We start from the raw sequence: 45,775 nt of genomic DNA on the forward strand, positions 1-45,775 counted from the left end.
CCGGTCGATAACCCTTCGCCACCAACACATTGTCCCGCACCACCGACAATGGGGTGCCTCGACACTCGAGACACCCCACCATCAAAATGCAACAGCCCCTCTGCGGCACCTAACCGCACCACTGCCGCAGGCACTCAGATCCAGACGCCCTTGCCGACGGAGACGACTCCCCCGGCACTGACGTTGAAGCGTTCCCGGTCGCGTTCGAGATCGACTCCGACTATTTCGCCGTCACCGACGACGACGTTCTTGTCCAGGATCGCGTGCCGAACGACGGCACCCTTGCCGATCCGGACACCAGGCATCAGGACGCTGCCTTCGACGGTCGCGCCGCTGTCGATCATGACGTTCGAGCTCAGTACCGAGTTTCGGACGGTGGCTGCGCTGAGAATGCAGCCGGCACCGACGACGGATTCCTGAGCGAGGCCGCCCTGGACGAACTTGGCGGGCGGCAGATTCTCGGCCGATCCGCGGATGGGCCAGCGGCGGTTGTAGAGATTGAAGATGGGATGCACCGACACCAGGTCCATGTGGGCGTCGTAGAAGGCGTCGATGGTTCCGACGTCTCGCCAGTAACCGCGATCGCGTTCGGTGGCACCGGGAACGACGTTGTCGTTGAAGTCGTAGACCGAGGCCACGCCTGCTTCGACGAGTGCCGGGATGATGTCGCCGCCCATGTCGTGGTCGGAGTCGGAGTTCTCGGAGTCCGCCTTGATGGCATCGACGAGCACCTTGGTGGTGAACACGTAGTTGCCCATCGACGCATACGTGACGTCCGGGTCGTCGGGGGTACCGGGCGGCTGCGCCGGCTTCTCCAGGAACTGGGTGATCTTGCCGTTCTCGTCCGAGTCGATGCAGCCGAACGCGAATGCCTCGCTGCGCGGAACCCGGATACCCGCGACGGTGACACCCGCGCCGGAGTCGATGTGCTGCTGCACCATCTGCTCCGGATCCATTCGGTACACGTGGTCGGCACCGAAGACCACGATGTACTCGGGGTCCTCGTCGTACACCAGGTTCAGCGACTGGAAGATGGCGTCGGCGCTGCCGGTGTACCACCGGGGGCCGAGACGCTGCTGTGCCGGGACCGGAGTGATGTACTCCCCGGCGAAACCGGACAGTCGCCACGTCTGCGAGATGTGGCGGTCCAGGGAATGGGACTTGTACTGAGTCAGCACGCAGAGCCGGAGGTAACCGGCATTCACGAGATTGCTCAACACGAAGTCGATGAGTCGGTAGGCGCCCCCGAAGGGAACGGCTGGCTTGGCTCGGTCCGCGGTCATCGGGTAAAGGCGCTTACCCTCTCCGCCGGCAAGCACAATCCCTAGTACGTGCGGTTGTGTCCTCACCCACCCAACCTATCCGCACCGAGAGAACCTTGCTACCAGTACACGCACAACTGCCGGGGAATGTAGGTTCGTTCACGTGCGAGTAGCGATGATGACCAAGGAATACCCGCCGGAGATCTACGGTGGCGCAGGAGTTCATGTCACGGAGTTGACCGCGCAGCTGAAGTCGCTGTGCGAGGTGGACATCCACTGCATGGGAGCCCCTCGCGACACCGCACAGGTGCACGATCCCGATCCTGCACTCGCCGGAGCCAACGCAGCACTGACGACGTTGTCGGCGGAACTGCGAATGGCCAACGCGGCGGCCGGAGCGGACGTGGTGCATTCGCACACCTGGTACACCGGCCTCGCCGGTCACCTCGCCGCCGAGCTGTACGGCGTACCGCACATCCTCACCGCGCACTCGCTCGAGCCCCGGCGGCCGTGGAAGGCCGAGCAGCTGGGCGGCGGTTACCGCATCTCGTCGTGGTCGGAGAAGAACGCGGTGGAATACGCCGACGCCGTCATCGCCGTCAGCGAGGGCATGGCCAAGGACGTGCTCGACGCTTATCCGCGCCTCGACCCGAGTCGAGTCCACGTGGTGCGCAACGGGATCGACACCGAGCGGTGGTACGCAGATCACGGCACGTCGACTCTCGACGAGATCGGGGTGGATCCCAACAAGCCGATCGTCGCGTTCGTCGGCCGCATCACTCGGCAGAAGGGCGTGGGTCACCTCATCGCCGCGGCACACCGTTTCGATCCGTCGATTCAGCTCGTCCTGTGTGCGGGCGCGCCCGACACTCCGGAGATCGCCGCAGAAACCGAACGCGCAGTGGCGTTATTGGCCGAGCAACGCAGCGGGGTCTTCTGGGTCAAGGACATGCTCCCCACCGACAAGATTCGCCAGATCCTTTCCGCCGCAGCAGTATTCGTCTGCCCATCGGTGTACGAGCCGCTCGGCATCGTCAACCTCGAGGCGATGGCCTGCGAAACCGCGGTCGTGGCGTCGGACGTCGGCGGCATCCCCGAGGTCGTCGACGACGGCCGCACCGGACGGCTGGTGCACTACAACTCGTACGAGCCCGACGTCTTCGAGCGAACCCTCGCCGACACCGTCAACGAGGTCGCTCTCGACCCCGCACTGGCGACGGCGATGGGCAAGGCCGGCCGCGAGCGGGCCGTTGCCGAATTCTCGTGGGCCTCGATCGCGAAACAGACCCTCGCCGTCTACAACGACGCGCTGGCGCGTCGGGGCTGAGACACCTTTCGGTAGGTCGACACCGTTACCGACGCGGTGACCGGGACGGTGTCGGGCAAATCCTTCAACGCCACGGACCGCGCGTCGGGGTCACCGTGCCGAATCGACGGCCCCATACCGATGAGTTCCTCGATGTCGTTGTGCGAGAGCATCATCGAGTACTCGAGCGGGGTCTCGGCCACCGACTCGAACAGACCCGACAGCGACTCACCGAGCCGACGGGTCTTGTCCTCTTCGACGCCGATCAGCCCCAGCGGCCCGCGCAGTTCTCGCTGATGCCGCGACGTCGGCGTGACGACCACCAACGTGCCGTCGTCGCCGAGAACTCGATGCAGTTCACCGGCATTGCGCGGCGAGAACACACACGTCACCGCAGACACGGCACCCGCCCGAATCGGTAGCCCGCTCCAGATGTTCGCGACGACGCACCCGAGCCGCGAATGCGACCGCGCGGCTCGGCGTGCCGCGAACTTGGACACGTCCACCCCGACCCCCAGCGCGGCCGGACGCGCGTCCAGGACACCTGCGAGGTAATACCCGGTGCCGACCCCGACATCGAGGACCACGTCCGACTCGGGCGGAACAGCCGCCGACACCGCCGCCGCGATGGGCTCGAAATGACCGCCACCGAGGAACTTCTCACGGGCTGTGACCATCTCGGCCGAATCACCGGTGAACTTGCCGCCGTCGCCTGTCAACAGGCTGACGTACCCCTGCCGGGCCACGTCGAACGAATGACCAAGATCGCACCACAGACTTCGATCGGTCTCACCGAGACCCAGGCCCGACTCGACCTCACGGACGCGGCACTGTGGGCAGACCAGCAGATCGACTACGTCGGTCAGCATCGAGCACCTCTTTCGTATCGAGACAGATTCTTGGGCACTCCCCCGGAAACGACCTGCCGATCACAACACCGCCGATGACAACACAAAGCCCCGCTGGCCGGTGCGGCGAGCGGGGCTGAGCGATGATCGATCGACGTGGCGATCAGCCGGTGACGCCCTTCAGTTCGTCACCGAGTGCCGCGGCCTCGTCGGGGGTCAATTCGACGACCAAACGGCCGCCCCCCTCGAGCGGGACACGCATGACGATTCCTCGTCCCTCTTTGGTTGCTTCGAGGGGACCGTCCCCGGTCCGGGGCTTCATCGCCGCCATCCTCTGCTCCCTCCAGATCTGCGCCCACCTGCTCGGCGCCTCGGCCTAAAAGATAAATTCGTCGCGGGGCGACGGAGTGTCCTGTGCCATTCTTCCCTATCGCCGTCGATGGGGGGAACCTGAGTCGGTATTCGTGACCTGCACCCAACACCTCGACAGGTGATCGTCGACCATTCCGGTGGCCTGCATCAATGCGTAGGCGGTAGTCGGACCGACGAACCGTAGCCCGCGGCGTTTGAGCTCTTTGGCCAACGCCGTCGATTCGGGTGTCGACGCGGGCACGTCGGTGAACTCCGTGAGCCGCTGTGACCTGGGCTCCGGCGCGAAAGACCACAGCAGAGTGTCGAGATCGGTGTCGTCGAGGTCGACGATCGCGCGAGCGTTGCTCACCGCCGCCTCGATCTTGAGCCGATTCCGCACGATCGACGCGTCGCTCATCAAACGCTCCACATCGGCGTCGTCGAAGCGGGCCACTGCGTCGGGATCGAACCCGGCGAAGGCAGTGCGGAAGCTTTCCCGCTTGCGCAGGATCGTGATCCACGCCAGGCCCGATTGGAACGCTTCCAGACACAGGCGCTCGTAGAGCTCATTGCGGCCGTGCAGCGGCTGCCCCCACTCCGTGTCGTGATAGGTGCGATACAGCTCGTCGTCGGTGGCACCCCACGGGCAACGCAGCTTGCCGTCCGGCCCCGCGACTGCGCTCACCGTTCGTCCGACTCGACCGTGCCTGTGACGCCCGAACTATCCGTGAGGCCCGCACTGTCGGTGAGGCCCGCGCTGCCGGGCTGCCCCGAGAGCGGGGATCGAGAACCTGACTCCTGCGCCGCGGACAGCCGTGACCGCAGCATGTCTATCTCGCCGCCCAGGCGCTCGAGGGCCCAGTCGACTTCGCTGGGCTTGTAACCCCGCAACGTCTGCTGAAACTTCAACGCGCGCACATCGGCACCGGTGACCCCTTCGGCCGGCAGCACTGTTGCGGTGGTTCCCTCGGGCAACGGCCCCAGCTCTTCACCGTGACCGAACACCGCTGCGGCGATGAAGAACAACGCCGCAGCGACGACTGCAATGACGATGATGTAGATCAACAGCGTCAACATGCCACGATCTTGTCACGGCTGTCCGACACGTCGGCTCGACGCACCTCGTGGTCGGTCAGATCAGCGAGTTCATCGCCGGTCGATCGGCCAACGACACTTCGGTCGAGAACGGCTCGAACGAATCCCCGGCCACGCGGAACTGCATCAGTCCGGCACCGGAATCGACCATGCCGCACCGGTTGAGCATCGTTCCGACGATCTGCCGACTCATCGCCCCGAGTTCGACCAGCGGCCGATTGCGATGCTTTCGCACTCCCAGGTTCACCTGTCCGATGGCCTGCAGACCGAGCCGGTCGTACGTGTCGAGAAGCAGGCCGATCTCCACCCCGTAACCGGGCGCGAAGGGCACCGCCGACAACAACTCACGCGTGCCCGCGTACTCCCCGCCCAGCGGCTGAATCACGCCGGTCAACTCCGGGCGCAGCGCCGCGAGCAAGGGCCGTGCCACCAACTCGGTGACGCGTCCACCGCCGTTGGCGTCCTCGGTGCCACTGACGCGAAGTGGACGTCGGTAGTAACCCTTGACGAGATGAATGCCGTCGCCCATCAGCAGAGGGCCGAGCAATTTCGGGACGAAGGCCGGATCGGGATTGATCAGATCGGAATCGACGAAGGCGATGAGGTCACCCGTCGACGCCGCGACCGATCGCCACAGCACCTCGCCCTTGCCCGGTACCGGATCAAGCCCCGGTACTGCCTCCTCGCGACTGATGACACGGGCACCGGCCGCTCTCGCGCGCACCGCCGTCTCGTCGGTCGAGCCCGAGTCGAGCACGATCAGTTCGTCGACGAGGCCACCGAGCAACGGGTGGATGGTGTCGATGACGGCAGCCACCGTCTGTTCCTCGTTCAGCGCCGGAAGCACCACGGACACCGTGCGTCCCGCCTTCGCGGCCTCGAGCTCGGCGATGGTCCATTCGGGGGTGTCCCAGCTGTTGGTCTCGGACCACATTCGGGTCACGTCCGTTCGATCGGCCAGTGTCATGCCAGCCCCCTGACCGTCCGCGCCGGGGTTCGTCGTCCCTGGATCGCTGCCACCATGTCGACGACTCTTCTGGTCGACGCAACCTCGTGCACCCGGAACATCCGGGCTCCGCCTGCTGCGGCCAATGCTGTCGCTGCCAATGTTCCCTCCAACCGGTCGGCGAGCTCTACCCCTAGAGTCTCGCCTACGAAGTCCTTGTTGCTCAGCGCCATGAGCACAGGCCACCCGGTGTTTACAAGAACGTCCACGCGACGCAACAACTCGAGCCCGTGATAGGTGTTTTTCCCGAAATCGTGGGTCGGATCGATCAGAATCGAATCCTTCTTCACCCCCTCCGCGACGGCATTGTCGGCAGCTGCGGTGACTTCCGCGATCACGTCGGCCACGACGTCGGTGTACCGAACCCGGTGCGGGCGGGTCCGCGGAACGGCACCGCCGGTGTGCGAGCAGACGATGCCAACTCCCTCGGCAGCGGCGACGCGCACCAACTCGGGATCGGCTCCGGCCCAGGTGTCGTTGATCAGATCGGCTCCCACCCCGCAGGCCAGGCGAGCAACCTCGCTACGCCAGGTGTCGACACTGATCAACAGATCCGGATACGCATCCCGGATGGCCTCGACGAACGGCACGACGCGGCGGATCTCCTCCGCCGCGTCGACGAGATCACCGGGGCCTGCTTTGACGCCGCCGATATCGACCATGTCGGCACCCTCGGCGACAGCCCTGTGCACGGACGCCATCGCTGCATCGTCGGAGAAATTCGCACCCCCGTCGTAGAACGAGTCGGGGGTGCGATTGACGATCGCCATGACCAACGCGCGATCGTCGGCGACCGGTTTGCCACAGAGGGTGCTCATGAAATCAATAGTGGCACGCAGATTCACCGCACCCGATCGGCGGGAACCGGCCTATCCCTTGGGGGCCTTGCCTGCGGCAACCTCGTCGACGTAGCCGTCGTAGAACTTCTCGTAGCCACCGGACTTGCCGCGCAGCACGTGGAGTTCGCTGTCACCGTCTTCCTGGAACCCCAGCTTGCGTAGAGCGACCTTCTGACTCTTGAACGTCGAGGTCTGCTCGAGGCTGTCGACGATGCGGACGAACAGCGGCACCGCGTACGTCGGCAGCTTGTCGTAGAGGTGCTCGGCGAACGACTTGCCGTCGAAGGACTCACCGTCGCGCAGGGTCACCGCAGCCATACCGGCCTTGCCGTCTGCACCCTCGATGTCGACGCCGTAGACGACGGCACCGTCCACTGCCGGGTGGCTACCGAGTGCACCCTCGACCTGGGTCGTGGCGACGTTCTCGCCCTTCCAGCGGAAAGTGTCTCCCAGCCGGTCGACGAATGCGACGTGCATCCAGCCCTGCTTGCGAACGAGGTCGCCGGTGTCGAACCACGCGTCACCGTCCTTGAATCCGTCGCGCACCATCTTCTTCTCGGTGGCCTTGTCGTCGGAATACCCGTCGAACGGAGCCCGGTCGGTGATCTTGGACAGCAGCAGGCCCACTTCACCGTTACCGACCTTGCGGAGCTTGCCGTCGTGGCCGCGCTTGGCCTTGCCCGACTCTTCGTCGTACTGCACCACGGCATACGGCAACGGGCAGATTCCGGCGGTCTTCTTCATGTTCAGTGCGTTGATGAAGGCGATGTTGCATTCGCTGGCACCATAGAACTCCGCGACGCGGGAGATACCGAATCGCTCGGTGAACTCCTCCCAGATCTCCGGTCGCAGTCCGTTGCCGACGATCAGCTTGACCGAGTTGTCCCGGTCGGAATCCTTCTTCGGCTGCGTGAGGAGGTACCGGCAGAGCTCGCCAATGTAGGTGAACGCCGTGGCCTTGTTGACGCGAATGTCTTCCCAGAAGTTGCTCACCGAGAACTGCTTACCGATGGCCATCGTCGCGCCGCCGGCGAGCACCGAGGACAGCGTCACCGTCAGCGCGTTGTTGTGATAAAGCGGAAGGCAGCAGTAGATGACGTCGTCGCCGCGCAGTCGCACGCCCATGTTGCCCAGGCCCGACATCGACTTGAGCCAACGGAAGTGGCTCATCAGGCTGGCCTTGGGCATGCCCGTCGTTCCCGAGGTGAAGATGTAGAACGCCTTCTCCTTGGCCTGGATCTCCGCGGTGACCGACGGGTTGGCCGTCGACGCCTTCGCGGCCAACTCGCCGAGCTCCTTCAGCGGCAACACCGACCCGACCTTGGGCTCGTTGTCCAGAGAATCCAGCGCTTCCTGCGCGTTCTCGTCGAGGACCAGCACCTTCGCTTCGAGAATTCCGAGGCTGTGCTCGAGCACGTCGCCGCGCTGGTTGTAGTTGAGCATGCCTGCGGTGGCACCGAGCTTCACGGCAGCCAGCGCCGCGAACAGCGCCTCGGGGCGGTTCTTGCTCAGCACACCGACGACGTCGCCGCGTACGACACCCCGGTCGGTGAACACTGCGGCGTACTGATTGACCAGCGCGTTCGCGTCCTTGTAGGAGATCGACTCACCCTCGAAACGGACGAACGGTCGACTGCTGTTCTTGGCTGCCGCGTCCTGGAAAATCAGTCCGATGGAGACCTTGTGGTCGGGCTTGCGGGTGAAGCCCGCCAGCCCCTTGAGCAGGCTCGGCACCTCCGTCACCATTTTCGGCAACGCGACCGCGAGGTCGGTCACTCCGATTTTCTGACGGGCATCGACAGCCATGAGCTCCCCTTTGAGACGATGTGAGATAACTAACCCTACTAGAGAGTAACAACTTCCAGCACTTCGTCAGGCGCGCTCGGTTGGTGAACTTTCACAACGCGCCGCACACGTCCAGGGCCTCGTCGACAGAAGTGGTGCGCACGAGCGCGTCGAGGGCTCGTTGCTGCACGAACCCGGTGGAGCTCAGACCGTCGATCCACTGCATCAGGCCGTCGAAGTGCCCGAACGGATCGAGCATCACCATCGGCTTGCTGTGCATGCCCAGATAGCCGGCCGTCCACGTCTCGAAGAGTTCTTCGAGCGTTCCGATGCCGCCGGGCAACGTGATGAACGCGTCGGCTCGGTCCTCCATGATCTTCTTCCGCTCACGCATCGTGTCGGTGACGATCAACTCGTCGGCATCGACGTCGGCGACCTCGCGGTGCACGAGCGCTTTCGGGATGACACCGACGGTGTTGCCTCCGGCTGCGCGTGTCGCCGCGGCCACCGCGCCCATCATCGAGACGTTGCCGCCGCCCGACACCAGCTGCCAACCACGCCGACCGATCTCGGTACCGACCTCATGCGCCAGATCGATGAACGACGCGTCGACCGGTCCCGATGCGCAGTAGACACACACGCTGATCCCCGAAACGCCGACCGGCTGCACGCTCACTGCTGGGCCTCCCGGACGATGCGGACGGCCTCGTCGACGCTGTCGGTGCAATGGATGAGGTCGAGGTCCTTCTCGGACACCTTGCCTTCTTTCACGAGAGTGGTCTTGATCCAGTCGAGCAATCCCGACCAGAAGTCCTTGCCCAGCAACACGATCGGGAATCGTGTGACCTTCGCGGTCTGCACGAGTGTGAGCGCCTCGAAGAGTTCGTCGAGAGTACCGAAGCCTCCGGGCAGGCACACGAACGCTTGGGAGTACTTGACGAACATGGTCTTGCGCACGAAGAAGTATCGAAAATTGACACCGAGATCGACCCAGTCGTTGAGGCCCTGCTCGAACGGCAGCTCGATGCCCAGTCCGATGGAGTACCCGTCGGCCTCGCTCGCGCCGCGGTTCGCGCCCTCCATCACACCGGGACCGCCGCCGGTGATCACGGCGAAGCCTTCGCGTGCCAGGGCAGCTCCGAGTTCACGCGCCCGCTCGTATTCGGGATGGTCGACGGGTGTGCGCGCCGAACCGAACACCGTCACCGCTCGCGGCACCTCGGCCAGAGCACCGAAGCCTTCGACGAATTCGCTCTGAATGCGCAGCACGCGCCAGGTGTCCGAATGGATCCAATTGCCGGATCCGCGTTCGTCGAGCAATCGTTGGTCCGACGTGGACGTCTCGGTGTTTCGACCGCGGCGAAGTACGACGGATCCCTTGTGTTTGGCGGGCTTTTCGCTGCCGATCTGTTCGTAACTACCTGGGTCGTCGACGCTGTTCATGGCGTTCAGGCTATCCGGCGGAGAGGTAGCTCCGTAGAACCTGTGTGACGTGGGTGATCTGTTCGACCGGGACGCGCTCGTCGCGCTTGTGGGCGAGGTTGGGATCGCCCGGTCCGTAGTTGACCGCGGGTATGCCGAGGGCGGAGAACCGGGAGACGTCGGTCCAGCCGTACTTGGCCCGGAACTGCCCTCCCGCTGCCTCGATGAGGGCAGCGGCAGCAGGCTGGTTCAGCCCGGGCAGCGCACCCGGTGACGAGTCGGTCACCTCGAACCCGAGATCGAGTCCGTCGACCACCTCACGGACATGCTCGACGGCCTCGTCGACACTGCGGTCCGGTGCGAAGCGGAAATTGACGTCGAGCTCGGCGGCATCGGGGACGACGTTGCCCGCCACCCCTCCGGCGATCCGAACTGCTTGCAGCCCTTCGCGATATACGCATCCGTCGATATCGACGCTACGAGCGTGGTAGGCCGCCAGCCGATTGAGCACCGCACCGAACTTGTGAATGGCGTTGTCGCCCAACCAGGATCGGGCACTGTGCGCTCGGGTTCCCGACGCCGTCAGCCGAACACGCAGTGTGCCTTGACAACCGGCTTCGATGAACCCTCCGGACGGTTCGCCCAGAATCGCGACATCGGCGTTCAGCCATTCGGGTAGCTCACGTTCGATGCGACCGAGACCGTTGCGTGAGGCAGCAATCTCCTCGCAGTCGTAGAACACCAGAGTCAGGTCGTGTGCCGGGTTGTCGATCGTTGCGGCGAGGTGAAGAAACACCGCATCGCCCGACTTCATGTCTACGGTCCCGCAGCCATGCAGGATGTCCCCCTCGGCGCTCTCGTGCTCGCGCCTCGACGGGACGTTGTCGGCAATCGGCACGGTGTCGAGATGACCGGCAAGCATCACCCGTGAACCCAGCCCGCGGTTGGTTCTGGCCAGGACGGCGTTGCCGCTCCGAATTATCTCGAAACCCGTGGTCTGCTCGCGAAGTGCCTGCTCCACCTCGTCGGCGATACGCGCCTCGTCCTCACTGACGCTGGGGATGTCCACCAGCGCTGCGGTGAGGTCTATCGGGTCGGCATGCAAATCGAGCGTCACGGCGACAACCCTAGGCTTTGGCCCCCGGAATCTCGCGGACCACGCCGTCGAAGCCTGCGCCGAACAATCTTCCGCTCGAAAAGCCCTGCTCGGAGCGACCGTAGGAGACGACACTGGTCAACCGAGTACCGGTACCGATCACGCAGGTGACCCCCGGAGCATCGATGCGGACGACGGAACCGCCTGCATTGAGCGGTACCACCGGACGGGCGGCGGCGTCGAGAGTGAGACCGTCCGGGGCAGCCAACGAATCGAGCCCCTTCAGATCGAGCAGGTCTTCCGATGCCGACGGATTTGCAATCGGAATTCGACTGACGCCCGCGTTCACGAACGTCCGAGAGACGTAGAGATATTTCCCAGCGGCATCGAGCACCGCGCCGTTGGCGCTCGGCAAGCGCGCCCAGCTCGGATCGACAGAACCGTCGGGGCTGATGCGGCCGATGAGCGCACCGAAGTCGTTGGTGGCGTATACGGTTCCGTCCGCAGCAACGGCGAGTCCATTGGCAGCACTGAGTCCCTTCGCAAAGGGAGTGACGGCAAGGGTGACGATGTCGAGTCGAACGATGCCGGCGGCCTTGACGACGTCTCCGACGAATACACGGGGATCGGCACCGTAGCCGACCAGGAGCGTCCCGTCGGGCATCCACGCCAGAGCTCCGCCGCCGCCGCTGGGAACCTTCGCAATGGGATACGCGGGCTGTCCAGGTGCGTCGATGCGGTACACCCGGCCGGACACGATGTCCGTTGCGTACGCGCGGCCCGACCCATCGACGGCAAGGCCCTCCAGCGCAGCCCCCGGAATTTTCGCGACCTCTGCCGACTTCCCGCCGACTCCGGCGCAGTTGGGTGCGGCGGCTGCGGTGCCGGAACCGGCTACCACGCCGGTCACCGCCAGGAGTGATGCAGCGACCACCGAGATTATCGAACGCATAGCTATTGACCTGCTCGAACTCATGGAATCCCCCGCCTACGGCGACCCCCTGTCAGCCGATGGGCATTTCTACCACGCCTCGGCGACAACCAAGCCGAAAGCGACTCCAAGAATGATGGTCGAAGCGAAGGTTGCCACCAACCCGGTGAACGACATCCCGTCGGCCATCATCGACACTGCTCCTCTTCCGAGCGAAATCCTGCGGGTGGTCATTGTCGTCACTCTGTCAGCCCACCGGCCCCGGGCCGGTCTCCGCGAATCCCGATGTGGTCACGCTCGTCAGTCGAACGGATAACGAACCGCCGTCGTGACCGAACCGGCGACTACCGCCGGTCGGTATGCCCGGAAATCACCTGGGAACCTGCGGCGCCCAGTCACCGAACCACGCACGACGCACCACCGCGTATTCTTCGAGCCGTGAGTGCACAGGGAGCAACAGCAGTAGGTATTGCCAACATCACGACATCGGGCGTAGTTCTCGACACCTGGTTTCCGAGCCCGGAGCTCGGGTCCGATCTCGAGGCCGGCACGACTCGGCTCGAAGGATCCGACATCCCCGCGGAGCTGGCCGCTCTGGTCGGTGCGGACGAGGCGCGCGGCGTCGAGGTCGTCGCAGTGCGCACCAACATCGCATCTCTGGACGATGCTCCGATCGACGCCCACGACGCGTACCTACGACTGCATCTGCTGTCGCATCGCCTGGTCGAGCCGCACGGTCAGAATCTCGACGGGCTGTTCGGACTGCTCACCAACGTCGTCTGGACCAACTTCGGACCCGCAGCGGTCGAGGGCTTCGAGACTGTGCGTGCGAAGCTACGTGCCCGCGGCCAGGTAACCGTCTACGGCGTGGACAAGTTCCCGCGCCTGGTCGATTACGTCGTTCCCACCGGCGTCCGCATCGCCGACGCCGACCGTGTGCGCCTCGGTGCTCATCTGGCCAGTGGAACGACGGTCATGCACGAGGGCTTCGTCAACTTCAATGCAGGCACGCTCGGTAACTCGATGGTCGAGGGACGCATCTCCGCGGGCGTCGTGGTGGGTGACGGCTCCGACGTGGGCGGCGGTGCGTCGATCATGGGCACGCTGTCCGGTGGCGGCAAGAACGTCATCTCCGTCGGCAAGAGCTGCCTGCTCGGTGCCAACTCCGGACTCGGCATTTCACTCGGTGACGACTGCGTCGTCGAGGCGGGGCTGTACATCACCGCCGGAACGAAGGTCAGTGGACCGGATGGAACCGTGGTGAAGGCGGCGACGCTGAGCGGCAAGTCCAACCTCCTGTTCCGTCGTAACTCGCTCTCGGGTGCGGTCGAGGTCGTGCCTTGGAAGGGCACCGGCGTCGAACTGAACGCTGCGCTGCACGCCAACGACTGAGAGCCTGATCGACTCCAATCGAATTGACGGACAATGTCTTCCAGCCCCGCACCGTGTTCTCGGTGCGGGGCTGGTGTGCGTTCGAGGGGCCTATGCGATGTGGGGGCCTGCTCGGGCGTGGGATTGTCTCGGTTGTCGGTAGGGGTCGACGGTGGCGGGTGGGACGAACCACGGGTGGTTGTCGGTGCCGATGAACACTCCCCAATCGGAGTGGTGGATGAGTCGGTGGTGGAATCCGCACAGGAGGACGAGATTGTTCATGTCGGTGGGTCCGCCGTCGGTCCAGTGCCAGATGTGGTGGCCTTCGGTCCAGGCTGCGGGTTTGCCGCAGCCCGGGAACGCGCAGCCGTGATCGCGGGCCGTCAAGGCGCGTTTCTGTTTGGCGGTGACGGTCCGGGCGGTGCGGGCGAGGTTGAGTGGGTTGCCGTTCTCGTCCATGACGATGGCGGTCAGGACACAATCACACGCCAACTGGCGGGAGGTGTTGCGGGAGAGGGGGCCCATCCAGGGCAGCCACCCGACCGACGTGCCGTCACCGAACAAGTCGCGATACGCGCCGCGATCCGCTGCAGCATCACCTCCACCGCAATCGCCACTGCCGCTGCCGTTTTCGTGGTCCGGTTCGGTTGCTGCGTCGGTGTCGATGGGGTCGCCGGTGTTGATGTCGACCGGATCTGCTGCGTCGGTCTCGGTGTCGGATTCTGTTGCTGCGCGTGAGGTTTCGTCGTCTGTTATGTCCTCGGCACTGTCGCGGAGGTCGGTGAGGTCCTGCAACCGGATGTGCAGGTTGACGTGGGGTTTTTCGCCGCCTTCGGTGGGGCGGTTACTGGAGGCGAGGTATCGGTCGAGGATGTGTCCGAAGGCGTCGGCGCGTCGCCGTGCGGGACTGCGTTCGTCTTGGGTGCCGTCGGCGGCAGGGCGGGGTTCGGTCAACGGTGAAAGCGCGGTGAGCAGCTTTTCTCCGGTGATCGCATCGAAATCCATCTTCGCCACGAGACGTCCGTTGAGGGTTTTCGAGGCGAAGAGTTCGTTGCGGTCGGTGTCTTCCGGTGGTGGCTTGTTGCCGCCGTAGGTGTCTTCGAGTTTGGTGATCGCTTCGCGGATGTTGTCGGTGCGTGCCCCGGGCCCGGTGGCGGCGGTGATCATCGCGGAGCGGGCGATATCGCGACCCTCTTGGGGGAGGTTCTTCGGTGGCGCTTCGGCGAAGGTGAGAATCAGGGCGGCGTGGTCGACGGTCATGCTGCCGGTGTTGACGGCGTCGGCGATGTCGGGGAAGTTCTTCAGTCCGCGGGCGAGGGCCACGATCTTGGTGGCTTTGCTGGGGGTGAGCAGGGTGGTGGAGGTGAGCCACCCTGCGGGTCCGGGGAAGCCGAGCTTCTCTCGGCTCACGCGGGTGTCGATGTCGGCGACGAGGGCGATGCGCCGTGCTTCGAGCAGTTGGATCTTGTGGGAGACCGCAGCGGCGTCGGCGAGGAGTTCGCTTTCGCTCAGTTGCCAGATCTCCGTTGTCATGGAGATAAGTGTATCGAACAGGTGTTCGACGCGCAATGATGGTGCAAACGAAAACTATTGCTGTGCATAAGGATTCGATAATCCGAACCTGTCGGTGGCCCATGGTAAGAGAAATGCCTAGAGCACAACGGTCCCCTGGTGATACAGAATCGTCCACTCCCCTGCCCGTCGCTGCCAGAGCGTCGCTCGCCGCGTAAGTCTGTCGACCTGCAGCAAGGTGTACGTCAGCAAGTACGTGTCCGGGGCAACCTCACGGACCTCGAAATCGCTGGTTTCCCAGTCGACGTCGTGGTCTCCTGACGGGTCCTGTCGATAGCGCTTCCCGAGAACGGCCCACACCTCGTCACGGTCGTATCGGGTACCGGACGCACCGACCTCCCAGAAATCGACATCGGTCAGACGATCGAAATCTTCACGCGTGATGCCGTACTCACGGCGGTGGAAAATGGGTTCACGCCGTTCGAGCTCCGCGAGCACGGATCGCACGTCGACCACCGATCTGCCTGCGGCAGCGTCAGCCGATGGTTCGGAGCGAAGCCAGTGTCTTGACCACGGCGCGCGCGGCCTCGGCACCCTTGGTTTCGAGGTGCGCGGTGAAGAAGGCGTTGTGATCGGCGTGTTCGTGGAAGTGATGTGGAGTCAGGACCACCGAGAACACGGGGACGTCGGTGTCGAGCTGCACCCGCATCAGCCCGTCGATCACCGCCGTTTCGACGAAGTCGTGTCGGTAGATTCCGCCGTCCACGACGAGCGCTGCAGCGACGATCGCCGCATACTTTCCGGTTCTGGCGAGCCGCTGCGCGTGCAGCGGGATCTCGAATGCTCCGGGCACCTCGAAGACGTCGACCGCGGTGTCGGCATGGCCCAACTGCTCGAGTTCGGCGGAGAAACCCACCCGCGCACGATCGACGATGTCCAGGTGCCAGGTGGCATGGACGAAGGCAATGGATCCGGCGAGTGGAGTGGTCATGGATGCGATGCTAGCGGTATCGCTCGTCGAGCAAGTCGAGTGTTACGGCATCGAATTCGCCGGAGAAATACTTCTGCAACACTTCGACGAAAACGGACTGTCCCTTGGTAGCTTCGGCGAAAAGCGTCATGGACGAGTGCAGCTTCAGATTGTCCGGGTAACCGAAGATCTCGTCGACCGTGCTGCCCTCGACCGCAAGAGTGAGCTGCGCGGCTTTCTTCAGGCGTGGCCCGAGAACTTCGTGGGACAGGTACAGCTCGGCCTCGGTCAGGTCTGCGATGCCGAAGTGCTGAGCGGTGGCACTACGGCCCAGGCCGGCCAACTGCGGAAACACGAACCACATCCAGTGCGTCTGCTTCCGACCTGCCTTCAACTCCTTGACCACGACGTTCCAGACGGGATCCTGGGCGTCGACGAAGCGTTGCAGGTCGTATTCGGTCATACCGACAACTTAGCGACACAGGAGTGGAGCCTGCGGAATGACCCGGTCAGGTAAATCCGCGGAGCAGGGTGTCGACCGTGGCGTCGAGCAGGTCATCGGCAGGCATGCCGTCGAGGAGGTCGCCGGCGGCGAGCACGGCGAGTCCGTGGACGCTCGCGAACGCGACGCGGGCGAGGACGGCAGGCGATGCTTCGGTGATGACTCCCGCGTCCATCGCAGCGCGCAACAAGGATTCCGTCGCCGCCATGCTTTCGTGCGCAACCTCTTTGAGTTGTTCGCTGGCCTCGGGGTGATGCTTGGTGCTGTACATGACGTCCAAGAGCTGCGGGTGTTCGACGGCAAAACCCAGGTAGGCGCGGGCGACACCACGAAACTTGGCCAGCAGCTCTCCCGGACCGGTGGCCGCGTCGACCATTCGCCGATTCATTTCCTGAAAGCCGTGCAGCGCCAACGCATCCAGCAGTGCTTGCTTGTCGCGGAAGTGGCGCGCAGGGGCTGCGTGACTGACACCCACGTCTCGGGCCAATTGCCGCAGCGACAGCGCATCTACACCGTCGCGGGCGATGCTCCGCTCGGCCTCCTCCAGGAGCACCGCGCGCAGATCACCGTGGTGGTAGCGCTCCGTTGCCATGGACTCACCCTAGGCGATGTTGGCGTTGACAACAATGCTGACAGTGCCTACATTTGCTCGCATGACATCCACTGCACTCATCACCGGGGCGAGCTCCGGCCTCGGCGAGGAATTCGCACATCGCTTTGCCGCACGCGGCGAGAACGTCGTCCTCGTGGCACGACGGGCGGACCGACTCGAGACGCTTGCCCGCCGCATCGAAGCAGACCATGGCGTCACCGCGACCGCCGTCGCCATGGACCTGGGCGTACCGGGCATCGGCGAGTCACTACGAAAGACCCTGGCCGACAAAGGGATCATACCCACGACGCTGGTCAACAATGCAGGATTCGGGACCCACGGGCGCTTTCGCGACGAGGATCCGGCGCGGGTGGCGTCGGAAATCGCACTGAACGTCAGCGCGCTGGTGGATCTGACACATGCGTTTCTGCCGAATCTGACCGGCGCGTTGATCAACATCGCGAGTACCGCTGCGTACCAGCCCACTCCGAACATGGCGGTATACGGGGCGACGAAGGCGTTCGTACTGAACTTCACCGAGGCGCTCGCCTACGAGTACCGCACGTCACCGCTGAAGATCCTCGCTCTCTCCCCCGGCCCGACGCGCACCGAGTTCTTCGACGTCGTCGGATCCGAGGATGCCGCAGTGGGCAACTTCCAGACCTCCGAGCAGGTGGTCTCGACGGCTATGCGCGCCTTGGATTCTCGCCGTACCCCTGCCAGCGTCGTGTCCGGCCTTTCCAACAAGATCAGCGCCGGCAGTGTGCGTCTCGCGCCACGATCGTTGGCCGCGATAATCAGCGGTCGCCTACTGAAGGCCTGACCCCTAACCCCGCATTCGACGCGAATCGATCACTCCCGTGTCGAATCCGGCCAAGTGCAGCCCGCCGTGGAAGCGGGCGTGTTCGATCTTGAGGCACCGGTCCATGACGACGTTCAATCCGGCTGCCTCGGCGTCGTGGGCCACCTGCTCGTGCCACAACCCGAGCTGCAACCAGATCGTCTTCGCCTGCGCAGCAATGGTTTCGCCCAACACCTCCGGGAGATCGTCGTACTTGCGAAAGACGTCGACCAGGTCCGGACTCTTCGGTAGATCCGCGAGAGTCGGATAGACGGTCGTTCCTTCGATGTCCGAGACCGTCGGATTGACGAGAAATATTTCGTAGTTGCTTGTCGAGGACAGATACCGATTGACGAAATAGCTTGCTCGCGAAGGGTTCTTGGACGCACCGACGATCGCGACGGTTTTCGTCTCACGCAAGATCCGCTGACGGTCCTGAGCGGAGGGTCCCTGCCAGGTTCGTTCGCTCATGACCGCGCCTTCCCGGTTGCCAGCGTCAAGGCCTGATCGAGATCCCACAGCAGGTCCTCGCCGTCTTCCAGGCCGACACTGATCCGAATGAGTTCGGGCCCCACCCCCGCGCCGGCCAGTTGATCATCGCTGAGCTGTCGGTGGGTGGTGCTGGCCGGATGGATGACCAGGGTACGTACGTCGCCGATGTTCGCGACGTGACTGGCCACCTGGACGCTCTCGACGAACGTTCGGCCGGCATCCCGACCACCTTCGATGCCGAATGCGAACACCGCACCCGGACCCGAGGGCAGATATTTCGCGGCGCGATCGTAGTGCGAATGACTCTGCAATCCAGCCCATCTCACGTACTCGATGCGTGGGTCAGCCTCGAGCCACTCGGCGACGACGCGCGCATTGGCCACGTGCGCGTCCATGCGCTGCGGCAACGTCTCGACGCCCTGGATCAGCGTGAAGGCAGAGTGCGGAGCCAGTGCTGCACCGATGTCGCGCAGTTGCTCACTGCGCAGTTTGGTGAGAAATCCGTACTCCCCGAAGTTGCCCCACCACGACAGGCCCCCGTACGAGGCCACCGGCTCGGTCATCTGCGGGAACTTGCCTCGGCCCCAATCGAATCGACCGGACTCCACCACGACGCCGCCGAGCGTGGAGCCGTGACCGCCGAGAAACTTCGTTGCCGAGTGGACGACGATGTCGGCTCCGAACTCGATCGGCCGGCTCAACCACGGTGTCGCCATAGTCGCGTCGACCACCAGCGGGATCCCATGATCGTGCGCGACCGCGGCGAGACCCTCGAGATCGGCGATTTCACCGGAGGGGTTTCCGATGACCTCCGCGTAGATCAACTTGGTCGAATCTGTTACCGCCGCCGCATAATCGGCCGGGTCCGTGCCGGGAACGAAGGTGGTCTCGACGCCGAAGCGCCGCAGTGTCACGTCGAGTTGCGTCACGGTTCCGCCGTAGAGTCCGGCTGCCGCGACGATGTGATCACCGGTGCCGGCCAGCGCGGCGAACACCGCGAACTCGGCCGCGAGCCCGCTGGCGAACGCGACCGCCCCGATGCCGCCTTCGAGGCTCGCGATGCGCTCCTCGAAGGCGGCGACCGTCGGGTTACCGATGCGGCTGTAGACGTTGCCGTACTTCTGCAGAGCGAACAGATCCCCTGCGTCAGCAGAATCCTCGAACACGTAGCTCGCCGTTTGATAGATCGGCACCGCACGCGAACCGGTTGCCGAGTCGGGCCGCGCGCCGGCGTGAATTGCTCTGGTACGCAGGCCGAATGTTCGCTCACTCATGACGTCAGGCCGTTTCGAGGACGGTGTGGATCGGCGTGGGGTTACGCGTGAGATCCAGTACCGGGCAGTGATCGTCCACGGCCTGCTGCAATTCCTCGTACCGCTCACGGGTCTCGGGCCCGGTGACCGTCACGACGACGCGCACCTCACCGAATCCCGGCCGCACGTCGTCGTCGAACCCGAAGAAGCCACGTACGTCGAGGTCGCCCTCGGCCTTCGCCTTGATGTCGTCGACGACGATACCGAGCTTCTCGGCCCAGACGCGGTAGCTGACCACCTGGCAGGACAGCAGCGACGCGAGGTAGTACTCCACGGGATTGGCGGCCGTGTTCTTTCCGCCGAGGGCCGGCGGCTCGTCGACCTCGACGCTGAACTTGCCGAGTGTGACGGTGCTGGCGACGGCATCGTGCGCGGTGGCGGAGGCACGGAATACAGCGTGAGCGTTCTTCGAGTCCGCGCGTACTGCGTCGTCGGTGGCAGCGATGACGCCGCCGAGATGGGAGACAGATGTGGTCATGAGTGATCCTGTTCGTAGAAAGAGGTTGCCGGAACGACCCGAGGAGCGTGTGGAACTCGTCGGGGCTGGGTTCGATCGACAGTTACGAACAGGAAGAAGTGCAGACCAGGCACAGATCGATGGTGCGACGACGCACGAGCCTTCTGCCCGCGTCGGTCACATGTGTCTCGGTCACGGTGCCGACAATAGCCTAAGAGAACTGGTCTGCGCCGACGTCGGTTTCGTCGTCGGTGATCGCGGCAACGATCCGTGAGGCCACTGCCTCCGGCGTCAGGCCCTGCGATAGTTTCGGTGCCTGCCCGGCGATCGGCCGCGTCGCCAGCCCCGTCTCGGTGTGCGGAGGCCGCACGTCGACGATACGGATCTTCGACTTCCGTGCCTCTGTGCGAACACTTTTCAGCAGCGCACTCGCCGCGGCCTTGCTCGCCGAGTAGGCACCCATGTTGGGCATCGGCTTGTCTGCGACCACCGCACTGATGTTGAGCACGAATCCACCCTGATCCAGAGTGGTCAGCGCTTCACGCATGATGCGCAGCGGTGCCAGGTAGTTGAGCAACAGCAGCTCGTCGACGGTGTCGTCGTCCACCTCGGCGACCGAACCGAAGGCCACCACACCGGCGGCGATCACGATCCCGTCGAGACCGCCGTGGTGTTCGACGGCCTCCGCGACTACCGAGCGAGCCGAATCCGGCAGCGTCAGATCGGCATTCACCGTGTGATGCTCCGCGGACTCGAGGCTGCGTCCGCTGATGGTCAGCCGCGCGCCGGCCTGGGCGAGTTGCTCGACGATCGGGCCGCCGAGTCCGCCACTGGCACCGAATACGAGAATGCGTGCGCCGTCGAGGTTCATGACTCGAAGCTAGCGCGTTGCACCCGACCCGCGCTCACAACGCGGAGTCAGCCGAGGAGCTTCTTCTGCACCTTGCCCATCGCATTGCGCGGCAGCGAGTCGACGACGCGAATCTCCCGGGGCCGCTTGTGGATCGACAATTCGGTGGCCACCAGGTCGATGAGCACTCGATCCTCGACCTCGGTACCGACGACGAACGCCACGATGCGTTGACCCAGATCGTCGTCGGGCAGGCCGACGACAGCTACTTCGTCCACGCTCGGGTGGCCCAGCAACACCGTCTCGATCTCCCCCGCGCCGACGCGATAGCCGCCGGACTTGATCAGGTCGGTCGAGGCTCGCCCGACGATGCGATGGAACCCGTCGGGCTCGATGAGGGCGACGTCTCCGGTGTCGAACCACCCGTCCTCGGTGTAGGTCTTCGCCGTCGCCTCGGGGTTGTTCAGATAACCGTCGAACAGCATGGGGCAGCGGATCTGCAAGGCACCGATGGATTCGCCGTCGTGGGGCAGAATTTCGCCCTTCTCGCCCAGCAGTCGGGTTTCGACGCCTGCGACGGGCAGTCCTACCGATCCTGGTCGACGTTCACCGTCGGCGCGGGTGCTGATGGTGATGAGGGTTTCGCTCATGCCGTACCGCTCGATGGGAGCCTGACCGGTGAACTCACGCAGCTTCTCGAACACCGGAACCGGGAGCGGCGCACTGCCGGACACCAATAGTCGGGCGTGGGCCAGGGCGCGGGCGGACGTCTCATCCGCGGCGACGCGCGACCATACGGTCGGCACCCCGAAATACAGAGAACCCCGCGCTGCCGCATAGAGCTCGGGAGTCGGTTTGCCGGTGTGGATCAACGGGCTTCCGACTCGCAGTGGGCCGAGCAACCCGAGAATCAGTCCGTGCACATGAAACAGCGGAAGACCGTGCACCAGAGTGTCTTTCCACGTCCAGCTCCAGGCCTGCGCCAACGCGTCGAGCCCGGCCGCGATGGCGCTGCGAGAAATCAGCACACCTTTCGGCGGGCCGGTGGTGCCGGAGGTGTAGAGCACGAACGCGATCGACGACGGCTGCGGCTCGGGGTAGCTGTGCCACGACCGTGCGTGCTGACGCACCGGCAGAACCGTCAGACCCGCGGTGTCCGGCGGCGCTTCGCCGAGCCACGCCTGCGCACCCGAATCGCGGAGGATGTGCTCACGTTCGGCCGAGCCTGCATCCGGTGGGACGGGAACAACGGTGACGCCGGCAATCAACGCACCGACGACGGCGAGCACCGTTTTCACCGATGGCGTCGCGTGGATGGCGAGCCGATCTGCCCGGCCGATGCGCTCGGCTACGGAAGTCGCCGCTCCCAGGATGTCGGCACGAGAGAGCGAGATGCCGTCGATGGTGACGGCGTCGGGAATATCGTCTCCCCGCGCAACGGCGAGTGGGTTCAGTGAACGAAGCAGCACATGGCTACCGTACAGATATGGACGTGGACGGAATCGACACCGGCGACTACGCCGAGTACATGACGGTCGCCGCCGGTGACCTGCAGGCGGGTGTCTATCTGATCGGAACCGACGCCGAACAGGACGTCGATTCCGAAGACGACCTCGACCTGGACCTCGAGGACGAGGACTCCGACGACGAGGACATCGACCTCGCGCACGTCAGTGACGGAGCGCCGCGACTGGTCTACTCGGTCCAGTCCGACGATTTCTGGACGCGAGTGGAGTTGGCCGATCTCCGAGCGACTCAGCTCTACGAGGAGGCGCACGCGCGCAACCCCGAGGTCAACGCCGAACCGAAGCGGTTCACCACCGTCGAAGCCTTCGGCAGCAACGAATTGGTCTACATCCTGCGCATCAGGCGCGGCGGATGGAACGTCGGCGAGCCGGACCTCGACTGACGGTCCACCGCAACTAGGCCGAAGACGCCACCGTTCCGATTCCGAGGGCGACGAGGAATCCAGCGCTGATGCGGTCCAGCCAGTCGGTCACGGCCGGTTTACGCAGCAGCGTCACAGCGCGTGAGGCGAGAACGGAGAACACTCCCATCACCACGGCAGCGACAACCACCTCGACCAGACCGAGCGTCATGGCACCGGTGAACGTGACGACATTGAGGAACTGCGGCACCACCGCTAGGTAGAACAGTCCGACCTTCGGGTTGAGCGCGCACGAGAGAACTCCGGCACCGAACGCCGACCATGCGGATGCCGCCACCGGGACCAACGGCTCGCCTGCCACCTTGTTCTTCCGGCGGGCTCGAAAAGCCTTTACGCCCAGATACAACAGATACAACCCACCGAGAACCTTGACGACGCGGTATGCCGTCGCGGATTGCTCGACGATCGCCGCCAGCCCGACGGCGACCAGCACGGCCCAGAACAGGCCGCCGATCGCGACACCCATCGCTGCAGCGACACCTGGCTTGAGGCCGCCGATGCTGTAGCGGAGCACCAGAAACGAATCCGGCCCGGGCAGAATCGCCAGCAGAAAGCACACACCGGCGAAGCTGAGCAGCAGGCTGAGGGTCATGGGTACATGAGAACACCCGATCCGAGCAGGGGCCAACTGAGCTCAGTGTCCACAATTCACATCGAGAAGCGGGATCCCGTCGATCGGACCGAATAGTGGACACTCAGCGCACCTCGAGCCCACACCCTTCAGCGGCGTCAGCGGGGCCGAAGCCAACTGAGGTGAGTGTCCACAATTCACATCGAGAACCGGGATCCCGTCAGCGGACGAAAATAGTGGACACTCAGCGCACTACAACACTCAGCGCACTAACACTCAGCGCACCAGGAAGCTCGGCTAACCGCGCAGGCGAGCCGCCGCAGCCTCGATGCGCTCGTCCGTCGCCGTCAGTGCGATGCGGACGTGTTTGCCACCGTTCGGTCCGTAGAACTCTCCCGGTGCGGCGAGGATGCCGCGTTCGGCGAGCCAGTCGACGGTGTCGCGGCATGGCTCGTCGCGCGTGGCCCACAGGTACAACCCGGCCTCCGAGTGGTCGACGCGGAAGCCGGCTGCTTCGACGGCCCCCTTCAGTACCGTTCGGCGAGCGCGGTATCGCTCTCGCTGGATGTTCTCGTGCTCGTCGTCGGCCAGAGCTGCGGTCATGGCGGCCTGAATGGGGAGCGGCACCATCATGCCTGCGTGCTTGCGGACCTCGAGCAACTCGGCGATCAGGGCCGCGTCGCCGGTGACGAAACCGGCGCGGTAGCTGGCCAAATTCGAGGTCTTCGAGAGTGAGTGCACTGCAAGGAGATTGGTGTGATCGCCGTCGCAGACGCGCGGGTCTAGCACCGAGACCGCGTCGGCTTCCCAGGTCAGCCCCAGGTAGCACTCGTCGGAGACGACGATGGCGTCGCGCTCGCGGGCCCACTCGACGACCTTGCGCAGGTGCTCGACTCCGAGCACCTTGCCGGTCGGGTTCGACGGCGAGTTGACGAAGATCAGCGAGGCGCGTTCGGGGCCGAGACGATTCAGTCCGTCTGCACGAAGAATTCGTGCGCCGGCGAGCAGCGCACCCACTTCGTATGTGGGATACGCCAATTCGGGGATGACGACAAGATCATCGGCACCCAGACCCAGCAGACTCGGTAACCAGGCGATCATTTCCTTGGTACCGATGGCCGGAAGCACCGCGTCGGTCGAGATACCGGTGATCGAGTAGCGACGTTCGAGCGACGCCACCGCGGCCTCCCGCAGCGCGGCGGTACCGACGGTCGTCGGGTAACCGGGCTCGTCGGCCACCGAGTTCAACGCGACCCGAATCACCTCGGCGACCGGGTCGACGGGCGTCCCGACGGACAGATTCACGATGCCGTCCGGGTGCGCCGACGCCTTCTGCTTGGCAGCGGTCAGCGAGTCCCACGGAAAGTCGGGCAGCGTCGCTGCCACCGCTCTGCGTGCCAAGGCGTCAGTTCTCGCCCATGGGAGGCAGAGCCTTGATGAACGGCGGGTCGTAGTCGGTCTTGCCGAGTTTCGCTGCGCCACCCGGAGATCCGAGATCGTCGAAGAAATCGACGTTGGCGCTGACGTATGCACTCCACTGCTCGGGCACGTCGTCTTCGTAGAAGATGGCCTCGACGGGGCACACGGGTTCGCAGGCTCCGCAGTCGACGCATTCGTCGGGGTGGATGTACAGCATTCGGTTACCCTCGTAGATGCAATCCACCGGGCACTCTTCGATGCACGCTTTGTCCAGTACATCTACGCACGGTTCTGCAATCGAGTAGGTCACTGCTGCTCTCCCCTCCTTGTATAGATCGTGGGCGCTCTCGCGCCCTCAGCATCCTAGTATCGCGGTCCGAACCTGGGACAATCCGACCAGGGTGACCTCACCTGCTCCGGCCTGCTATCGCCGGAGCTGCTTCGCGGGCTGGGCCACCGAAGCCGACGCCGTCTTGTGGGCGGCGAGCCACTTTCGTCCCTGCTTGGCAGCGCGCGACAGCGCGCCCCGCTCACCGAGATATCCGGCGACGCCACCGACGAGTGGGATGGCTCCGAGCACCCGATAGAACCCGCGTGGATGCGGGCGCTTCTCCAACTCGCCTGCCACGTCACGCAGCACGTTGGCGATCTGCCACATCCCGCGCAGCAGTGCGAACGGGCCGGATTTCGGCGATTCTTCCTTCTTCGCAGGAGCACTGTCGGCCAAGGATGTCAGGTCACGCTTGCACAGCACCGACCCGAGCAGCGCCACATGCGTCTCGCGGTCGGTCACTCCGGATTCGCGAGCCACGGCGACGAGCACCATCGCCTGGTTGGCGAACCCGAGCAGATCCTGGATCGGCAGACGGTTGACCAGGATGCCGAAGACGCCGGGGAAGGCGACGGCGACAGTGTTGAGAGCTCCGATGCGATTGACCCACCACTGCGAACGAGCATCACTGTCGAGCTTCTCCCAGCCGGCGGTGCCCGGGAAGTCCGTGGTGTCGAACGCCTTGGCCAGGAAGTCGATGACGTTGTCGAGGGTCGAATCGTCCGCGGAGGACTCGCGGAACGTCCGTCCTTTCAGTCCGATCGGGTCACGTGTGGCCAGGATGTCGAGCACGGGATGAATGATGGCGACGGCACTGCTCAGTACCGCGGCGACTCGACGGTCGTCCATGTCGGGCAAACTCCGTTTCGGGTAAAGACCTGTAGGTCAGATCAGGCCGGCGACCGACACCGCCGGTGCCGGGCCGTACGTGGTGGTGCGCTGACGAACCGGTCGTCCGATGCCGTCGGCGATCTCGTGCAGTTCCGCGACGGTCTTCTCCGAACCGTTCTGCGAACCCGCCATGCGCGAGATCGTCTCTTCCATCAGGGTCCCGCCCAGATCGTTCGCGCCTCCGTTCAGCATCGCCTGTGTACCCGTGATTCCCAATTTCACCCATGAGGTCTGAATGTTGTCGATACGGCCGTGCAGCATGATCCTGGCCAGAGCATGCACCGCGCGGTTGTCCCGATTGGTCGGGCCGGGCCGCGAGGCACCCGCCAGATACAGCGGCGACGACTGGTGCACGAACGGCAGCGGCACGAACTCGGTGAACCCGCCCGTCTTGTCCTGGATCTTCTTGAGCACGTTCAGATGCCCGACCCAGTGCGACGGATTGTCGACGTGGCCGTACATCATCGTCGAGCTCGATCGCAGGCCCACCTCGTGCGCGGTGGTGATCACTTCGATCCACTCGGCTGCGGGCAGCTTGCCCTTGGTGAGCACCCACCGCACCTCGTCGTCGAGAATCTCTGCGGCGGTACCCGGAATCGAGTCCAGGCCGGCGGCCCGCAGCTCGGTGAGCCACTCGCGGATCGACTGGCCGCCGCGGGAGGCCCCGTTGACGATCTCCATCGGCGAGAACGCGTGCACGTGCATCGACGGCACTTTCGCCTTGACCGCACGGACCAGATCGGCGTATCCCGTCACCGGCAGTTCGGGGTCGATGCCGCCCTGCATGCACACCTCGGTGGCCCCGACGACGTGCGCTTCCCACGCACGGTCGGCGACTTCGGCGGTGGACAGCGTGAACGCGTCGGCGTCGCCCTTGCGCTGCGCGAACGCGCAGAATCGGCATCCGGTATAGCAGATGTTGGTGAAGTTGATGTTCCGGTTCACCACGTAGGTGACAGTGTCTCCGTTGACCTGCTTGCGCAGGTCGTCGGCGAGCGCGGCGACGGCGTCCATGCCGGGGCCCTCGGCCGTCGCCAGTGCGAGGTACTGCTCGTCGGACAGACCGGCCGGGTCCTTCTCAGCCGCCGTCAACGCCGACACGAGGTCGCGGTCGACTCGTTCGAGACCGGCCAGGTCGCGCACCTGCTCACGAATGGAATCCCAGTCGCCGAACGCATTCGCCAGATCCGAGCGGGTCTCGGTGTTGCGGCCCTCGGTGTCGATCTCGGTGTTCAGATCCACCCGTCCCGAGGACTCCCATTCCTCGTCCGGCTCCTGCCACGGCAGACCCGTCGGGTTGACGCCCTCGCGTGCCATCCCGGTCTCCGGGTCGGCCACCGCCCGCACGTGTGCCGAGATCCGCGGGTCGATCCACGGTGCACCGGCCAACACGTACTGCGGCTGCGCGGCAGTGCGTTCCACGAGCGTGTAACCGGCGGCCGCCGACAACTCGGCAAGAGTGTCGAGGTTCGGCCACGGCCGCTCGGGATTGACGTGGTCTGGAGTCAGCGGCGAGACACCGCCCCAATCGTCGACGCCTGCGCCGAGCAACGCGGCGGTCTCCTCCGCTGCGACGAGGTTCGGCGGGGCCTGAATTCGCATCGACGGACCGACCACCATGCGCGTCACCGCGATGGTCGCCAGGAATTCTTCGAGACCGGCGTCGGGCACGGAACGCATCGCGGTATCGGACTTGGCCAGGAAGTTCTGCACGATGATCTCTTGCACATGGCCGAAAGACTTGTGCACCTTACGAATTGCCATGATGGACTCGGCCCTGTCCCGCAACGTCTCACCGATGCCGACGAGGATGCCCGTCGTGAAGGGAATGTTGAGCCTGCCCGCGTCGGTCAGTGTGCGCAGCCGAACCTCGGGATCCTTGTCGGGACTGCCGTAATGCGCCTGCCCCTTCTCCTCGAACAGCCGACGCGAGGTGGTCTCGAGCATCATGCCCATCGAGGGGGCCACCGGCTTGAGGCGCGAGAGCTCCTGCCACGACATCACTCCGGGATTGAGATGCGGCAGTAGACCGGTCTCCTCCAGCACCCTGATCGACATGGCGCGCACGTAGTCCAGAGTCGAGTCGTAGCCGCGCGAGTCCAGCCACGCCTTGGCCTCGGGCCACCGCTCCTCCGGCCTGTCGCCGAGCGTGAACAGCGCCTCCTTGCAGCCCAACTCGGCACCCTTGCGGGCGACGTCGATGATCTCGTCGGGATCCATGAACATCCCGTGCCCGGCAGCGTTGAGCTTGCCCGGCACCGTGACGAACGTGCAGTAGTGGCACTTGTCGCGGCACAACCGCGTGATGGGCACGAACACCTTGCGTGAATACGACACCGTCTTCGGACGGCCGGCGGATTCGAGTCCGGCGTCACGTACTCGGGACGCCGACGTCATCAGATCCACCAGGTCGTCACCGCGAGCGTGCAACAAGACCGTGGCTTCGTCGACGTTGAGAGACACTCCATCGCGGGCACGGCGTAACACTCGTCGCATCGCAGAGGGGGCAGGCGCGGAGTCAGGTAGAGAAGTCACTCGTCGATCATGCGCCTTCCCGGTACGCCCGTGCCACCCGCGGGTGGGCCTGCGGCCCTTGTGCGCGTATTGCGTACCTGCAAGGGCACAAAACGCGCACGACGGGGCAGCGCTAGGTTTGTACCGTGACAACGATGACAGACCCACAGTGGCAGCCTTCTCCCCGTGCGCGTCTGCTCTGGACACTGAGCGCCGGACTGCTGTGGCTACCGGTGTTCATCGCTCAGATCGTCTGGTTTTTCGTCGACTCGAACCGGACGTCCTGGCTTCATGTCACCGTCTTCGTCGTATCGGTCGTGCTGACCGCACTGCACCTCGCGATCGTGCCGCAGTGGCGTTACCGCGTGCACCGCTGGGAGATCAGCGACACCGCCGTGTACACCCGCACCGGTTGGCTCAGCCAAGAACGACGCATCGCCCCCATCTCGCGGGTGCAGACCGTCGACACCGAGCGCGGACCACTCGATCGCCTGCTCGGGTTGGCGACGGTCACCGTGACGACGGCATCGTCGGCGGGCGCGGTGAAGATCACCGCACTCGATCAGGCCGTTGCGGACGAGACCGTCACGCGACTGACCGATATCGCCGGCCGCACCGTCGGAGATGCCACATGACCGATCAGGCGGAGTTGCTGGCAGTCGAAGAGGAGCAGCCGTGGTTGCGCCTGGACAAGCGAATGTTGTTGGTGCATCCGGTGAACGAGGGCATCAAGATCCTGCCGGTACTGCTGATCTCGTTCTTCGTCGGCAGTCAGAGCGGTAATCACTACTGGAGTCTGGGCATCCTCGCGGTCGTCGTCGTGTTCGCGATTGCGCGCTGGTTCACCACCAGCTACCGGATCGGGCCGGTGCACGTACAACTGCGCACCGGGGTGTTGCAGAAGAAAGTACTGTCTATCCCGCGCAACAGGATTCGGTCGGTCGACGTGGAAGCGAACGTACTGCACCGAGTGCTCGGCCTGTCCATTCTCCGCATCGGGACCGGCCAGCAGGCGGGCAAAGGCGAGGCTTTCGAGCTCAACGCCCTCGACACGTCACTGGTGCCGGAGCTTCGCGGCGAACTGCTGCAGCGGGTGTCGGGCCGAACAACGCCGAGCGACGGAATGCCCGTTGCCGCAGCCGACCCCGGCGTCGAGATTGCGCACTGGCAGTTCTCGTGGGTGCGGTTCGCGCCGTTCTCCATCACCGGCATCGTCACCATCGCCGCGGCAGTGGGCGTGCTGTTCCAATACGGCATCGGACAGACGTTGGCAGAGACGTCGGTGGTCTCGAACAGCGTCGAATCGGCGCAACGGTTCGGCATCGCACTGTTCGTCGTCTTCGCACTGATCGTGCTCCTCGTGGTGTCCAGCATCTTCGCCTGCGTTCGATACCTGATCACCTACGGCAACCTGACCGTCACCGACCAGGGTCGCACGTTGCACGTCAGCCACGGGCTGCTCCGCACCCGTCAGTCGACCCTCGACCGCAAGAGACTGCGCGGCACTTCTTTGTCGCTACCACTACTACTGAGGTCGGTCGGCGGGGCGCGACTCGACGCCATCATGACCGGAGTGAGCGCCGAGAAGAAGGAATCGTCGCTACTGCTCCCCCAGGCTCCGCGGGCCGAGGCGCTGCGCATGATGACCACGGTGCTCGGCGACGCAGGCATGCACGGCAATGCCGACCGCCCGCTTCTGCAGCACGGACCTGCCGCGCGGCGACGCCGCTACACCCGGGCCGTTCTACCGCTGCTCGTCGTCGCGGCCGGACTTGGAATTGCGCAGTCTCTCGGCGCACCGATCCCGATCCTCGCGTGGATCGTCGTGGCCGTGCTGTTCGTGGCTGCCGTCGGAGTCGCTCACCACCGTTACCGCGGCCTCGGGCACGCCGTCCTGCCCGGCTGGCTGATCACCCAGCACGGATCGCTCGACCGAACCCGGCACAGCCTCGAAGCCGGCGGCATCATCGGTTGGACGGTGCGGCAGACGTTCTTCCAACGTCGCGCCGGCGTGGCCACCGTCGTGGCAGCGACACCGGCGGGCGTCGGACGCTACGAGGTGGTCGACATACCCATCGAGAACGCGTGGGCCATGATCGACGCCGTCACACCGGGTGCCGGAGACATCTGGCTTCGACGCAGCACGTGAAGACGCAGCACGTGAAGACGCAGCCGATAAAGAAGGAGCCGATGAAGAAGGAGCGCCCGCAGACCATTGCGCAGCTCGACTTGGCGGTGTCACAGTGTCGTGCCTGTCCACGGCTGGTGCAGTGGCGCGAACAGGTCGCTGCCGAGAAGCGCGCCGCGTTTGCCAACGAAACGTATTGGGGGCGAGCCGTTCCCAGCTTCGGCCCGGCCGATGCGTCGATGTTGATCGTCGGGCTCGCCCCGGCCGCCCACGGCGGCAATCGCACCGGTCGTATGTTCACCGGGGACCGCAGCGGAGACGTGCTGTACCGAGCCATGCATGCCGTCGGGCTCGCCAGCCAACCGACCGCGACGCACATCGGCGACGGGCTGACGCTCAACGGAGTTCGTATTGCAGCCCCCGTGCACTGCGCTCCGCCGCAGAACAAGCCGACTCCCGCCGAGCGCGATCGGTGTCGCCACTGGCTCGACGACGAATTGCGCCTGCTGCGTCCGCGACTGAAGTCGATTCTCGTGCTCGGGGCGTTCGGTTGGCAGTCGCTGCTACCGATTCTCGCCGCGAACGGGTGGGAAATACCCAGGCCTGCACCGAAATTTGGTCACGGCGTGCAGCTCGATCTGGGCACGATCACCGTGTTCGCCAGCTACCACGTCAGTCAGCGAAACACGTTCACCGGACTGCTGACCCCGACGATGATCGAGGACGTGCTCCGGAATGCGGGTCGGCACGCACGCTTGCTGTGATGGCTTTCATTCTGAACATGAACAGCAGCACACCGGCAGGCCCGGCACCGGCCACGATGAGCAGCATCGTGCGCCAGTCGGCCAGCAGCAGAACATCGTTGCCGGGGCCGCCGAACATGCACAGCACTACTGCGACGAACCATCCGATCAGCGGCGACGCCACCCAGATCGGCCGTTCGGCGACCTTACGCGCGGCCAGAACCAGAGCGACGTTCGCGATGCCCCCGAGCACCGCGCTGATGGGAAACTGCACCGACCCCACATAGGTCGGGAGAAAGAAGACCGACAGGATTCCGGACAGAAAGCCGTCGAACACCAGTACTGCGACCGTCGCCCACGACACCAGGGCGACAGTATTGGATGCGGCCTTCGAGATCATGCGCCCAATACTGCCTTGGCCCGGGTCGTTTCAGTGCACCGCATTCGAAAACCGGGCATCGCCTTCGAAAAACCGGGCACCGGCACTCAGGAAACCGGCGGATAGCCCAGCGAGGTCAGCAAGTTGCTCGCACCCATGGCGATCTGACCCAGAACGTACTGGTACAGATCTGCCTGTGCGCCGAACTGCGGCTTGAGAGAATCGACGAACGCGACGATTGCGTCCTGCACTACCCAGTTGTACATGTGTGTTCCGCCCCTGTTGTCATGAGATCAGTGATTCGGAACACAGCCTAGTACGCCCGCGAACAAGTCGTTCTCCCTGCCCGCCCCGTCGGAGCCGAGCACGCCCCGCACGAGTACGTACTGCTCGTCGAGCAGGATCGGCTGAACGATGTCGTTGGAGAGTGCGTACTCGGCACCCGAGGGCGCAACCGTCACCTGAGTTGCGTGCGCACGCAACGCGTCGGTCTTCGCGTCGAGTACACCGCGAACGTCGATGCTGGTGGTGATCATGTCCTCGGCCACACTCGGCAACTCGCCGTCGAGGGGCATGCGCCACCCCTCGGGGATATCGGCGATCGCCCGGAGTCCCGCGTCCAGTTGATCGCGGCCGGTGACGGTCCAGTAGAACTTCGCCACCTCCCACGGAGCTCCGGCCGCGGGATGGGCGTCAGTTCCACAGACCTCGACCGCCTCGGTCACCAGGGAGTGGACCTGCTGATGGTCGGGGTGGCCGTAGCCCCCCTCCGGGTCGTAACCGACGACGACCTGAGGCCTGAGTTCGCGCATGACCGACACGAGCGCCCCGAGAGCCTCCTGCCGGTCTGCGTTGACGAATGCGCGCGGTTTGAGAGCAGCCGGGGTTCCGGCCATTCCGGAATCTCGCCAGCGGCCGGCACCACCGAGAAAGCGGGGCGGGTTACAGCCCAACGCCGCGAGCGCGCGATGCAGTTCCAGAATTCGGTAGCCACCGAGCTGATCGGCTCGGTCGACCACGAGATCGGCCCACGTATCGCCGATCACCTCACCCTCTTCACCGAGCGAGCACGTCAGCACGGTGACGTCGACGCCCGCGCGCACGTAATGGGCGATGGTCCCGCCGGTGGTAATGCTCTCGTCGTCCGGGTGCGCATGGACCAGCAGCAACCGCTGCGGCTGCGTCATCGCTTGTTCTGTCACAACCTGCTCTGTCACAACCTGTTCCGCCATGCCTCGTCGCTCGCTACTCGCTGTGTCATCGTTTGTCTGGGTCTTCGGGTCGGGCAGCCGTTCATCGCTCGCCGAGCATTCGCGCCACATACGGTAACGACTGCGCTGTCACATCGGCAGGCACGAAATGGTCGGGATAGGGACGGTTCTCGCGATCGAGCCACGCCGTCGACAGGCCTGCCCGGTGCGCACCGTCGATATCCCAGGGGTGCACGGCCACCAGCATCGCGTCGCCGGGTTCGACACCGCACTGCTCCAACGCGTAGCGGTAGGCATCGGCGTGCGGCTTCCACCGTCCGGCGTCCTCGACCGAGAGCAGCAACTCGAAAGCACTCCGCACGCCGGCTCGTTCGAGCAGAGACTGCGCGAGCGACGCGGACCCGTTACTGAGGGTGATCATCCGAATGCCAAGCGCTGCAAGAGCATTCACTCCGTTTACCACATCGGGATGTACCTCGAGCTCGGCGAAACCGGCCATGATGTGGTCCACAGCATCGTCCAACCGGCGATCGATCGCAGCATCGGACAGCAACGCCTCGAGCACACCGGCACCGACCTCGGCGAACGGCCGAGCGGTACCTACGACCGCGAGCGCGAACCCGTCCCGCAGCACTCCTGCGAACCACGTCGGGAACAGGTGCTCGGGCGCTCCGACGTCGGCGAATCGCGCCGCCATGGGAGCCATGTCGGACAGGGTCTCATTCACGTCGAAGATGATCACCCGAGGCAAGCGCACGGTGTTCACCGGACCGTCCGGATCCACTTCGCGGCATCGGCGAAGATGCCGACCTCCACCGGCCCGGTCAACGAGACGCCGGTGATACCCGGCACCGCAGCCACCACGGACTGGTCCTGCATGATCGGCAGCGTCGACGCCAGAGACCACAGCTTGGGCTCGATCTCCTCGGCAACGATCGTCGCATCGACGCCGGTTATCAGGGCGCGGTCGATCGTCGGCTGTAATTCCGGAACACACAGACCGGACAGATTGCGCGGGGCCTCCACGCTGCCGCTGCTCCCCGGAGCCGGCTCCACAACACAGCCGAAGCGCGAGGCCAGGGCCGTTGCCGGGTCCACGCCCGCACTGGTCCACCCGACCACGGCGTCGACGCCGCCGTCGGTCAGCGCCGTCGAGTACAACTCGTCCGCGGGCAGCGGAGTGACGGTCGCGTCGATACCCGCACTGACGAGCTCGTCCGCGGCGGTCCCGGCCACGGCCAGTGCGATGTCGTCGTTCTCGACGGCACCGATGACGAATCGCAGCGCGGTACCGCCGGCGTCTGCAAGTCGGGGTACTCCGGGAGCCGGCGCGCTCGTGGTCGGCGCGCTGGTGGTCGGCGGCGCAGCAGAGGTCGTGGATGCGCCCGCGCTCGGCGTCGAGGTCACGATCGCGTCGGGTGTCGGAACGAAGCCGGCGCGGCGAAGCAGGTCGAGGGCCGCGGTTCTGCCGATCGGGGCGGGTGCGGTCGCGGTGTAACCGGGGTCCGACGGCGACGACAACTGGGCCGCGGCTCGGCGATCCGTCGCCCCTCCGCCGGCCCCGACCGTCGCCAGCAGGTTCGGGTCCAGCAGACCCATGATCCCCTGCCGCACAAGCGACTCCGACATGTTCGGTGCCCGGCCGTTCACCGTCATCGACAACACTCGCGATTGATGGATCGTGTCGGTGCGGACCCCGGGAATTGCCGACAGTTGAGCGCGCGTCGCAGACCCACCCCGAACCTGTGCGATCTGCGCATCACTCGACCGCAACGAATCGGCCAACTGTGCGGGGGTGCCACCGCGCCGAATGAGGATCTGGTCGGGCGAGGCGGGTTGGTCCCAGAAGCGATCGTTGCGTTCCAGCAAAATCTCGTCCCGGCCCTGGTCGACGGTCTTGATGTTGAACCGCGAACCGGAGACCGGCACGTTGTCGGTGAGACCACCCTCGAAGCCGCCGGGCGAATCCTTGAGCAGGTGCGAGGGCACGAGGTCGGCGAACAATCGCTGCCACGCCGGATACGGCGACTCGAGGGTGACGTCGACGGTCTTGCCGCCGCCCGAAGAGGCAACATCGCTGATCAGTGCGTAGCCGGCCGGATCGACGACGCCCGGCTGCGTGATCATCTGCTGCCAGAGGTACCGGAAGTCCTCGGCCGCAATCGGTGCGCTGTCGGACCACTGGGCCTCGTTGCGTAGCTGGTACCGGATGGTGAACGGAGACTGAGACGTCACTTCGGCGGAGATCAACAGCGACAGGTCCGGCTCCCACGTGGTCACGCCGGTGTCGGGGTTCAGGGTGGGACGGAACGGGCTGGGCAGCACGAGCGAACTGACCGCGGCGGTGGCGGGCGACTGGTCGGCCAGCAGGTGTGGGTTGAACCCGATGCCCACGTCGTCGATCGCCACGACAACGGGATCGCCGGTCTTCGACGGCACGGTCGTCGTGGTGACCGGAGTTTCGACGCTCTCGATCGGTGGCGGTGGATCCGCGGTGCATGCGGTGAGTACCAGGGCAGTGGCGGAGGCCAGAACCACCGGCATCAGTACGTTACGCAACGAGGATCTCCTTCGTGATCGGCTACAGGTACGGCAGAAGCGACGTCCCACGATGGTGACACGTCGCTTCTGCCGTACAGGATCTGTCTTACAGAGCAGCCTTGTCGCGCGTCTTGCTGCGCGAACGCTCACGGGCGCGCTCGTTGGAATCGAGGTGCACCTTGCGGACGCGGACGACCTCGGGGGTCACCTCGACGCACTCGTCGCCTGCACAGAACTCCATGGCCATTTCCAGGTCCAGCTTCTTCGGCTTGGCCAGGGTCTCCATGACGTCGGCGGAGGACTGACGCATGTTGGTCAGCTTCTTCTCGCGAGTGACGTTGATGTCGAGGTCTTCCTGACGCGGGTTGATGCCCACGACCATGCCCTCGTACGTGTCTGCGCCCGGCTCGACGAAGAACGTGCCGCGGTCGGCCAGCTGGATCATCGCGAACGGGGTCACGGTGCCGTGACGGTCCGAGACGAGCGAGCCGGTGTGGCGGGCGCGGATCTCGCCGGCCCACGGCGCGTAACCGTGGAAGACAGCGTTGGCGATGCCGGTGCCGCGAGTGTCCGTGAGGAACTCGGTGCGGAAACCGATCAGGCCACGCGAGGGAACGATGAATTCCATGCGAACCCAGCCTGCGCCGTGGTTCGTCATCTGGACCATCTTGCCCTTGCGTGCGGCGAGCAACTGCGTCACTGCACCGAGGTATTCCTCCGGTGTGTCGACCATCAGCTCCTCGAAGGGCTCGTGCAGCTTGCCGTCGACCTGCTGGGTGACCACCTGGGGCTTGCCGACGGTGAGCTCGAAGCCTTCACGACGCATCTGCTCGACGAGGATGGCGAGCGCGAGCTCTCCACGACCCTGGACCTCCCAGGCATCGGGGCGACCGATGTCGAGGACCTTGAGCGAGACGTTACCGATGAGCTCCTGGTCGAGGCGGCTCTTGACCATGCGCGAGGTGAGCTTGTGGCCGCTGACGCGTCCGACGAGCGGGCTCGTGTTGGTACCGATGGTGACCGAGATGGCCGGCTGGTCGACGGTGATGCGAGGCAGAGCGACCGGGTTCTCCAGATCGGCGAGGGTGTCGCCGATCATGATGTCCGGGAAGCCCGCGACGGCGACGATGTCTCCTGCGACACCCTTCTCGCCGGGAACGCGCTCGACGCCGATGGTATTGAGCAGCTCGGTGATCTTGGCCTTCTGGACGACGGGCTCGCCGTCGACCTCACGCATCCAGCTGACGGTCTGGCCCTTGGAGAGCTGGCCGTTGTGGATACGAACCAGGGCGAGGCGGCCGAGGAAGGCCGACGCGTCGAGGTTGGTGACGTGTGCCTGCAGCGGCGCGTCGACGTTACCCTTGGGCGCGGGGACGTAGCTGAGCAGAACCTCGAACAGCTCGTCGAGGTTCTCGGCGTCGGGAGCGTGTCCGTTCTGGGGCTGGACCTTCGAGGCCTTGCCCTCACGGCCAGAGGCGTAGAGAACGGGGAGGTCGAGGGCGAGCTCGGCTGCCTCGGACGCTTCGTCGTCGAGATCGGACGCGAGGTCGAGCAGCAGATCGTGGCTCTCCGAGACGACCTCTTCGATACGCGCGTCGGGACGGTCGGTCTTGTTGACGACCAGGATCACCGGCAACGACGCGGCGAGCGCCTTGCGCAGCACGAAACGGGTCTGCGGCAACGGGCCCTCGGAAGCGTCGACGAGGAGCACGACGCCGTCGACCATGGACAGGCCGCGCTCGACCTCTCCACCGAAGTCGGCGTGGCCGGGGGTGTCGATCACGTTGATGACGGTGATGGTGCCGTCGGCATTGCGCTTGTGAACGGCCGTGTTCTTGGCCAGGATCGTGATGCCTTTTTCTTTTTCGAGGTCACCCGAGTCCATGACGCGGTCGATCGCTTCGGCACGTTCCTCGAACGCGCCGGACTGCCGAAGCATGGCGTCGACCAGGGTGGTCTTGCCATGGTCGACGTGTGCAACGATGGCGACGTTGCGAAAAGTAGTGGTGCTGTCGATGTTGTCTGCACTGCTTGGGGCGCTCACGCGAAAAATTCTCCTGGAGTCGAATGCGGGCTCTTGTTCGCTAGCGGGCTTATGTCGCTAGAGAAGCGCGCTGCACCGCGAGGTTCTCGCGACTGGTCGAGTTTACCCGTAGTCCGGCAGTGCCCCGCGCCACCCTCAGGTCTGTGACCTGCGCCACCCATTAGTCTTGGTGCCCATGGGCAAGATAAAGGCCGCAGATGTCTCGGGGATGAAGCCCAAGAAAAAATGCTGCCGCAAGAAAGTTCGTTGCATCAAATGCCCCGTCGTGATCATGCGAATGAAGAAGTTGGAATCCGCGGGCGCGACCAAGAAAGACCTCAAGAAAGGTCTGAAGACCGCTCGGGCGAAGTGAGCAGAATTTCCTGTAGGTCCGGCAGCCAGAGTCGGTCCGCATCGACCAGATCCACCGTCGGCAGCGTCGCGGCATCGACCCACCGTAGAGCCGAATGCTCCAGCGGCGCAGGGGTTCCCGAGACGATCGAGGCTCGGTAGGCCCGCAACACCATGCCACCGGAAAGCTCGACGTCTCCACTGAGCGCGGCACCGATCGAACACTCGACCCCCAGTTCCTCGCGCAGTTCGCGCGCCAGTGCGGCGTCCTCCGACTCCCCCGGCTCGACCTTGCCGCCGGGTAGCTCCCACCGACCGGCCAACTCCGGCGGTCGAGTTCGTTGCGCGAGCAGCAGACGACCGTCGTCGATCAACGCGGCCGCGACAACCACAGCGGTAGGGGTACCGGACATGCCACCATCTTTCTATGACCGAATTGCTGACCGACCGCGACATCGAGGACGCACAGCTCACCCACTGGACTGTGACGGAGAAAACTCTGACCCGCACCGTCGAGCTGACGTCGTTTCCCGCCGCGATCGAGGTGGTGAACCGCGTGGCCGACGCCGCGGAGGAGGCGGACCATCACCCCGACATCGACATCCGATGGCGAACGCTGACGTTCACGCTGTCCACGCACAGCGCCGGCGGTCTCACGCAGAAGGACGTGGATCTGGCGCGTCGGATCGATGCACTGATCGCGAATTGACGCGTCCCGCATAGGCGACCCAGCCGAGGAACAGAGCAGATCCGATCACGTCGACGGCACCGGCCCAGGCCTCGAGGCCGGGACGGGGAATGGTCCAGATCGATTCCTGGAAGAAGCTCAGCAACCAGGGCACCCCCACCGTGACCGTCACCAGCCAGTAGCCGGCAACGATCTTGGCTCCGGCGATATCGCGCAACGGCCCGTGCAGCAGCCAGATCACCATCGGAATCACCCAGATCCAGTGGTGCGACCACGAAATCGGCGACACCAACAGGCCCAGGAGTTGGACGATGACCAGGGTTCCCAGGTGGTCGCGGCGATCGAGTGCTCGCCATGCCAGCACAGCGAGGCCCACGGCGATCACTGCGGCGGCGATCCACAGCGGTCCCTGGCCGACGTCCTCGCCCACGATCCGGCTCAGAGCTCCACGCAGAGACTGATTCCAGACCGAGCCGACGGGTCCGATGCGGTCGGCATCGCCGAGCAACGTGGTGAAGTACGTGGCCGCCTGACGCCCCAGCACCGCGTAGCTGACCGCGACACTGAGCGCGAATGCCACCGCCGAGAATGCTGCAGCTTTCCACCGCCGAGTGGCGAGGAAGTACAGGCCCGTGATGGCCGGGGTCAGCTTGATGCCCGCGGCGAACCCCACGAGTCCGCCCGCCACCCACCAGCGCGAGCTGCGTACCGCGAGTAGCGCCAGCAGTACCAGGAACACATTGACCTGGCCGTAGTCGAGGGTGGTGCGCACGGGCTCGGACCACAGCCCCAGCGCGGTCCACAACATGGCGATTCTCACCCAGCGGTTCTCGGCGGCCCGGTCGTCGCCGAGAACCATCGACAGGGCCAGCCGGACCACTGCGAACAGCGCGATCATCGTCGCGGCCTGCCAGACGATGCCGACCACCGTGAACGGCAGATAGTGCAGCGGGAAGAACACGAGGGCGGCGAACGGTGGGTACGTGAACGGCAGTGGGAAGTCCGGGGTCTGCACCGAGTACGTGTAGTCGTACAGGTTGTCGCCGAGCAGTGCAGCGGAGCCTTCGACGTACACGTGCAGGTCGACGAGGTTCATACCGTTGGGGGTGACGAACGCCCACACGAATCGGCTGATCACCGAAACTGCCAGCAGAACGGGGGCCAGCCGAACAAGTCGGTTCACGGTGCGTGTGGTTCCGTTCGGTATCGATGCCGTTTATCGACAGCCGAGCTTATAGGGCGATCGATACCCACCCTAACCGTGCCGATCCCCTCGTAACATTTACATCACCTTTCACACTGGTCACTCGTGCAACACGCTATTGTTCGATTCTGCGGAGAATTCGCAGCGCGTGGCCCATAGAATCCTCGATAGAGTTCAGCCGGGGAGGACTGGACCTACTACGGCTGTACATCCGGGATCGCTCTACATAGAGTGACCCCTCGGGCACCGGCTGTCGCCGTGGACCTGCGTCATGATCAGAATGGGGAATATCACCGTGCTTCGTACTCGCGGAACGCGTCGCGTCGTCACAGCTCTGGCTGTGGCCGCAGCCGCCGCACTCGTTGTGCCGACCAGCGCATCCGCTCAGCCTCTGGTGCCCATGGCTCCGGCAGATCTGCCGGCTGCTCCGGCCGATCCCGCAGCGCTGATCGCCCAGTTCCTGCCCGCTCCCGGTGAACCCCTGCCCAACCTCTCCGACATCGAGGCACTCGCGTCCTTCGCGCCTGCCATCGTCGGTGCAGCTGCAGGGCCGGCCGATGTGGGTGCCGCTCCCGCAGCAGATCTCCTCGGCCAGGCTCGCGCCCTTCTCGAAACCGCGCAGCTTCCGGACCAGGTCAAGTCGCTGCTGGAATCGGTCATCACCTTCCTGGACGGATCCGGCGGCGGTGGGCCCGAGCTGCCCGCCGACGGCCCCGTCATCGCACAGTTCCTGTACCCGACCCTGGGCAAGGGCTGCATCTCCGACACCGCAGATTCCGTCGGAACCGCCTTGGCCGTTCCCGGACCGGCCACGTTGCCGCCCCCCGGACCGGCTGCAGGCCAGGCCGGTTTCGTCTTCACCGCCCTCGGCACCGCGCCTCTCGCCGCGCAGCAGTCCGCTCCGCTCACCGTGACGTGGCTCAACATCGACAACCGCCGATCGGGAACCCAGGACCTGACCGGCGCAGCCAAGATCAACGCCGACGGCCCCGCGACGTTGTCGGCCATCGCCGACACCGGCCCCGGTCGCGTGCTGTCCGTGGTGTCCGGATCGATCACCACTCAGTCCAAGGAAGACGCCGCCGCGCCGCCGCGCAGCTGCAACTTCCTGCCGACGATCGGCACGGTCTACGTTCCGTAGCTCACGAGACCACAGCAATTCGCCCCCGGCTTCCTCGAAGCCGGGGGCGAATTGTTTTCGTGCTTATCGGCCGGAGAAAAGACCACCGAATTACACGGATGGTATTCAGACGATGTCGGCACCGGATTTCGACCACTGGCCGTAATCGGACTTCATGACATTGTTGATATCCACTTTCACTCCACCCACCGTGTCCTTGTCGATACGAATCTGGTGAATGTGCGCTTCGGGATGTACGAACCCCTTCGGGGTCCCCCAATTGTGCTGCCAATACCACTGGCCCAGTCCTGCGACGGACGCCAATTCGATGGTCGGAGAATTCGCGTAGATACCGGTGTTCTCCGCTCCGATCACCGACTGCCAGCCCAGGATGTACGGCGCGATGAGGGTGGCGAACTCGACGGCTGTCGGGTTGTCGTCGATCGATGCGTAGATCGGCCGATCGGACGGGCCACCGGCCGCCAGATGGAGCTCGAGTCCACGTTTCGCATGCTTGACGCCCGCAACGTACCCGCCTCGCCAATCCGCGGTGGCACCCTTACCGAACTGGTAGTTGGAGACCACCTCCAGGCCGGCCTCGGTGAGGGACTGCGCCTCCGACGCGGTCATCGGCTTGCCGACCATCCAGGTCGCGTCGGGACGCCGATCCGAGACGTAGCGGACAGCTCCCAGATGGCCTGCGCTCTTGATGGCCGACGCCGACGGCACCCCTCCCGCGTAGTCGACGAGCGTTCCCAGCCCCGCGTCTGCATGAGCGGTGGCCGAACCCCACGCGGCCAGACCGACGGCGGCTGCGGAGCCGGCCGCGGCGTACTTGAACAGTTCACGTCGCGAAACCTGCACAAAATCTCCCATGCCGTTCGATTGCAACGGCGCGCCTACGTCACGAAACGCGCCGTCACTGCTATTTTCCGATGTTTTGTCGTATCCCATCACAAACACATGTGCACCGCCAGCCCCACTGCTCACACCCCACCCGCGTGGCTCGTCGTTCACACATGCAACTCGAGCACCGCGCCCGCAGTCATGAATAGGGTGGGGAGGACGAAGCACGAACGACAGCGTGAAGGAGTGGTTGGACATGGGCGTAACACTCGCCAAGGGCGGAAATGTCTCGCTGACGAAGGAAGCACCGAACTTGACCGCGGTCACCGTCGGTCTGGGCTGGGACGTTCGCTCCACCACCGGCGGGGACTTCGACCTCGACGCGAGCGCGATCGGCCTCGGTACCGACAAGAAGGCGCTCAACGACAACTACTTCGTCTTCTACAACAACCTGCGCTCCCCCGACGGCGCGATCGAGCACACCGGAGACAACCGCACCGGCGAGGGCGAAGGCGACGACGAGAGCATCGATGTGGACCTTGCAGCGCTGACACCCGAGGTGGATTCCATTGCATTCCCGGTGTCGATTCACAACGCGGACGCGCTGGGGCAAAACTTCGGTCAGGTCGTCAACGCCTTCATTCGTGTGGTCGACAAGTCCGACGGCCGCGAACTCGCGCGCTTCGATCTGAGCGAGGACGCGTCGACCGAGACTGCGATGGTCTTCGGCGAGTTGTACCGCCGCGGTGCCGAATGGAAGTTTCGCGCAATCGGTCAGGGCTACGCGTCCGGCCTGGAGGGCATCGTGCGCGATTTCGGCATCGACGTAGGCTGACGCAGGGTGCGCGAGTCCGTCTCGATTGCACAACGGTCTACAGCTGAGCTTGTGACGCCAAGATGATGTGTGGTGATATCAGCGCACACGCAACATCAGCCACATAAGTCACAGGAGTCACACATGTCTCGTCGCCTCAGCCGTCTGGCGGGCGCGCTCGCGCTCTCCTGCGCGGCATTGCTCGCCGTTCCTGCCACTGCGGCAGCGGACCCGGCTCCCGCCGATCCGCTCGCCCGGGCTATCGCCGCATTGCAGGGGCAGGACGGTGCTTCGCTCGCCGCAGCGACTGCCATCGCCGACTCGCGCACCCCGGTCGCCGAGAACACCTCCGCAGACCCCTTCGCGGCCCTCGACGCGGCCAACAAGGCTCTCACCGACTTCGGCATCACGCCGTTCTTCTACCCGACCGCTGCGATCAACTGCGCCGCCACACCGGGCGCGCCACTCGGAATCGTGCCGGGCGTCGCCGGTGGTGCCGGCGGACCGTGGCCCCGGCTGACCGTGCCGCCGATCGCCACTCTGCCCGGCCTGCCCTCGATCCCTGTTCCCGAACTCAACGCGGTGAACAAGGGCGAGACGATGTTCGCATTCGTTCCGGCCGGCATCGTCAACGACTCGGCCGACAAGTCCGGCATGCAGGTGGCGTGGTTCAACGTCAACACCCTGCAGGGCGGCTTCGCCGACTTCGGCGGCCTGGTCACCACCATGGCCCAGTCGATCCTCGACAACTCCGGAATTCCGGCGGAGTTCAAGGACTTGGCCCGGCCCCTCGTGGTCAACGCACTCAATGCGTTGCCCGCTGCCGGTGCGCGCGCTGTCCCCGTGCAGACCGGATCGGGAACCGTTCTGGCCGCGGTGTTCGGCACCGTGAACCACAAGGCAGTCGACGGCTCGGACAAGAGTTGCTTCTTCTTCCCGACGGTCGGCCTGGTGAACGTCGCCTGATTCAGGTCCAATCGAACGATCGAAAAGCCGTGTAGCTCTGCGCTGCACGGCTTTTCGCTGCATCAGGAACGATCGATGCGGCCGAGCCGACCGAGAACCGCCTGCATCTCGGTGCGCCGCGCGCGTGCGGCCCAGGGACGCAAGCGGTTCCGCCCGCGCATCTGCATGACCGCTCCGGTCACGAGATCTCCGTTGGGCGCGAACCGGACCCGCACCATCTCGTCGAGAGATCGCCCGAAAACGGAGCCGGGGAAACCTCGACGGAACCCGTACGGAAACAGCGGAGCATCGGGTTCGTTGTACTTACCACCGACGAAAACCGGTCCTGCAGTGCGGAAGTCGCGACTCTGTGCAATGAAGCCGTGGAATGCGCGGCCGACCTCACGCCCGTAATACGAAATTCCGACGCGCCCCGATCCGGTGGCGGTGATCGCACCGAACCGCGCCCCTCGCACTCCCGGAGCGGACACCACGACGGGTCTCGACCAGCTGTTCGCGCCGTCGGAAGACCACGAAGCGTGCAGCAATCCGTCCCGGTCCGGCCACAGGGCGTACAGGGTGCCGTCGCAGTCGACAGCGACCGACTCCGGCAGTAGGTATCGGGAAGCGAGCAGCAGAAGGTGCAACGGGTTGTGATATTTGGCGAGCGCCGATCCGGGGACTATGCGGACATCCCAGGTCAAACCCTCGTCGCGGCTGACCGCGACCGCGAAACGACGGCCGTATCGGCCGCCGATGTAGACCGTGCCGTCCGGGCCGACGACACCGGTGCCGAATGCGACGTAGTCCGTACCGGGAAGTCCCGGAATGTTTTTCGGGTCGATGTCGAACCCGCCGGCTACCTCCCATTTGGTCCCGCCGTCGTACGAACGCCAGATCACCTGGCGGGTGGCGTTGATCAGAGGTCGCACGCGGAGGGCGAACGGTGTGGGAGCGGACAGGTACGTCACGCGAGCAGATGACGGAGACGACGCGTCCGGTGCGGACACCCGAGGTCCGGCGAATACCTTGGCACCTGTCCTGGCCTTGGATGCCACTCTCCGGAAGCGCCACGTTCGGCCTCGGTCGTCGCTGATTCCGAGGTCGAAGCCCGATCGAAACATGCGCGTCGGTGTCGAGTCGACGCGACCGGCGGTGAGAAACAGCCGGTCGTCGGCATCGTCGAAGTACATGTGCGCTCGGCGGCCGGTGTTCACCGTGCCGTCCGGCACCGATGCTCGCCAGGATTGTCCGAAATCGGAGGACTGCAGAACTCCGACGCCGTCGACGGTGTATGCCGGGGCGAGAAATACGGTGTTGTCCGCGGCTGTTCCGAGGGTGCACGCGGACGACCCGTATTCGGTGTAGGAGATATCGGTGGCGTAGTCGGCCGATGCTGCCGCGTTGGTCGAAAAGCGAAGCCCTGCTCGATATCCCGACGCGACCCGCGGTGTCACGACACCCGCCCGCGGCGGCGCGGGCGTCGTGATATCGGGGCGCGGTGGTGCATTGGATCAGGCTAGCGTCGATTCACGCCGAAAACGCCGAGGCCGATGCAGAAGTCCTGGGCCGAACGTCGTGACAGCTCACAGAACGAAACCGGTCTGTTTCGAGACCGTCGATCGCCGATGCACGCCTTAAGCTTCTGGTGTGCCCTGTGCGTTCGCCGAACCTCTGTTGTCGGGCTCTGCGCGCCTTCATCCGGTCGATGCGCAGGCGTACTGGATGGCGTCGAAGGTCCCCAGTGACCAGTTTCTGCTGTATTGCTTCGCGGGAGCGCGCGAACCACTGGAGTCCACGGTGCGACGGCTGCGCATTCGCAGCGCGGGTATCGAGGTGCTCGGTCTTCGAATTACAGAGGTTCCGTTCGGTCTCGAGCGTCCGCACTGGACTGCGATGGACCCCGGCACGGACACGATCAGCGTTCACCCCGAACCCCGGACGTGGCAGGAGTGTCTCGACGCCGTCGCGTCGTCGTTCGAGCGTCAGGTCGACCCGCGACACACGGTCTGGCATCTGCACCTGTATCCGAACGTATCGGGTGCTCCTGCGTGTGACGGGCCGAGTCTTGTTGCTGTTCTGCAACTGTCGCACGCAGCCGCGGACGGAACACTGGCCGCCCGAACTGCTCGCGAGCTGTTCGGTACACAACCCGTGCCCTCTCGGCCGATAGTGCCCCATGGGGTGGTGTAATTCGGATCGGTGAACCATCCGGTTCATGATCAACGAGTTGTGTTGTATGTTAGGCGCTTTCGAGCTGAGGTGTC

The 45,775-nt window shown here is 64.9% G+C and carries 50 protein-coding genes; 12 read left to right on the forward strand and 38 right to left on the reverse strand.

Annotation, left to right across the window (positions count from 1 at the left end):
- Positions 1 to 134 precede the first annotated feature (134 nt).
- Positions 135 to 1,349 carry a glucose-1-phosphate adenylyltransferase gene (gene glgC / locus CH268_RS22590; protein WP_027498053.1) on the reverse strand — a complete coding sequence of 405 codons (1,215 nt, stop codon included), beginning with the start codon at positions 1,347 to 1,349 and terminating at the stop codon, positions 135 to 137.
- A gap of 76 nt (positions 1,350 to 1,425) precedes the next feature.
- Here glgC and glgA point away from each other — a divergent pair, with 76 nt between their 5' ends.
- Positions 1,426 to 2,589 carry a glycogen synthase gene (gene glgA, locus CH268_RS22595; protein ID WP_094665964.1) on the forward strand — a complete coding sequence of 388 codons (1,164 nt, stop codon included), beginning with the start codon at positions 1,426 to 1,428 and terminating at the stop codon, positions 2,587 to 2,589.
- Here the strand turns inward: glgA and CH268_RS22600 are convergent.
- The 12 genes from CH268_RS22600 to CH268_RS27985 form a co-directional block, all read right to left on the reverse strand.
- The gene (locus CH268_RS22600; protein WP_094665965.1) at positions 2,559 to 3,437 is read right to left on the reverse strand and encodes a putative RNA methyltransferase; all 879 of its coding nucleotides are present in this window, start codon (positions 3,435 to 3,437) and stop codon (positions 2,559 to 2,561) included. The genes glgA and CH268_RS22600 overlap by 31 nt on opposite strands.
- Before the next feature lie 142 nt (positions 3,438 to 3,579).
- Complete coding sequence (locus CH268_RS22605; RefSeq protein ID WP_008714277.1) at positions 3,580 to 3,747, reverse strand: DUF3117 domain-containing protein; 168 nt, start codon at positions 3,745 to 3,747, stop codon at positions 3,580 to 3,582.
- A gap of 96 nt (positions 3,748 to 3,843) precedes the next feature.
- Positions 3,844 to 4,452, reverse strand: a complete 609-nt coding sequence (locus CH268_RS22610; protein ID WP_032383847.1) for a DNA-3-methyladenine glycosylase I — start codon at positions 4,450 to 4,452, stop codon at positions 3,844 to 3,846.
- Complete coding sequence (locus CH268_RS22615; RefSeq protein WP_094665966.1) at positions 4,449 to 4,844, reverse strand: DivIVA domain-containing protein; 396 nt, start codon at positions 4,842 to 4,844, stop codon at positions 4,449 to 4,451. The genes CH268_RS22610 and CH268_RS22615 overlap by 4 nt, the downstream gene beginning before the upstream one ends.
- Positions 4,845 to 4,899: 55 nt before the next feature.
- Entirely contained in the window at positions 4,900 to 5,829 is a 930-nt protein-coding gene (locus CH268_RS22620) for a glucosyl-3-phosphoglycerate synthase (protein WP_027498057.1), read from the reverse strand.
- The gene (folP, locus tag CH268_RS22625; RefSeq protein ID WP_032383848.1) at positions 5,826 to 6,686 is read right to left on the reverse strand and encodes a dihydropteroate synthase; all 861 of its coding nucleotides are present in this window, start codon (positions 6,684 to 6,686) and stop codon (positions 5,826 to 5,828) included. Before folP ends, CH268_RS22620 begins: the two co-directional genes overlap by 4 nt.
- 51 nt (positions 6,687 to 6,737) lie before the next feature.
- Complete coding sequence (locus CH268_RS22630; RefSeq protein ID WP_032383849.1) at positions 6,738 to 8,513, reverse strand: long-chain-acyl-CoA synthetase; 1,776 nt, start codon at positions 8,511 to 8,513, stop codon at positions 6,738 to 6,740.
- Positions 8,514 to 8,604: 91 nt separating this feature from the next.
- A complete protein-coding gene (locus tag CH268_RS22635) occupies positions 8,605 to 9,168 on the reverse strand; it encodes a TIGR00730 family Rossman fold protein (RefSeq protein WP_230591713.1) in 564 nt (187 codons plus the stop codon).
- Positions 9,165 to 9,935, reverse strand: a complete 771-nt coding sequence (locus tag CH268_RS22640) for a TIGR00730 family Rossman fold protein (RefSeq protein WP_045840749.1) — start codon at positions 9,933 to 9,935, stop codon at positions 9,165 to 9,167. The genes CH268_RS22635 and CH268_RS22640 overlap by 4 nt, the downstream gene beginning before the upstream one ends.
- A 10-nt stretch (positions 9,936 to 9,945) precedes the next feature.
- Positions 9,946 to 11,031 (reverse strand): succinyl-diaminopimelate desuccinylase, encoded by a 1,086-nt coding sequence (gene dapE / locus CH268_RS22645; RefSeq protein ID WP_032365377.1) that lies wholly within the window; start codon positions 11,029 to 11,031, stop codon positions 9,946 to 9,948.
- Positions 11,032 to 11,041: 10 nt separating this feature from the next.
- Positions 11,042 to 11,962, reverse strand: a complete 921-nt coding sequence (locus CH268_RS22650) for an SMP-30/gluconolactonase/LRE family protein (protein WP_255182481.1) — start codon at positions 11,960 to 11,962, stop codon at positions 11,042 to 11,044.
- A 69-nt stretch (positions 11,963 to 12,031) separates the two neighbouring features.
- Positions 12,032 to 12,175, reverse strand: coding sequence for a hypothetical protein (locus CH268_RS27985; protein WP_155288421.1), 144 nt, complete (start codon positions 12,173 to 12,175; stop codon positions 12,032 to 12,034).
- Between the two features lie 204 nt (positions 12,176 to 12,379).
- On the opposite strand from CH268_RS27985, the gene dapD reads away from it, so the two are divergent.
- Positions 12,380 to 13,333 (forward strand): 2,3,4,5-tetrahydropyridine-2,6-dicarboxylate N-succinyltransferase, encoded by a 954-nt coding sequence (dapD, locus tag CH268_RS22660; RefSeq protein WP_094665968.1) that lies wholly within the window; start codon positions 12,380 to 12,382, stop codon positions 13,331 to 13,333.
- 90 nt (positions 13,334 to 13,423) lie between these two features.
- On the opposite strand, the gene CH268_RS22665 is transcribed toward dapD, so the two are convergent.
- The 5 genes from CH268_RS22665 to CH268_RS22685 all read right to left on the reverse strand — a co-directional run bounded on the left by CH268_RS22665 (position 13,424) and on the right by CH268_RS22685 (position 16,888).
- A complete protein-coding gene (locus CH268_RS22665; RefSeq protein WP_094665969.1) occupies positions 13,424 to 14,845 on the reverse strand; it encodes an HNH endonuclease signature motif containing protein in 1,422 nt (473 codons plus the stop codon).
- Positions 14,846 to 14,962: 117 nt separating this feature from the next.
- Entirely contained in the window at positions 14,963 to 15,331 is a 369-nt protein-coding gene (locus tag CH268_RS22670) for a nuclear transport factor 2 family protein (RefSeq protein WP_237606342.1), read from the reverse strand.
- A 28-nt stretch (positions 15,332 to 15,359) separates the two neighbouring features.
- The gene (locus CH268_RS22675) at positions 15,360 to 15,815 is read right to left on the reverse strand and encodes a 6,7-dimethyl-8-ribityllumazine synthase (protein ID WP_032390326.1); all 456 of its coding nucleotides are present in this window, start codon (positions 15,813 to 15,815) and stop codon (positions 15,360 to 15,362) included.
- Between the two features lie 10 nt (positions 15,816 to 15,825).
- Positions 15,826 to 16,257 carry a DUF1810 domain-containing protein gene (locus CH268_RS22680; protein WP_094665970.1) on the reverse strand — a complete coding sequence of 144 codons (432 nt, stop codon included), beginning with the start codon at positions 16,255 to 16,257 and terminating at the stop codon, positions 15,826 to 15,828.
- 46 nt (positions 16,258 to 16,303) lie between these two features.
- Positions 16,304 to 16,888, reverse strand: a complete 585-nt coding sequence (locus tag CH268_RS22685) for a TetR/AcrR family transcriptional regulator (protein WP_094665971.1) — start codon at positions 16,886 to 16,888, stop codon at positions 16,304 to 16,306.
- 61 nt (positions 16,889 to 16,949) lie between these two features.
- Between CH268_RS22685 and CH268_RS22690 the strand changes: the two genes are divergently transcribed.
- Complete coding sequence (locus CH268_RS22690) at positions 16,950 to 17,711, forward strand: SDR family NAD(P)-dependent oxidoreductase (RefSeq protein ID WP_255182482.1); 762 nt, start codon at positions 16,950 to 16,952, stop codon at positions 17,709 to 17,711.
- 3 nt (positions 17,712 to 17,714) lie between these two features.
- On the opposite strand, the gene CH268_RS22695 is transcribed toward CH268_RS22690, so the two are convergent.
- The 5 genes from CH268_RS22695 to CH268_RS22715 form a co-directional block, all read right to left on the reverse strand.
- Positions 17,715 to 18,200, reverse strand: coding sequence for a CoA-binding protein (locus CH268_RS22695; protein ID WP_032369643.1), 486 nt, complete (start codon positions 18,198 to 18,200; stop codon positions 17,715 to 17,717).
- Entirely contained in the window at positions 18,197 to 19,495 is a 1,299-nt protein-coding gene (locus CH268_RS22700) for an O-acetylhomoserine aminocarboxypropyltransferase/cysteine synthase family protein (protein WP_094665973.1), read from the reverse strand. Before CH268_RS22700 ends, CH268_RS22695 begins: the two co-directional genes overlap by 4 nt.
- A gap of 4 nt (positions 19,496 to 19,499) precedes the next feature.
- On the reverse strand, positions 19,500 to 20,012 hold the full coding sequence (locus CH268_RS22705) for an OsmC family protein (protein WP_094665974.1): 513 nt from the start codon (positions 20,010 to 20,012) through the stop codon (positions 19,500 to 19,502).
- Between the two features lie 190 nt (positions 20,013 to 20,202).
- Positions 20,203 to 20,862 (reverse strand): SDR family NAD(P)-dependent oxidoreductase, encoded by a 660-nt coding sequence (locus CH268_RS22710; protein WP_094665975.1) that lies wholly within the window; start codon positions 20,860 to 20,862, stop codon positions 20,203 to 20,205.
- A gap of 47 nt (positions 20,863 to 20,909) precedes the next feature.
- A complete protein-coding gene (locus tag CH268_RS22715) occupies positions 20,910 to 22,310 on the reverse strand; it encodes an acyl-CoA synthetase (protein WP_176458031.1) in 1,401 nt (466 codons plus the stop codon).
- A gap of 17 nt (positions 22,311 to 22,327) precedes the next feature.
- Here CH268_RS22715 and CH268_RS22720 point away from each other — a divergent pair, with 17 nt between their 5' ends.
- Positions 22,328 to 22,750, forward strand: a complete 423-nt coding sequence (locus CH268_RS22720; RefSeq protein WP_094665977.1) for a hypothetical protein — start codon at positions 22,328 to 22,330, stop codon at positions 22,748 to 22,750.
- 13 nt (positions 22,751 to 22,763) lie between these two features.
- On the opposite strand, the gene CH268_RS22725 is transcribed toward CH268_RS22720, so the two are convergent.
- From CH268_RS22725 to CH268_RS22745, 5 genes are all read right to left on the reverse strand, one after another.
- On the reverse strand, positions 22,764 to 23,381 hold the full coding sequence (locus CH268_RS22725; RefSeq protein WP_094665978.1) for a LysE family translocator: 618 nt from the start codon (positions 23,379 to 23,381) through the stop codon (positions 22,764 to 22,766).
- Positions 23,382 to 23,657: 276 nt separating this feature from the next.
- Positions 23,658 to 24,761 carry a succinyldiaminopimelate transaminase gene (gene dapC / locus CH268_RS22730; RefSeq protein ID WP_094665979.1) on the reverse strand — a complete coding sequence of 368 codons (1,104 nt, stop codon included), beginning with the start codon at positions 24,759 to 24,761 and terminating at the stop codon, positions 23,658 to 23,660.
- 4 nt (positions 24,762 to 24,765) lie between these two features.
- The gene (gene fdxA / locus CH268_RS22735; protein ID WP_027498080.1) at positions 24,766 to 25,089 is read right to left on the reverse strand and encodes a ferredoxin; all 324 of its coding nucleotides are present in this window, start codon (positions 25,087 to 25,089) and stop codon (positions 24,766 to 24,768) included.
- A 114-nt stretch (positions 25,090 to 25,203) separates the two neighbouring features.
- On the reverse strand, positions 25,204 to 25,959 hold the full coding sequence (locus CH268_RS22740; protein WP_027498081.1) for a hypothetical protein: 756 nt from the start codon (positions 25,957 to 25,959) through the stop codon (positions 25,204 to 25,206).
- A gap of 36 nt (positions 25,960 to 25,995) precedes the next feature.
- Positions 25,996 to 28,536 (reverse strand): bifunctional FO biosynthesis protein CofGH, encoded by a 2,541-nt coding sequence (locus CH268_RS22745; RefSeq protein WP_094665980.1) that lies wholly within the window; start codon positions 28,534 to 28,536, stop codon positions 25,996 to 25,998.
- Positions 28,537 to 28,670: 134 nt separating this feature from the next.
- Between CH268_RS22745 and CH268_RS22750 the strand changes: the two genes are divergently transcribed.
- The 3 genes from CH268_RS22750 to CH268_RS22760 are packed head-to-tail and all read left to right on the forward strand — an operon-like array spanning position 28,671 to position 31,407.
- A complete protein-coding gene (locus CH268_RS22750; RefSeq protein ID WP_094665981.1) occupies positions 28,671 to 29,150 on the forward strand; it encodes a PH domain-containing protein in 480 nt (159 codons plus the stop codon).
- The gene (locus CH268_RS22755) at positions 29,147 to 30,664 is read left to right on the forward strand and encodes a PH domain-containing protein (protein WP_094665982.1); all 1,518 of its coding nucleotides are present in this window, start codon (positions 29,147 to 29,149) and stop codon (positions 30,662 to 30,664) included. Before CH268_RS22750 ends, CH268_RS22755 begins: the two co-directional genes overlap by 4 nt.
- Before the next feature lie 41 nt (positions 30,665 to 30,705).
- Entirely contained in the window at positions 30,706 to 31,407 is a 702-nt protein-coding gene (locus CH268_RS22760) for a uracil-DNA glycosylase (protein WP_094665990.1), read from the forward strand.
- On the opposite strand, the gene CH268_RS22765 is transcribed toward CH268_RS22760, so the two are convergent.
- From CH268_RS22765 to CH268_RS22795, 7 genes are all read right to left on the reverse strand, one after another.
- Complete coding sequence (locus CH268_RS22765) at positions 31,334 to 31,786, reverse strand: hypothetical protein (RefSeq protein WP_094665983.1); 453 nt, start codon at positions 31,784 to 31,786, stop codon at positions 31,334 to 31,336. The genes CH268_RS22760 and CH268_RS22765 overlap by 74 nt on opposite strands.
- Positions 31,787 to 31,872: 86 nt before the next feature.
- Entirely contained in the window at positions 31,873 to 32,031 is a 159-nt protein-coding gene (locus CH268_RS27990) for a hypothetical protein (RefSeq protein WP_008714214.1), read from the reverse strand.
- Between the two features lie 27 nt (positions 32,032 to 32,058).
- Positions 32,059 to 32,952, reverse strand: coding sequence for an N-acetyl-1-D-myo-inositol-2-amino-2-deoxy-alpha-D-glucopyranoside deacetylase (gene mshB, locus CH268_RS22770; RefSeq protein ID WP_032400274.1), 894 nt, complete (start codon positions 32,950 to 32,952; stop codon positions 32,059 to 32,061).
- 106 nt (positions 32,953 to 33,058) lie between these two features.
- A complete protein-coding gene (locus tag CH268_RS22775; protein WP_369597521.1) occupies positions 33,059 to 33,760 on the reverse strand; it encodes a haloacid dehalogenase type II in 702 nt (233 codons plus the stop codon).
- Positions 33,739 to 35,520: an ABC transporter family substrate-binding protein gene (locus CH268_RS22780; protein WP_094665984.1), complete on the reverse strand. Its 1,782-nt coding sequence runs from the start codon at positions 35,518 to 35,520 to the stop codon at positions 33,739 to 33,741. The genes CH268_RS22775 and CH268_RS22780 overlap by 22 nt, the downstream gene beginning before the upstream one ends.
- A 103-nt stretch (positions 35,521 to 35,623) precedes the next feature.
- The gene (gene typA, locus CH268_RS22785) at positions 35,624 to 37,561 is read right to left on the reverse strand and encodes a translational GTPase TypA (RefSeq protein WP_032365354.1); all 1,938 of its coding nucleotides are present in this window, start codon (positions 37,559 to 37,561) and stop codon (positions 35,624 to 35,626) included.
- A gap of 317 nt (positions 37,562 to 37,878) precedes the next feature.
- Complete coding sequence (locus CH268_RS22795) at positions 37,879 to 38,304, reverse strand: (deoxy)nucleoside triphosphate pyrophosphohydrolase (protein ID WP_032381364.1); 426 nt, start codon at positions 38,302 to 38,304, stop codon at positions 37,879 to 37,881.
- A gap of 14 nt (positions 38,305 to 38,318) precedes the next feature.
- Here CH268_RS22795 and CH268_RS22800 point away from each other — a divergent pair, with 14 nt between their 5' ends.
- Entirely contained in the window at positions 38,319 to 38,600 is a 282-nt protein-coding gene (locus tag CH268_RS22800; RefSeq protein WP_094665985.1) for a 4a-hydroxytetrahydrobiopterin dehydratase, read from the forward strand.
- On the opposite strand, the gene CH268_RS22805 is transcribed toward CH268_RS22800, so the two are convergent.
- A complete protein-coding gene (locus CH268_RS22805) occupies positions 38,545 to 39,762 on the reverse strand; it encodes a mannosyltransferase (RefSeq protein WP_094665986.1) in 1,218 nt (405 codons plus the stop codon). The genes CH268_RS22800 and CH268_RS22805 overlap by 56 nt on opposite strands.
- A gap of 301 nt (positions 39,763 to 40,063) precedes the next feature.
- Here CH268_RS22805 and CH268_RS22810 point away from each other — a divergent pair, with 301 nt between their 5' ends.
- A complete protein-coding gene (locus tag CH268_RS22810; RefSeq protein ID WP_048317156.1) occupies positions 40,064 to 40,924 on the forward strand; it encodes an Rv1157c family protein in 861 nt (286 codons plus the stop codon).
- Between the two features lie 105 nt (positions 40,925 to 41,029).
- Here the strand turns inward: CH268_RS22810 and CH268_RS22815 are convergent, their stop codons facing one another.
- On the reverse strand, positions 41,030 to 41,779 hold the full coding sequence (locus tag CH268_RS22815) for a DUF1906 domain-containing protein (RefSeq protein WP_094665987.1): 750 nt from the start codon (positions 41,777 to 41,779) through the stop codon (positions 41,030 to 41,032).
- A gap of 226 nt (positions 41,780 to 42,005) precedes the next feature.
- On the opposite strand from CH268_RS22815, the gene CH268_RS22820 reads away from it, so the two are divergent.
- Positions 42,006 to 42,584 (forward strand): TerD family protein, encoded by a 579-nt coding sequence (locus tag CH268_RS22820; RefSeq protein WP_032365486.1) that lies wholly within the window; start codon positions 42,006 to 42,008, stop codon positions 42,582 to 42,584.
- A gap of 123 nt (positions 42,585 to 42,707) precedes the next feature.
- Positions 42,708 to 43,529 (forward strand): hypothetical protein, encoded by an 822-nt coding sequence (locus tag CH268_RS22825; RefSeq protein WP_094665988.1) that lies wholly within the window; start codon positions 42,708 to 42,710, stop codon positions 43,527 to 43,529.
- Between the two features lie 62 nt (positions 43,530 to 43,591).
- Here CH268_RS22825 and CH268_RS22830 read toward each other — a convergent pair whose 3' ends face one another.
- On the reverse strand, positions 43,592 to 44,965 hold the full coding sequence (locus CH268_RS22830) for a sialidase family protein (protein ID WP_052067154.1): 1,374 nt from the start codon (positions 44,963 to 44,965) through the stop codon (positions 43,592 to 43,594).
- 193 nt (positions 44,966 to 45,158) lie between these two features.
- Between CH268_RS22830 and CH268_RS22835 the strand changes: the two genes are divergently transcribed.
- On the forward strand, positions 45,159 to 45,701 hold the full coding sequence (locus tag CH268_RS22835; RefSeq protein ID WP_094665989.1) for a hypothetical protein: 543 nt from the start codon (positions 45,159 to 45,161) through the stop codon (positions 45,699 to 45,701).
- Positions 45,702 to 45,775 lie beyond the last annotated feature (74 nt).

It is taken from the genome of Rhodococcus sp. 06-1460-1B (genome assembly GCF_002258475.1).
In the GTDB taxonomy this organism is placed as follows: domain Bacteria; phylum Actinomycetota; class Actinomycetes; order Mycobacteriales; family Mycobacteriaceae; genus Rhodococcoides; species Rhodococcoides fascians.

Bases quoted from the DNA above. Each gene is read 5' to 3' on its own strand.
- CH268_RS22600 (WP_094665965.1), bottom strand. From the start codon at position 3,437: ATGCTGACCGACGTAGTCGATCTGCTGGTCTGCCCACAGTGCCGCGTC.
- CH268_RS22605 (WP_008714277.1), bottom strand. From the start codon at position 3,747: ATGGCGGCGATGAAGCCCCGGACCGGGGACGGTCCCCTCGAAGCAACC.
- CH268_RS22615 (WP_094665966.1), bottom strand. From the start codon at position 4,844: ATGTTGACGCTGTTGATCTACATCATCGTCATTGCAGTCGTCGCTGCG.
- CH268_RS22620 (WP_027498057.1), bottom strand. From the start codon at position 5,829: ATGACACTGGCCGATCGAACGGACGTGACCCGAATGTGGTCCGAGACC.
- folP (WP_032383848.1), bottom strand. From the start codon at position 6,686: ATGAGCACCCTCTGTGGCAAACCGGTCGCCGACGATCGCGCGTTGGTC.
- CH268_RS22630 (WP_032383849.1), bottom strand. From the start codon at position 8,513: ATGGCTGTCGATGCCCGTCAGAAAATCGGAGTGACCGACCTCGCGGTC.
- CH268_RS22640 (WP_045840749.1), bottom strand. From the start codon at position 9,935: ATGAACAGCGTCGACGACCCAGGTAGTTACGAACAGATCGGCAGCGAA.
- CH268_RS22650 (WP_255182481.1), bottom strand. From the start codon at position 11,962: ATGCGTTCGATAATCTCGGTGGTCGCTGCATCACTCCTGGCGGTGACC.
- CH268_RS27985 (WP_155288421.1), bottom strand. From the start codon at position 12,175: ATGACCACCCGCAGGATTTCGCTCGGAAGAGGAGCAGTGTCGATGATG.
- CH268_RS22665 (WP_094665969.1), bottom strand. From the start codon at position 14,845: ATGACAACGGAGATCTGGCAACTGAGCGAAAGCGAACTCCTCGCCGAC.
- CH268_RS22675 (WP_032390326.1), bottom strand. From the start codon at position 15,815: ATGACCACTCCACTCGCCGGATCCATTGCCTTCGTCCATGCCACCTGG.
- CH268_RS22680 (WP_094665970.1), bottom strand. From the start codon at position 16,257: ATGACCGAATACGACCTGCAACGCTTCGTCGACGCCCAGGATCCCGTC.
- CH268_RS22685 (WP_094665971.1), bottom strand. From the start codon at position 16,888: ATGGCAACGGAGCGCTACCACCACGGTGATCTGCGCGCGGTGCTCCTG.
- CH268_RS22690 (WP_255182482.1), top strand. From the start codon at position 16,950: ATGACATCCACTGCACTCATCACCGGGGCGAGCTCCGGCCTCGGCGAG.
- CH268_RS22695 (WP_032369643.1), bottom strand. From the start codon at position 18,200: ATGAGCGAACGAACCTGGCAGGGACCCTCCGCTCAGGACCGTCAGCGG.
- CH268_RS22700 (WP_094665973.1), bottom strand. From the start codon at position 19,495: ATGAGTGAGCGAACATTCGGCCTGCGTACCAGAGCAATTCACGCCGGC.
- CH268_RS22705 (WP_094665974.1), bottom strand. From the start codon at position 20,012: ATGACCACATCTGTCTCCCATCTCGGCGGCGTCATCGCTGCCACCGAC.
- CH268_RS22710 (WP_094665975.1), bottom strand. From the start codon at position 20,862: ATGAACCTCGACGGCGCACGCATTCTCGTATTCGGTGCCAGTGGCGGA.
- CH268_RS22720 (WP_094665977.1), top strand. From the start codon at position 22,328: ATGGACGTGGACGGAATCGACACCGGCGACTACGCCGAGTACATGACG.
- CH268_RS22725 (WP_094665978.1), bottom strand. From the start codon at position 23,381: ATGACCCTCAGCCTGCTGCTCAGCTTCGCCGGTGTGTGCTTTCTGCTG.
- CH268_RS22740 (WP_027498081.1), bottom strand. From the start codon at position 25,959: ATGGACGACCGTCGAGTCGCCGCGGTACTGAGCAGTGCCGTCGCCATC.
- CH268_RS22750 (WP_094665981.1), top strand. From the start codon at position 28,671: ATGACAGACCCACAGTGGCAGCCTTCTCCCCGTGCGCGTCTGCTCTGG.
- CH268_RS22755 (WP_094665982.1), top strand. From the start codon at position 29,147: ATGACCGATCAGGCGGAGTTGCTGGCAGTCGAAGAGGAGCAGCCGTGG.
- CH268_RS22760 (WP_094665990.1), top strand. From the start codon at position 30,706: ATGAAGAAGGAGCGCCCGCAGACCATTGCGCAGCTCGACTTGGCGGTG.
- CH268_RS22765 (WP_094665983.1), bottom strand. From the start codon at position 31,786: ATGATCTCGAAGGCCGCATCCAATACTGTCGCCCTGGTGTCGTGGGCG.
- CH268_RS27990 (WP_008714214.1), bottom strand. From the start codon at position 32,031: ATGTACAACTGGGTAGTGCAGGACGCAATCGTCGCGTTCGTCGATTCT.
- mshB (WP_032400274.1), bottom strand. From the start codon at position 32,952: ATGACGCAGCCGCAGCGGTTGCTGCTGGTCCATGCGCACCCGGACGAC.
- CH268_RS22780 (WP_094665984.1), bottom strand. From the start codon at position 35,520: ATGCCGGTGGTTCTGGCCTCCGCCACTGCCCTGGTACTCACCGCATGC.
- CH268_RS22795 (WP_032381364.1), bottom strand. From the start codon at position 38,304: ATGTCCGGTACCCCTACCGCTGTGGTTGTCGCGGCCGCGTTGATCGAC.
- CH268_RS22800 (WP_094665985.1), top strand. From the start codon at position 38,319: ATGACCGAATTGCTGACCGACCGCGACATCGAGGACGCACAGCTCACC.
- CH268_RS22810 (WP_048317156.1), top strand. From the start codon at position 40,064: ATGGGGAATATCACCGTGCTTCGTACTCGCGGAACGCGTCGCGTCGTC.
- CH268_RS22815 (WP_094665987.1), bottom strand. From the start codon at position 41,779: ATGGGAGATTTTGTGCAGGTTTCGCGACGTGAACTGTTCAAGTACGCC.
- CH268_RS22820 (WP_032365486.1), top strand. From the start codon at position 42,006: ATGGGCGTAACACTCGCCAAGGGCGGAAATGTCTCGCTGACGAAGGAA.
- CH268_RS22825 (WP_094665988.1), top strand. From the start codon at position 42,708: ATGTCTCGTCGCCTCAGCCGTCTGGCGGGCGCGCTCGCGCTCTCCTGC.